This window comes from Rhodococcus sp. IEGM 1366, assembly GCF_033142425.1.
Classification (GTDB): Bacteria; Actinomycetota; Actinomycetes; order Mycobacteriales; family Mycobacteriaceae; genus Rhodococcus_F; species Rhodococcus_F globerula.
Genome location: NZ_JAWLRZ010000015.1, coordinates 57,672 through 115,342, shown reverse-complemented (window position 1 = coordinate 115,342; position 57,671 = coordinate 57,672). Strand labels below are relative to the sequence as shown.

General features: G+C 61.2%; 55 protein-coding genes and 4 pseudogenes (2 of these 59 cut by a window edge). 23 read left to right on the top strand and 36 right to left on the bottom strand.

The window, feature by feature from the left end; translation table 11 throughout:
• Positions 1-7, top strand: partial view of an IS3 family transposase gene (locus R4P64_RS34135; RefSeq protein ID WP_411742740.1) — the end only. 83 nt of this gene lie to the left of the window's left edge; the window shows 7 of its 90 coding nt (coding positions 84-90); the start codon falls outside the window, past its left edge; it ends in the stop codon at positions 5-7.
• Positions 8-34: 27 nt separating this feature from the next.
• Here R4P64_RS34135 and R4P64_RS34130 read toward each other — a convergent pair.
• From R4P64_RS34130 to R4P64_RS31060, 3 genes and pseudogenes are all read right to left on the bottom strand, one after another.
• Positions 35-1,079, bottom strand: a pseudogene (locus tag R4P64_RS34130) (IS30 family transposase); the annotation flags it as partial.
• A 187-nt stretch (positions 1,080-1,266) separates the two neighbouring features.
• Positions 1,267-3,006: a sigma-54-dependent Fis family transcriptional regulator gene (locus R4P64_RS31065; RefSeq protein WP_317824060.1), complete on the bottom strand. Its 1,740-nt coding sequence runs from the start codon at positions 3,004-3,006 to the stop codon at positions 1,267-1,269.
• Positions 3,007-3,084: 78 nt separating this feature from the next.
• Positions 3,085-3,780, bottom strand: coding sequence for a GntR family transcriptional regulator (locus R4P64_RS31060; RefSeq protein WP_317824059.1), 696 nt, complete (start codon positions 3,778-3,780; stop codon positions 3,085-3,087).
• A 126-nt stretch (positions 3,781-3,906) separates the two neighbouring features.
• Between R4P64_RS31060 and R4P64_RS31055 the strand changes: the two genes are divergently transcribed.
• From R4P64_RS31055 to R4P64_RS34125, 6 genes are all read left to right on the top strand, one after another.
• Entirely contained in the window at positions 3,907-5,400 is a 1,494-nt protein-coding gene (locus tag R4P64_RS31055) for an NAD-dependent succinate-semialdehyde dehydrogenase (protein ID WP_317824058.1), read from the top strand.
• Positions 5,397-6,677, top strand: a complete 1,281-nt coding sequence (locus R4P64_RS31050) for an iron-containing alcohol dehydrogenase (protein WP_317824057.1) — start codon at positions 5,397-5,399, stop codon at positions 6,675-6,677. The genes R4P64_RS31055 and R4P64_RS31050 overlap by 4 nt, the downstream gene beginning before the upstream one ends.
• Positions 6,674-7,627: a 3-hydroxyacyl-CoA dehydrogenase gene (locus tag R4P64_RS31045; RefSeq protein ID WP_317824055.1), complete on the top strand. Its 954-nt coding sequence runs from the start codon at positions 6,674-6,676 to the stop codon at positions 7,625-7,627. The genes R4P64_RS31050 and R4P64_RS31045 overlap by 4 nt, the downstream gene beginning before the upstream one ends.
• Before the next feature lie 299 nt (positions 7,628-7,926).
• The gene (locus tag R4P64_RS31040) at positions 7,927-8,682 is read left to right on the top strand and encodes an SDR family NAD(P)-dependent oxidoreductase (RefSeq protein ID WP_317824054.1); all 756 of its coding nucleotides are present in this window, start codon (positions 7,927-7,929) and stop codon (positions 8,680-8,682) included.
• Between the two features lie 306 nt (positions 8,683-8,988).
• The gene (locus R4P64_RS31035; protein ID WP_317824066.1) at positions 8,989-9,132 is read left to right on the top strand and encodes a hypothetical protein; all 144 of its coding nucleotides are present in this window, start codon (positions 8,989-8,991) and stop codon (positions 9,130-9,132) included.
• On the top strand, positions 9,071-9,208 hold the full coding sequence (locus R4P64_RS34125) for a DDE-type integrase/transposase/recombinase (RefSeq protein ID WP_411742738.1): 138 nt from the start codon (positions 9,071-9,073) through the stop codon (positions 9,206-9,208). Before R4P64_RS31035 ends, R4P64_RS34125 begins: the two co-directional genes overlap by 62 nt.
• 463 nt (positions 9,209-9,671) lie before the next feature.
• On the opposite strand, the gene R4P64_RS31025 is transcribed toward R4P64_RS34125, so the two are convergent.
• From R4P64_RS31025 to R4P64_RS31010, 4 genes are all read right to left on the bottom strand, one after another.
• Positions 9,672-9,956, bottom strand: a complete 285-nt coding sequence (locus R4P64_RS31025; RefSeq protein WP_317824053.1) for a hypothetical protein — start codon at positions 9,954-9,956, stop codon at positions 9,672-9,674.
• Between the two features lie 100 nt (positions 9,957-10,056).
• A complete protein-coding gene (locus tag R4P64_RS31020; protein ID WP_317824052.1) occupies positions 10,057-10,722 on the bottom strand; it encodes a fasciclin domain-containing protein in 666 nt (221 codons plus the stop codon).
• A 513-nt stretch (positions 10,723-11,235) separates the two neighbouring features.
• Positions 11,236-12,024: a transposase gene (locus tag R4P64_RS31015; RefSeq protein WP_317824051.1), complete on the bottom strand. Its 789-nt coding sequence runs from the start codon at positions 12,022-12,024 to the stop codon at positions 11,236-11,238.
• Complete coding sequence (locus R4P64_RS31010) at positions 12,025-12,609, bottom strand: transposase (RefSeq protein WP_317824050.1); 585 nt, start codon at positions 12,607-12,609, stop codon at positions 12,025-12,027.
• Between R4P64_RS31010 and tnpA the strand changes: the two genes are divergently transcribed.
• Positions 12,539-12,895, top strand: coding sequence for an IS200/IS605 family transposase (tnpA, locus tag R4P64_RS31005; RefSeq protein ID WP_317824048.1), 357 nt, complete (start codon positions 12,539-12,541; stop codon positions 12,893-12,895). The genes R4P64_RS31010 and tnpA overlap by 71 nt on opposite strands.
• A gap of 347 nt (positions 12,896-13,242) precedes the next feature.
• Here tnpA and R4P64_RS31000 read toward each other — a convergent pair.
• Positions 13,243-14,358 (bottom strand): annotated as a pseudogene (locus tag R4P64_RS31000) (IS110 family transposase); the annotation flags it as partial.
• 536 nt (positions 14,359-14,894) lie between these two features.
• On the opposite strand from R4P64_RS31000, the gene R4P64_RS30995 reads away from it, so the two are divergent.
• From R4P64_RS30995 to R4P64_RS30980, 4 genes are all read left to right on the top strand, one after another.
• Positions 14,895-15,113 carry a hypothetical protein gene (locus tag R4P64_RS30995; RefSeq protein ID WP_317824047.1) on the top strand — a complete coding sequence of 73 codons (219 nt, stop codon included), beginning with the start codon at positions 14,895-14,897 and terminating at the stop codon, positions 15,111-15,113.
• 38 nt (positions 15,114-15,151) lie between these two features.
• A complete protein-coding gene (locus R4P64_RS30990; RefSeq protein WP_317824046.1) occupies positions 15,152-16,297 on the top strand; it encodes an SPFH domain-containing protein in 1,146 nt (381 codons plus the stop codon).
• A 749-nt stretch (positions 16,298-17,046) separates the two neighbouring features.
• Positions 17,047-17,604, top strand: a complete 558-nt coding sequence (locus R4P64_RS30985; protein ID WP_317824045.1) for a DUF5994 family protein — start codon at positions 17,047-17,049, stop codon at positions 17,602-17,604.
• 769 nt (positions 17,605-18,373) lie between these two features.
• Complete coding sequence (locus R4P64_RS30980) at positions 18,374-18,709, top strand: hypothetical protein (RefSeq protein WP_317824044.1); 336 nt, start codon at positions 18,374-18,376, stop codon at positions 18,707-18,709.
• Between the two features lie 935 nt (positions 18,710-19,644).
• Here R4P64_RS30980 and R4P64_RS30975 read toward each other — a convergent pair.
• The 5 genes and pseudogenes from R4P64_RS30975 to R4P64_RS30955 form a co-directional block, all read right to left on the bottom strand.
• A complete protein-coding gene (locus tag R4P64_RS30975; protein ID WP_317824043.1) occupies positions 19,645-20,088 on the bottom strand; it encodes a hypothetical protein in 444 nt (147 codons plus the stop codon).
• A gap of 450 nt (positions 20,089-20,538) precedes the next feature.
• Positions 20,539-20,673, bottom strand: a pseudogene (locus tag R4P64_RS30970) (ectoine hydroxylase); the annotation flags it as partial.
• Between the two features lie 52 nt (positions 20,674-20,725).
• On the bottom strand, positions 20,726-21,052 hold the full coding sequence (locus R4P64_RS30965) for an RES domain-containing protein (RefSeq protein WP_317824041.1): 327 nt from the start codon (positions 21,050-21,052) through the stop codon (positions 20,726-20,728).
• Positions 21,053-21,057: 5 nt separating this feature from the next.
• Positions 21,058-21,369 (bottom strand): hypothetical protein, encoded by a 312-nt coding sequence (locus R4P64_RS30960; RefSeq protein ID WP_317824040.1) that lies wholly within the window; start codon positions 21,367-21,369, stop codon positions 21,058-21,060.
• A complete protein-coding gene (locus R4P64_RS30955; protein WP_317824039.1) occupies positions 21,370-21,999 on the bottom strand; it encodes a helix-turn-helix domain-containing protein in 630 nt (209 codons plus the stop codon).
• Between the two features lie 578 nt (positions 22,000-22,577).
• Between R4P64_RS30955 and R4P64_RS30950 the strand changes: the two genes are divergently transcribed.
• The 3 genes from R4P64_RS30950 to R4P64_RS30940 all read left to right on the top strand — a co-directional run bounded on the left by R4P64_RS30950 (position 22,578) and on the right by R4P64_RS30940 (position 23,882).
• Positions 22,578-22,790 carry a ribbon-helix-helix domain-containing protein gene (locus tag R4P64_RS30950; protein WP_317824038.1) on the top strand — a complete coding sequence of 71 codons (213 nt, stop codon included), beginning with the start codon at positions 22,578-22,580 and terminating at the stop codon, positions 22,788-22,790.
• The gene (locus R4P64_RS30945) at positions 22,787-23,143 is read left to right on the top strand and encodes a type II toxin-antitoxin system PemK/MazF family toxin (RefSeq protein WP_317824065.1); all 357 of its coding nucleotides are present in this window, start codon (positions 22,787-22,789) and stop codon (positions 23,141-23,143) included. Before R4P64_RS30950 ends, R4P64_RS30945 begins: the two co-directional genes overlap by 4 nt.
• A 508-nt stretch (positions 23,144-23,651) precedes the next feature.
• Positions 23,652-23,882 carry a hypothetical protein gene (locus R4P64_RS30940; RefSeq protein WP_317824037.1) on the top strand — a complete coding sequence of 77 codons (231 nt, stop codon included), beginning with the start codon at positions 23,652-23,654 and terminating at the stop codon, positions 23,880-23,882.
• Between the two features lie 142 nt (positions 23,883-24,024).
• Here R4P64_RS30940 and R4P64_RS30935 read toward each other — a convergent pair whose 3' ends face one another.
• From R4P64_RS30935 to R4P64_RS30920, 4 genes are all read right to left on the bottom strand, one after another.
• Positions 24,025-24,357, bottom strand: coding sequence for a hypothetical protein (locus tag R4P64_RS30935; RefSeq protein WP_317824036.1), 333 nt, complete (start codon positions 24,355-24,357; stop codon positions 24,025-24,027).
• Positions 24,358-24,633: 276 nt separating this feature from the next.
• Positions 24,634-24,786, bottom strand: a complete 153-nt coding sequence (locus tag R4P64_RS30930; protein WP_317824035.1) for a hypothetical protein — start codon at positions 24,784-24,786, stop codon at positions 24,634-24,636.
• Positions 24,787-26,950: 2,164 nt separating this feature from the next.
• A complete protein-coding gene (locus R4P64_RS30925) occupies positions 26,951-27,616 on the bottom strand; it encodes a response regulator transcription factor (RefSeq protein WP_317824033.1) in 666 nt (221 codons plus the stop codon).
• An 11-nt stretch (positions 27,617-27,627) separates the two neighbouring features.
• The gene (locus tag R4P64_RS30920; protein WP_317824032.1) at positions 27,628-28,785 is read right to left on the bottom strand and encodes a sensor histidine kinase; all 1,158 of its coding nucleotides are present in this window, start codon (positions 28,783-28,785) and stop codon (positions 27,628-27,630) included.
• Positions 28,786-29,110: 325 nt separating this feature from the next.
• Between R4P64_RS30920 and R4P64_RS30915 the strand changes: the two genes are divergently transcribed.
• The 7 genes from R4P64_RS30915 to R4P64_RS30885 all read left to right on the top strand — a co-directional run bounded on the left by R4P64_RS30915 (position 29,111) and on the right by R4P64_RS30885 (position 34,858).
• Positions 29,111-30,019: a polyphosphate polymerase domain-containing protein gene (locus R4P64_RS30915; protein ID WP_317824031.1), complete on the top strand. Its 909-nt coding sequence runs from the start codon at positions 29,111-29,113 to the stop codon at positions 30,017-30,019.
• Between the two features lie 48 nt (positions 30,020-30,067).
• Positions 30,068-30,745 (top strand): DUF4956 domain-containing protein, encoded by a 678-nt coding sequence (locus R4P64_RS30910; RefSeq protein WP_317824030.1) that lies wholly within the window; start codon positions 30,068-30,070, stop codon positions 30,743-30,745.
• Positions 30,745-32,421, top strand: coding sequence for a CotH kinase family protein (locus R4P64_RS30905; RefSeq protein ID WP_317824029.1), 1,677 nt, complete (start codon positions 30,745-30,747; stop codon positions 32,419-32,421). The genes R4P64_RS30910 and R4P64_RS30905 overlap by 1 nt, the downstream gene beginning before the upstream one ends.
• 85 nt (positions 32,422-32,506) lie before the next feature.
• A complete protein-coding gene (locus R4P64_RS30900) occupies positions 32,507-33,124 on the top strand; it encodes a DUF47 domain-containing protein (protein WP_317824028.1) in 618 nt (205 codons plus the stop codon).
• Positions 33,125-33,136: 12 nt separating this feature from the next.
• A complete protein-coding gene (locus R4P64_RS30895) occupies positions 33,137-34,117 on the top strand; it encodes an anion permease (RefSeq protein ID WP_411742739.1) in 981 nt (326 codons plus the stop codon).
• Positions 34,118-34,200: 83 nt separating this feature from the next.
• Entirely contained in the window at positions 34,201-34,512 is a 312-nt protein-coding gene (locus R4P64_RS30890; RefSeq protein WP_317824026.1) for a hypothetical protein, read from the top strand.
• Complete coding sequence (locus R4P64_RS30885) at positions 34,478-34,858, top strand: hypothetical protein (protein ID WP_317824025.1); 381 nt, start codon at positions 34,478-34,480, stop codon at positions 34,856-34,858. Before R4P64_RS30890 ends, R4P64_RS30885 begins: the two co-directional genes overlap by 35 nt.
• 28 nt (positions 34,859-34,886) lie before the next feature.
• Here the strand turns inward: R4P64_RS30885 and R4P64_RS30880 are convergent, their stop codons facing one another.
• Positions 34,887-35,075 carry a S4 domain-containing protein gene (locus R4P64_RS30880; RefSeq protein WP_317824024.1) on the bottom strand — a complete coding sequence of 63 codons (189 nt, stop codon included), beginning with the start codon at positions 35,073-35,075 and terminating at the stop codon, positions 34,887-34,889.
• A gap of 543 nt (positions 35,076-35,618) precedes the next feature.
• Between R4P64_RS30880 and R4P64_RS30875 the strand changes: the two genes are divergently transcribed.
• Complete coding sequence (locus tag R4P64_RS30875; protein WP_317824023.1) at positions 35,619-36,251, top strand: hypothetical protein; 633 nt, start codon at positions 35,619-35,621, stop codon at positions 36,249-36,251.
• A 153-nt stretch (positions 36,252-36,404) separates the two neighbouring features.
• On the opposite strand, the pseudogene R4P64_RS30870 reads toward R4P64_RS30875, so the two are convergent.
• The 18 genes and pseudogenes from R4P64_RS30870 to R4P64_RS30785 form a co-directional block, all read right to left on the bottom strand.
• Positions 36,405-36,994, bottom strand: a pseudogene (locus R4P64_RS30870) (zeta toxin family protein).
• Positions 36,991-37,368, bottom strand: coding sequence for a TA system antitoxin ParD family protein (locus R4P64_RS30865; protein WP_317824022.1), 378 nt, complete (start codon positions 37,366-37,368; stop codon positions 36,991-36,993). Before R4P64_RS30865 ends, R4P64_RS30870 begins: the two are co-directional and overlap by 4 nt.
• A 1,208-nt stretch (positions 37,369-38,576) precedes the next feature.
• Complete coding sequence (locus R4P64_RS30860) at positions 38,577-39,773, bottom strand: CoA transferase (protein ID WP_317824021.1); 1,197 nt, start codon at positions 39,771-39,773, stop codon at positions 38,577-38,579.
• 40 nt (positions 39,774-39,813) lie between these two features.
• A complete protein-coding gene (locus R4P64_RS30855) occupies positions 39,814-41,097 on the bottom strand; it encodes a TRAP transporter large permease (RefSeq protein WP_317824019.1) in 1,284 nt (427 codons plus the stop codon).
• Positions 41,094-41,801: a TRAP transporter small permease gene (locus R4P64_RS30850; protein WP_317824018.1), complete on the bottom strand. Its 708-nt coding sequence runs from the start codon at positions 41,799-41,801 to the stop codon at positions 41,094-41,096. Before R4P64_RS30850 ends, R4P64_RS30855 begins: the two co-directional genes overlap by 4 nt.
• On the bottom strand, positions 41,794-42,861 hold the full coding sequence (dctP, locus tag R4P64_RS30845) for a TRAP transporter substrate-binding protein DctP (protein WP_317824017.1): 1,068 nt from the start codon (positions 42,859-42,861) through the stop codon (positions 41,794-41,796). Before dctP ends, R4P64_RS30850 begins: the two co-directional genes overlap by 8 nt.
• A 937-nt stretch (positions 42,862-43,798) precedes the next feature.
• Positions 43,799-44,809 (bottom strand): NADPH:quinone oxidoreductase family protein, encoded by a 1,011-nt coding sequence (locus R4P64_RS30840; protein WP_317824016.1) that lies wholly within the window; start codon positions 44,807-44,809, stop codon positions 43,799-43,801.
• A gap of 46 nt (positions 44,810-44,855) precedes the next feature.
• On the bottom strand, positions 44,856-45,722 hold the full coding sequence (locus tag R4P64_RS30835; RefSeq protein ID WP_317824015.1) for an acyl-CoA thioesterase domain-containing protein: 867 nt from the start codon (positions 45,720-45,722) through the stop codon (positions 44,856-44,858).
• Positions 45,712-47,277, bottom strand: coding sequence for a class I adenylate-forming enzyme family protein (locus R4P64_RS30830; RefSeq protein ID WP_317824014.1), 1,566 nt, complete (start codon positions 47,275-47,277; stop codon positions 45,712-45,714). Before R4P64_RS30830 ends, R4P64_RS30835 begins: the two co-directional genes overlap by 11 nt.
• Positions 47,278-47,318: 41 nt before the next feature.
• Positions 47,319-48,131: an MBL fold metallo-hydrolase gene (locus R4P64_RS30825; protein ID WP_317824012.1), complete on the bottom strand. Its 813-nt coding sequence runs from the start codon at positions 48,129-48,131 to the stop codon at positions 47,319-47,321.
• Between the two features lie 56 nt (positions 48,132-48,187).
• Positions 48,188-49,759 carry a class I adenylate-forming enzyme family protein gene (locus tag R4P64_RS30820; protein WP_317824010.1) on the bottom strand — a complete coding sequence of 524 codons (1,572 nt, stop codon included), beginning with the start codon at positions 49,757-49,759 and terminating at the stop codon, positions 48,188-48,190.
• 8 nt (positions 49,760-49,767) lie between these two features.
• Positions 49,768-51,918, bottom strand: coding sequence for an acetate--CoA ligase family protein (locus tag R4P64_RS30815; protein WP_317824009.1), 2,151 nt, complete (start codon positions 51,916-51,918; stop codon positions 49,768-49,770).
• Positions 51,915-53,069: an acyl-CoA dehydrogenase family protein gene (locus R4P64_RS30810; RefSeq protein ID WP_317824008.1), complete on the bottom strand. Its 1,155-nt coding sequence runs from the start codon at positions 53,067-53,069 to the stop codon at positions 51,915-51,917. The genes R4P64_RS30815 and R4P64_RS30810 overlap by 4 nt, the downstream gene beginning before the upstream one ends.
• A 20-nt stretch (positions 53,070-53,089) precedes the next feature.
• Positions 53,090-53,905, bottom strand: a complete 816-nt coding sequence (locus R4P64_RS30805; RefSeq protein WP_317824007.1) for an N-acyl homoserine lactonase family protein — start codon at positions 53,903-53,905, stop codon at positions 53,090-53,092.
• Positions 53,902-54,786, bottom strand: coding sequence for an NAD(P)-dependent oxidoreductase (locus R4P64_RS30800; protein ID WP_317824006.1), 885 nt, complete (start codon positions 54,784-54,786; stop codon positions 53,902-53,904). Before R4P64_RS30800 ends, R4P64_RS30805 begins: the two co-directional genes overlap by 4 nt.
• 59 nt (positions 54,787-54,845) lie before the next feature.
• Complete coding sequence (locus tag R4P64_RS30795) at positions 54,846-56,315, bottom strand: aldehyde dehydrogenase family protein (RefSeq protein ID WP_317824004.1); 1,470 nt, start codon at positions 56,313-56,315, stop codon at positions 54,846-54,848.
• A complete protein-coding gene (locus tag R4P64_RS30790) occupies positions 56,302-57,117 on the bottom strand; it encodes an enoyl-CoA hydratase/isomerase family protein (protein WP_317824003.1) in 816 nt (271 codons plus the stop codon). The genes R4P64_RS30795 and R4P64_RS30790 overlap by 14 nt, the downstream gene beginning before the upstream one ends.
• Before the next feature lie 24 nt (positions 57,118-57,141).
• Positions 57,142-57,671, bottom strand: partial view of a CaiB/BaiF CoA-transferase family protein gene (locus R4P64_RS30785; RefSeq protein WP_317824002.1) — the 3' end only. 634 nt of this gene lie beyond the right edge of the window; only the last 530 of its 1,164 coding nucleotides appear in the window; its start codon lies beyond the right edge, outside the window; it ends in the stop codon at positions 57,142-57,144.

Genomic DNA, 57,671 nt, shown 5'->3' with positions numbered 1-57,671 from the left:
CGCATAAGGTTCCATTAAGAGTCCAACTTTCGGGGACCACTCCAACAGCCCGTTGGCGTTCCTTACGGTGGAATGGCGCGGATCGGGGATGTGAATCGCAGAAGTAGACCGGTACGCCCAGCGATCGCGCGATCATAAGTGTGACGGGCCATTTCGGAACCCTGATCCCAGGTGATCGACCGCAGCAACACCGCCGGCAGATCGCGCATCCGCGCGGTCAGCGCCGCATGGAGAGAATCGCCGCCACGGAAGGGAAGATGCAGCAACCGAACCATCCGTCTCTGGCGCTCGACGAGCGTGCCGATCGCTGATTGGTTGTGGGCGCCGGTAATTAAGTCACCTTCCCCGTGCCCAGCTTGCGAACGATCCTCGGGAGGGAATGGCCGCCCATGAATAGTGAGCATCGGCTGCTCGAATCGCGGGCGGCGTAGCTCCCCACGCCGCTGGGCGCGCCGGTGGTCACGGCCGGTGTGCAGCGGTGACCGCCGCTCTGGGGCCAGTGGAGAGGGCCGCAGCAATAGCGATCCAGGCTGGTAGATGGCCCTGTAGATGCTCTCGTGGCACAACGACATCCGTGGTTCGTCGGGGAAGCGCACCCGCAGATGTCGGCTGATCTGCTGCGGACTCCACCGCTGGGACAACAGTTCCGCCACTACCTGCTGTAATTCTGGTGTCATCAATTCTGGTGTCATCTCCAGGCGTCGCCGATGCTGGCGGGTTCGTCGGGCCGTGGCACGTCCCGTCGGTGGGCCTCGAACGGCCGATAATCGTTGCCCGTGACTGCGTTCCGGCGAAGTTCGCGCGAGATCGTCGAGGGCGACCGCCCCAACCGGCCTGCGAGCGCTCGGATACTCAGTCCCGCATGGCGTAGATCGGCGATCTCGATGCGTTCGTCTTGGGACAGAAACCGGGCACTGATCTCACGCACCGCCAGCCGCTCCAAGGCAGGTACGAATCCCACGGCCGCACCGTTGCGGTAAGTCTTGTAACCGCGCGACCAGTTGTTACCGGCGGTTTTCGGATACACCGACCTCGCGGGCAGCCGCGAGAATGCTCCACCCACGGCCGCGGAGCTCCATGAACCGCTGACGCTTGGCCGACTGCGGACGACGCCCCGGCCCCTTCTTCACACGACGAGATGACGACAACACAAACTCCAGAATCTAGGGAGAAGTGTTGCGACGACCGATAGAAACCGCCGTCGAACTTCATGACCAGGTCCCGAGCTCGTCATCGACGGCGGCTACCTGGCCCAGTGACCTCCGGTCACGGACCGAGTCGGTACGCCTTCATCTTTCGGTAAACGGTGGCACGCGACAGCCCCAGGATCTGCGCCGCCTTGGAGCGGTTCCCCCCTGCTTCGTCGAGGGCGTAACGCAACGCGTCGAGTTCGGCACGCTCGATCATCGTAAGAACCCGTCCGCCCTGAACAGCGGCGGGCAAATCCGCAGGGCGTACCACTCCCCGCTTTCCGGCGCGGTGCAGCTTCTCTGCGACGGACCTCAACTCCGAGACGTTCCCCGGCCACGAGTACGCAGTCATCACATCCAAAGCGTCCGCGGACAATTGCATGGCAGCACCCAACGTCAACTTTTCGACGAACTGCTGCCAGAGCGGACCGATGTCGGCAGACCTGTCGCGAAGCGGCGGCAGCCAGACATGGTCGACTTCGAGTTTGCCTGCCACAGTCTCGGTGTCGATAGGTGACTCGGCAGCGAGGGTCAGCAGGACTGCGGTCTGGCGCGCCTCCGACTGAAGCAGGGCGCGTAGCCCGGTCAGGAGTGGGCCGTCCAGCGCGTCGATTCCACGGATTACTACCGGTGTCGTGCCACTGATGAGCCCGGCCACCCGTTGGAGCCACGCCGCGGTTCCCACGGTGAGGTGCTCGGCCGCGTCCACAACGGTTCTGGGCATCGGTGCACCAGGTGTGAATTGCCTGCCCATCACCGCGGAAGTCTTCCCAGTCCCCGATTCTCCACCCACCACGACGGGGGTCCCCTTGAGTACATGCTGGTTGATGCGCTGCACGACAGTAGCCCACGAACGTGAGCCGCCCGCCAACCGGAATTCACTGTGGGCGACGCCGCCGGCGCTGTACGACCGTCGGCGTTCGAGGACGACGATTGAACCCGCCCCATGCCCGAGGGCAGTGACATGAGCGTCGAACTGACCGACCGAGAGCTCGACTGGTATCCGAGTGGTGTGTCTGTGCCTGGAGTCCCCGGAACGCTGGCGAAGGATTCCGATGTCCGTGGGCGCCAGCGTCGCTGCTGTCACACTCTGCATCACGATGTTTTGCGGGCCGAAGGCGACGACGGGCTGCAGATGGACACGCGACGCTTCCAGAAACGCGTCAAGCAACACTCGAGCCGCGGGTTGCTGAACATCGAGCGCGTGCTGTTCCAACTGAACGGCGACTGAATGGACCAGCGGCTTGAGCAGGTGCGTATTCGCCGCGACGCCGGTGGAAATGGTGATGACCGCAAGCAGATTCCCGGTAATCGGATGACGGACCGGAGCGCCGGTACAACTGGCCTGTTGGTAGAACTCCGCGAAGTGCTCGGCCCCCGAAATCTGAGTCACCCGGCCCGTGGCGGCTGCGGTGCCGAGTCCGTTAGTCCCCACGGAGTCTTCCGACAGCACTGCACCACGGACCGTGCCAAGCCGATCGAGATGCTCCGCTGCCGTCCGGTCCTGGAACCAGCGCCTCAGCACGCGTCCGTGGGCGTCGGCGAGAACCAGACCAAGGTCGGTGTCCGCCAACCCCTCCGATACGCGCGCGAGGGGTGCCGCGAACATCGTCACCAGTTCCTCGTCGAGGTATTCGTCGCCCACATGCGGAACCGACGAGACCGCCGTGGGTGTGCCCAGAGCCTGTCTGGAACGTTGCCAGGACTCGAGGACATCCGCTCTGACTACGCCCGTCACAGACGGCGCAGAGAAGAACGCCTCACGGACCTGCGCGAGGCGCCTGCCGTCGAAATCCGAATCAAGAGTTGAGCTCACGTACATCTCCATGGGGTCTGACAGTCGCGAATGTGACGCAAAACCACATCTCCGTAATACCGTATGACAGAACTTAGGCTACGTGGTCGGTTCCATTGCCTCGGACAGCCGACCGGTGTACGCGACGACTGCGAGCTCACCTGCCAGCTGGATGTGGCTCTCGCATGCCGCTCGAGCGGCACCCGGATCTCGCCGCTCCGCCGCCGCGACAACGATTCCGCGGAGCTCGCGCATCGACTCCTTTACCCGGCCGTCGTCGAGAAACGCTGCGCGGCGAAACATCGCGATCCGGCTGTGAATGCCTGACAAGGACACTGCAAGAACCTCGTTGCCCGCTCCTGCGAGTAATAACTCGTAGAAGCGATGCTTGCTGATCTCCCGGGACTCGACTGAGCCTTGCAGGTACGTCTCCTCCATGTCCACGATGTGCCCCAGCAGGGCGATGGCCTGCGCATCACTCGCGTTCACCGCGAACAATTCCCCGGCAAGCCCTTCGAGCGCGCGCCGCACCTGGTAGATGGCCTCGATGTCGTCCTCGGACAACACCGTTACGATCGGCCCGCGATTGGGGAGAACGTTGATCAAATGCTCACTCTCGAGCTGGCGAAGAGACTCACGGATCACGGTGCGGGACACGCCGTACTGCTCACACAGTGTGTTCTCGCGGAGCCTTTGCCCCGGCACCAAGGTGCCGTCGAGTATCTGATCACGCATTGCATGCAGAACCTGTTGCCGCAGCGGGGCTGCGTGGTGCTCGATGTTGACGGTCCTCACGAGTGGTCCCTTTCATCACTGTCTCAAAACGATTCAGTCCGGGCGGACCCGCATCGGACAGTCCTACCGTAATACGAGATCGAACAGGCGAACCACACCGCGACCCCTAAAAGGACCTACACGACAATGACCTCATCGACCACGCTCCCGGACAGCGTCACGCTGCACGGCTACACAGTCCCCACCGCCTTGTACATCGAGGGGCAGTGGCGCACCACCGAGGATTCGTTCACAGTGGAGAACCCTGCCACCGGCGAGGAGATCGCACGGGTCCACTCAGGCTCCGCGCAGGACGCTCTGGACGCTCTGGACGCCGCAGACCGTGTTCAGCGGTCTTGGCGGTCCGTCGCACCACGCGACAGAGCGGATCTGTTCCGGCGCGCACACGCGGCGCTACTCTCCCGATCCGATGAGATCACGACTGTCATGACGCTCGAGAGCGGGAAGCCCCTCACCGAGTCTCGAGGCGAGTTCGCGCTGTCCGCCGACTTCTTCCTCTGGTACGCAGAGCAGATCGCCCATCTCCACGGCACCTACGCTCCGGCTTCGCGCGGCGGATACCGCATCGTCACCACCCATCAGCCGGTCGGGCCGGCGCTCCTCATCACCCCGTGGAACTTTCCCTTGCTGATGATCGCCCGCAAGGCCGGGGCCGCACTCGCGGCCGGCTGCCCGGTGATCGTCAAGTCCGCCCGGGAAACCCCGCTGACCTGTGCACTATTCGTCCGAGTACTGGAGGAAGCTGGCTTCCCTGCCGGCGTCGTGAACCTCGTCCACACCACATCATCATCGTCGGTGTCCGAGGCAGTGATGACCGATCGGCGTCTGCGCAAGGTTAGCTTCACCGGCTCTACGGGAGTTGGCTCCACCCTGCTGCGACAAGCTGCGCCCGGAATCGTCAACGCCTCGATGGAGCTCGGAGGCGACGGTCCGTTCCTCGTGCTCGATGACGCCGACGTTGACCTCGCAGTCGAACAGGCGATCATCTGCAAGTTCCGCAACGCCGGTCAGGCTTGCGTCGCCGCGAACCGCATCATCGTGCACAAGTCCGTCGCAGACGAGTTCACCGCCAAGTTCGTTGCCGCTGCCCGCGCACTGAAGGTCGGCGACGGATTCGACCCCGAGACAGACATCGGTCCGATCATCTCCGAGCGCCAACTCGACACCGTGACTCGGCTCGTAGAGCAATTGCGCGAAATCGACGCAGAACTCCTGACCGGCGGCTCCCCAGTCGAATCGACCGGATACTTCTTCGAACCGACGGTCTTCGCGGTCCGAGACCGCACCAGCGCCGTCTGCAACCAGGAACTGTTCGCGCCGATCGCCACGATATACACCGTCGGATCCACCGCCGAAGCGATCGAGTTCGCAAACGACACCACCTACGGCTTGGCCGCGTACGTGTTCACCCGCGACCTGTCCCGTGCGGTCGCGGTCAGCGAGCACCTGGACTTCGGGATGGTGGGCGTCAACCGCGGAATCATCGCTGATCCAGCGGCCTCTTTCGGTGGCATCAAGGCCTCTGGCCTCGGCCGCGAGGGTGGCCACGACGCGATCAACGAATTCCTCGAACCGAAATACCTCGCGATCACCGTTGACGAGAAGGAAGCACTTGCATGAGCACCGCCCCTGACACCGCCTCGGCCCCCGCCGCGGTTCGCACCAGCAACGAACTCGGGCTCGGCCTGCTGCGCCAACCGACCAGCGTGCTGTTCGGCCCCGGACAGCGACGCCAAATCCCGGCGATCCTCGAGTCACTCACCGACCACGTCCTCGTCGTCACCGACGAAAGAATGGCCGCCAGTGCAGATTTCATCGCAATCAGCGAAGAACTACAGACGCGCGGCCTCACCGTGTCCGTGTACGCCGGGACAGAGCCCGACCTTCCCCGCGAGAACATCCTCGAAGTGGCCGAGCGATTCGGCTCCACCGGGATCGGCGCCATCCTCGGCATCGGCGGAGGATCATGCATGGACCTCGCGAAGGTCGTGTCCATCGTCCTCACCCACGGCGGGGACGTGCGTGACTACTACGGCGAATACCTCGTCCCCGGTCCGGGATGCCCGGTCATCACCGTTCCCACGACCGCGGGAACGGGCGCCGAGGTCACCTCGATCTCAGTTGTCTACGACAAAGACAAGGGCATGAAGATCGGGGTCGCGAGCCCCCACCTCGAGGCCTTCGCCGCGGTAATCGACCCTGAGTTGACCCTCACCTGCCCGCCCGGTTTGACGGCCGCCGCAGGCGCGGACGCGCTCAGTCACCTCGTAGAAGCGTTCACCGGCCGCGCGAAGAACCCATCCGCCGAGGACATCGCGACGAAGTTGTACGTCGGCAAGAACCGACTCACGGATCTGTACGCCCGCACCGGAATTCCGCTGCTGCAGTCCGCCCTCGGTCGCGTTTGCGCGAACCCTGCCGACCTGGAGGCACGTTCGGACACCCTCTTCGCCGCGTACTGCGCGGGGATGGCAATCAACACCGCCGGCACCGCCGGCGCCCACGCGATCCAGTCCCCGATCGGAGCTCTCACCCACACCCCACACGGGTTCGGGATCAGTGCACTGCTGCCGTACGTGATGCGTTACAACCTGCCTGCTCGGGTTCCGGAGTTCGCCGAGATCGGCCGGCTCCTCGGCACCGCAGATGCCGCGGGGTCCGAACTCGAGCAGGCGCGAGCCGGCATCACCGGGATCGAGAACATCCTGGAATCGATCGGAGCGCCGACCGACCTGAAGACCCTCGGGCTCTCCCCCGACGACTTCGACACCGTCGCGAACCAGGCACTGCTGGCAACGCGACTCACGGCGAACAACCCCCGCGATCTGGACCGCGGTGCGGTGCGATCCATTCTCGAACGCGGATGGGCCGGCGATCGCAGCTGGTGGACCGTATGACCGCACAGCCAGATTCGGCACGCTCGTCTGTCGCAATCATCGGCGCCGGTTCGATCGGTGTCGCCTTCGCGGTCCTGTTCGCCAAGGCCGGTTTCGAAGCCCGCGTCTTCGATCCCGTCCCCGACGCACGTAGACGCGGCAAAAACGACGCACTCGATCGACTGAAGTTGCTCGCGGATCACCGGCTCCTCGTCGAGGAACCTGCCGCGATCGCCAGCCGGATCACCTTCCCGGCCTCGATCGAAGCCGCCGTGCGGGACGTAAACCTCGTTCAGGAATGCGCTCCCGAAAAGGTGGAACTGAAGGCCGAAATCTTCGTTGAGGTAGCGCAATTCGCGCCAAGCCGGGCGATCCTCGCCAGTTCGAGCTCTGCGATCGTGCCGAGCAGGATCGCAGAGCGCCTCGACGATTCCACAGCGGCCCGATTGGTGGTCGGGCATCCCGGCAACCCCCCGTACCTGCTGCCGGTGATCGAGGTCGTACCCTCGCCCCGCACCGACGCGATCACGACGGAGCGAGCGGAGCAGATCTACCGCCAGGCGGGGCTGCGACCGGTCGTCGTCCACCGCGAGGTCGAGGGCTTCGTGTTCAATCGACTACAAGGTGCCCTCCTCCGCGAGGCGTACTGCTTACTACGCGACGGCGTTGCTTCGGTCGACGACATCGACGAGGTGGTGCGGAGCGGTTTGGGCCCCCGATGGAGCGTCATCGGCCCCTTCGAGACCGTCGATCTGAATACCCGGGGCGGGATCGAGTCTCACGCAACGAAGATGGGGCCCGCGTACGCGAGAATGGGCGCCGAACGCGGACAGGACGACCCGTGGACGTCTGACCTAATTGCACGTGTGACTGCAGAACGCCGAACACTGCTCGCACTCGACGACTGGGACGATCGGGTCCGTTGGCGTGACCGGCAGTTGATGCGACGCGCTTCCCTTCTCAATGACTGATGGTCTCACCGTCTGAGGTGCCTCTTCACGATGAGACCGGTGAATCCCAACTGTTGACTAATGGATCTACATCGATGCCAACAAAGCTTTCTCCGTTACGAGACGGTCCGGTCCGGTCCGTCATAGGCGGCCACCATGCGGTTCAAGCATCTCCACCCGATCTGATCACCGAGATCCGTCCCTTTATCCCTGCGACACCTATTGGAGGGCCGATGGCCATTCCGGCCGATAAAATCGACTCAAACACAACTATCGAGCCAAGCGACCTGGACCGACTCAATGGAAATTTCTCCGGAAAGGTGGCTGTAATCACTGGTGCCGCCGGTGGACTCGGTGTCGCCGTTGCGCGCTCATTCGTTTTGGCTGGCGCTAAGGTTGTCGTCGCCGATCTCGATCGGCAAATCGGCGACGCTGTGACGGCAGAGTTAAACAAGGTCGCTCTCGATGGAGGAACCGGCGGCCAGGCTTTCTACCGTCGCCTCGACGTCACCGATCCGGCGAGCGTTGCCGAAACCGTCGAATGGGTGACCACCACAATCGGGAGCACAGATGTACTTGTCAACGCCGCCGGAGTCGTCGAGAGCGCAAACACCTTCGAACTCGACGATTGCATGTGGGAACGCGTACTTGACGTCAACCTGACGGGAGTGTTCCGGTGCACCCGGGAATTCGCACGCACCATGGTGGGACGAGGCGGTGCAATCGTAAATTTCTCTTCCATAGCAGCGGCTATCGCGGTGCAGCCGGAACGACACCTCGCCTATGACGTCTCTAAAGCGGGCGTGTCCCAGATGACGCGAGTGCTGGCCGCCGAATGGGCGGAGCATGCGATACGTGTGAACGCCGTAGCTCCCGGGCGCGTCGACACACCCCTACTACGGTCACTGACGGTCGAGACACCCGATATTTTCAACGAATGGTTAGCTCAGGTCCCTATGCGCCGCCTTGTCCAGCCGCAGGAAGTTGCCGACGGAGTGGTTTTCCTCGCTTCCTCGAGCGCTTCTGCCATCACAGGTCAGACGCTCTTCATCGACGGAGGCGTCACGATCATCTGAGCACCGACTGATCGCGACGGCAGGACGTGGGGGACATCGGCGTAGACGTGGTGTCAAACTTCGGAACGCCATTCGTAGACGTCACGCTGCTTTGGCGCGACCGGAAGCGTTCTCGTTATTTCTGGGTCAACGCCACCATCGCTGCGTGCATCTCGAACATGAGACACGCACAGCGCATGGTGGCAAGAACCCACTCGCTCGCGACGCACGTAGAGACTGGCTGCAGTGACAGCGGATATCGACGTGCCTCATTACACGGTCCAACGAAAGATGAGATAAATCGGCATCCCAGCCCGAAGAGGCAGGGTGAGGAGCACTACCACCGCCCTCAATTCCGAGATCTTCGAACGCACGGAAGGATCCAACGCCGACGATCTCCCGCAAACAGGTGCAGCAGTCGACGACGCGCTCCAATACCGCTCGGAAGTACCTGTGGCGGGCGGTCGATAAGAGCGGCAATATCCTCGACGTCCTGGTGCAGTCACGACGCAACGCGAAGCGGCGAAACGCTTCTTTTGCAAGCTGATGCGCAAGCACGGGCGGGCACCGAGAGTACTGGTGACCGAAAAGCTCGCCAGTTACGTTGTGGCACATCGAGCGTTGATGCCATCGGTCGAACACCGGCGCTCGAAGTACCAAGTACCTCAACAGCCGGGCAGAGAACTCGCACCAACCCACCAGACAACGAGAACGCGCCATGAAGTATTTCCACTCACCGGGCGCAGCGCAACTGTTCCTGGCGGTGTTCAGTGCGATCTCACCACAACTTTGGCCCCTGCCGACACAAGCTCACCGCAAGCGATTACCGCTCCGAAATGACCACCCTGTTCGCCACGTGGATCGACGTCCACGGCCTATCTACCGCTGCCTGAACCTGTTTCCCACCAACGCAATTCTTACCAGCGTGACCGAATTCTGTTGATTACCAGTTGCATTCAGTCAATTTGACAGAGCCTCCAGGACAGCGCGGAGCCGCCGTCTGGGTCGAATTACTCTGCTGCGCTCCAGGCTTGGAGATACGCCTCTTGAACAGTTTCTTCGGACAAACCCTGATCGCGAAGAACGCGGAGAACCATCCCGTACACGCGTGAACGGGTCCGGTAGTAGAACTCGGCGAACGCGGATTGATCGCCGCGAGTGACCTGTTCGAGGATCAGCGCTAGTTCGCGAGATTCGGCGATTCGTGCGGCAGCCGGCCGCGGAACTGTCGGTAGGGCATGCGTGGCAACGTCGAGTGCCTCCTCCGGCTGGCTCACATCGTGCGACTCGCCCACACGATGTGGCTCGACGAAGGGTTGTCTCGCTTCATCGAGTACAACCGTAGCGCGCATGTCCGTTTGTTTTCCGACAGCCCGCCCGCTGTCAGCCGGGAGGTTACTGCGGCATCAGGACCGAATCGATGAGGTAGACGGTGGCATTTGCGGTCTTGACGCCACCACAGAGGACGGTTGCGTCATTGACCTTGATGTCGTCGCCCGATCCGGTGACGGTGACCGTTCCACCTTCGGCGGTGGTGTGGGTGCCGTCGATATCGGCGGGAGCGATCTGACCGGGAACCACGTGATAGGTGAGGATCTTCGTCAGTGTTGCACTGTCGGTCTTGAGGCTGTCGATTGTGGCCGGGTCGATTTTCGCGAAGGCGGCGTCGACGGGAGCAAAGACGGTGAACTCACCACCGTTGAGGGTGTCGACCAGATTGACGTCCGGATTGAGCTGACCGGATACAGCAGCGGTCAGTGTGGTGAGGAGCGGATTGTTCGACGCTGCTGTCGCGACCGGGTCCTGCGCCATTCCGCTGACCGAGCCGGCGCCGGTCGGCACTGCCGCTGCGTAGTCCGCGCAACCTGCCCCGACGAGATCCGATGCGGGGTCTGCCATTGCACTGGTCGTCGACATCGACATGCTCGACGTTGTCGTCGCAGCGCTGGACGTGGCATCTGACGAATCATCGCTGTCGGATGAACAACCGACAATGCCGACAAGTGCGAATGACGCTGCTGCCGTGACTGCCAGAACTCGAGTGGAGGTGGATGCGTTCATAGGTTTGCCTTCCATAGATGAAGTGCCGGTGTGCACGTTCCGTACAAGGCATTCGGAGTAAGCGCGGTTGTGGATGGGAGCAGCTTCGAGCCATGTGCCTAGGGTCTCTTGGCATAAGAACGCCTCCGAGCACGGTGAGCGGTGCGCAGTTCGCGGGGCCCACCCCGGCGAGGCGGCAGCCGCAAGGCTAGCCGTGCGTGGCAATTCCATGCGCGCGATACCGCCACGACGCTGGTGTAACCGATCGGCTCGAATCTGAAACCTGCCCAGAATTTCACCATGTCCCGCCCCGAGCCCGGGCCGGGACGTTTGGTGCGTTGAAGTAAAGGAAGGACTCACCGGCGTCACGCTGGGGGACAGCTGACGCCGGTGAGCAGTACGCACCAACCTTGATATCGGTACGTAACCGAAACCCACCCCCTAAGTGACAGCCGGTGAGCGGACCTTATGTGGCGATTGCCGTGACCTCGACGAGCGTTCCGCCACAACAGCTGATTTGACATCCTATCCGGCCTAAAGGCCGGAGATTCCTACCAGCGCACTACTGCGCTTTCGGCGAGTTCCTGCTTCACAGCGCTGCGCCGGAACAAGTTCCTGTCCTACCTGCGCTCCACAAGCGTTTAACCTCTCCGCCTGCCCGGCGGCGAGAATGTTCTTGGCTGCATTCACATCCCAGTCGTGGACAGCCCCACACCGGCAGGTCCACGACCTCACTGCCAACGGCGTCGGCCCGTCCACCACCCCGCACACCGAACACAATTGCGACGACGCAAACCAGCGGTCGATCACGGCGAAGATGCGCCCACTCCGCGCGGCCTTCTCTTCGAGCAGGCGCGTGAACATCGACCAACCGGCGTCGTGCACCGACTTCGCGAGTCTCGTTCGCGCCAAACCCTTCACACACAAGTCCTCGACATACACCGCTTGGTTTTCGCGAATGATCGTCGTGGACGCCTTATGCGCGAAGTCGCGGCGTGCGTCGGCTACCTCGGCGTGCGCGCGAGCCACCTCAACTCGGGCTTTCTCTCGGTTTTTCGATCCCTTCCGTTTGCGTGCCAAACCCTGCTGCGCTGTGCGGAGTTTGCGTTCGGCGCGGCGAAAGAACTGAGGCGATTCGATGACCCGTCCATTGCTCATCACCGCGAATGTGGTGAGCCCCAAGTCGATCCCAACCTCTATGTCGAGTTCGGGCAGCGGCCCCGACTCCACAGCTACGACGAACGACGCGAAGTACCGCCCGGACGCATCCTTGATGACGGTCACCGACGACGGCTCCGCCGGCAACTCCCGGGACCAGCGCACCTAGACGTCCCCGATCTTCGGTAACCGCAACATCCCCCCTGGCATGATCTGAAAGCGGGCATTGCGGGTGAACCTGATCGACTGCCGATTGTCACGACCGGACCGAAATCTCGGCGAACCGATCCTGCCGCCCTTGCGTTTACCGGTGACCGAGGCAAAGAAGTTACGATACGCGGTGTTCAGGTCCGCCAACGCCTGCTGCAATACAACACTGGACACCTCACCCAGCCATACGCGCTCAGGTGTCCGCTTCGCCCCAGTCAATGCTTTCGAAACCTCGGCGTCCGAGAGATAGGGCCCTCCCGCGCGCCGCGAACGTTCACGAGCACCGAGCGCGTCATTGAACACCACCCGCGCACACCCGAACGCCCGCGCCAGCAAATTCTGCTGTCGCGGCGTCGGATAGACGCGAAACTGGTAACGAAGCTGCACCCCGAAATCGTAACAATGGTTTATGACAGAATTCAGCACCATTCGAACTGGCAGGCACTGCACTTTCGCACTGCATGCACACTTGGTTTTCGTGACGAAATATCGACACAAGGTGTTTTCCGCCCACCACCTGGAACGAATGGAGGAGATCATGCGGGCAGTATGCACGGACTTCGAGTGCGAACTCGTCGAGTTCAACGGGGAAACGAACCACGTCCACCTACCGGTGAACTTCCCACCCAAGGTGGCGCTGTCGAAGCTAGTGAATTCACTCAAAGGTGTGTCGTCCCGGCGGATCCGGCAGGAATTCCCGGAACTCGTCCAGCACTACTGGCGCGCACAACGACTGTGGTCCGGTTCGTACTTCGCGGGTTCGGTTGGCGGCGCCCCGATCTCGCTACTACGCCAATACATCGAGCAACAGACTCGTCCGGTGTAGAACACGCTCGACCCCTGTCGGACCTCCCGCGTGGGCCTTCACCACCGCCCTCAAGGACGGTGCACTAGCCCACCCTCCGGTAGCCAGTGGGAACGAATTCGAAACCTCGCAAAGGAGCGGGATTGGGTGGAATTCAACTCACCCCGAGTGTTTCACCGTGCACAACATTCCTGGTCCCGTTTTGAAAAGCAAAAGAATAGGCAAACTAGCTCCAGGCCGCAACGGTCGGGGTTCTGCATGCGGACTCGCAGCCGAGCGGTTCAGGTTCTTGCCGGTTGAGCACTCAGCCCACAGGATTCGACGTCATTTAGGGCTACTCCACTTCGGGGGTGTCCCTATGGTTTTCGTCAAGCGGCTGCTGTCGTGGGTTGGCGGTATAGCTCGTGGTTCTTCAGCATGGCATAGAGGACATCGCAGCGGCGTCTGGCGAGGCAGATGAGGGCGGCACCCAAGCTTCTTACCTTCGGCTCGTTTGCGGTCGTAATACGTGCGGCTGGTGGGGTCGTGCAGGGCGGCGAACGCCGAGAGAAACAGTGCGCGTTTGAGTTTGCGGTTACCTGATCGGGCGGGGTGTTCTCCGCGGATCGAGGTCCCGGATCGGTGGGTTACCGGTGCGATTCCGGCGTAGGCGGCCAGATGGCCGGCGGAGGCGAATGCTGATCCGTCGCCGACTTCGAGCAGGATCCTTGCGCCTGTCCTGACGCCCACGCCCGGCATGGTGGTCAGGACCCGGGAAAGAGGGTGGGCATCGAGCATCCTCTCCACGTCGTCGCCGACAGATTTGCGTTGCTGGAGAATCCCTTTCAGCGAATTAGCAAGTTTTGGGAGCACGATCTCAGCGGCCGTAGTTCCAGGAACAGCAACGGTCTGCGCCTCGAGGGCGGTACGTATGTCTGAGGCTACCGGGCGCCCATGCGCGGTGCATATTTGGTGGCGAGCGCAGTCAGTTTGCGGGTGCCGGCCGCGCGTATGCCGATCGGGCCTCCGCAGCGGGACAAGATTTCCAGCACCGCTCGATGTGTTATCCGAGGGCCTAGGACGTGTTCAAGAGCCGGGTGAATCCCGGTCAACAGCCCTCGGATTCGGTTACTGATGCGGGTGGCTTCGCCAGCCAAATCGTCGTCGAAACCGACCAGCACGCCGAGTTCGGTAAGGGTGTCATCGCCGGTATCGACCCGTCGCATTGTGTGCGGCATGGCCTGGGCGGTGTCGGCAATGATGAACGCATCACGAGCATCGGTTTTCGCGCTCCCGGGATACAGATCAGCGATTCGGCGCATCGACAACCCCGGCAAGTAGGCAACCTGGTGTCCACATGCGCGGGCCACGGTGACCGGTAATGCGCCGATCGTGTTGGGCTGATCGACGACAATCAAGATCGGCCCGTGTGCAGCGAGTTGGTCGAACACCACACGCAATCGAGTTTCATCATTGGGTAGCGCCTTGTCGTACAGGCGCATCCCTTCTATTGGGCGTCAAGCGCCGATACCGCGGCGTATGTCCGCACTCGCCGCCCCCGAAATGTCGACGCTGAACATGCGGCCCATTTGCGGGACGCCGTCACCACGCAGCTACATGAGCAATGGTCAACGCAGCAGATCTGCGTCTGGCGTCGGCGTGAACACCCGGCCGATCCAGATGTGAGTCTCGCACGCCACCATCTACCACTACATTAGGTCACACACAAGGTCACAAAAAGTCTTCTACAGCAATGTATTTCAAGAACTGTGTACCGATCGTCCGATTCGTCGACCACGCGGAAAGAACGCTCTCACGGTCGCGGGTGGATACGGAACATAGTTGGACGCGATCTTCGATCCGCGCAGTGCGCTGGCGCGTGATCATCAGAGCAATCCCCCGATCCCGCAGGCTTCGAGAAGCGATCCGTGTCCTAACCGCTACAGCCGCGGTGGTCTCGACTCAAGCTGTCATACGCACATGGTCCGTGGGCCGACGCAACCGAGTGCACGACGGACTCAAACGGAGGACCATTCAAGGGGTGGGCGATTTTTCGGTGATCGGCTGTACCGGTTCGTTGACAGTGGCGACCCGCGGACCGGCCGGAGCCGGCGAGGTACTGGTGGTGGTGCGCGGCTCGAAAGAGTCGTATCTGGCATGGTCGACCGACCCGCTACCAAGGGGCACCGAGGTGTTGGTGATCGACATCCACGGCGCACGGACAGTCCAGGTCGAACCCTGGCCCGGGCTGGGAATGTGAAGACCGATCCGCACAACACAATGTAAGGAGCGAAAAGCATGTTCGGCTACCGAGTGCCCGCGCCGGATGAAGCGATGCTGATCTCCGGAGGCAGAAGCAAAGGTGACGCGCCGTTCCGGGTAGTGACCGGCCACGGCGCCTACATCACGCCGCTATTTCGCAAAGTCCGGTTTCTGACCCTGGCGATGTGCGAAGCAGAAGTCGAGGAAACATGTGTCACCCAACAGGGGATCAGCCTCAACGTGCGCGCAGTCATTGCCTTCAAGGTGGGCAATGACACTGAGAGCATCATCAGCGCAGGTCAACGTTTTCTCTCCGACCAAGACCAGATGTCCGTGCTCACCGGGCGGATCTTCGCCGGACACCTGCGGTCCATCATCGGGTCGATGACCGTGGAGCAGATCATCAAGGAACGTCAAAAGCTGGCCACAGAAGTGCTCGACGGATCGAAGGAAGAGATGGTCAAGATCGGATTGACCGTCGACGCACTACAGATCCAGTCCATCGACGACGGCTCACTCGGCTATATCCGCGCGATGTCCGCTCCGCACAACGCCGCCATCCAACAGCAAGCGCAGATCGCCCAGGCAAGAGCCAACCAAGCAGCCGCGGAAGCAGAGCAGGAATCGCAACGCAACCAGGCTCAGTACGCTAGGCAAACAGCGATCGTGCAGGCTCAGTACAAGGCTGAGGTCGACAAGGCACAGGCCGAAGCGGCGCAGGCGGGCCCGCTGGCACAGGCGCAGGCACAACGAGAAGTGCTCGCGATGCAAACGGAGCTGGCGCAGCGAGCCGCTGAACTCCGCCAGCAGGAGCTGGTTTCGGAGGTGGTCAAGCCTGCCGAGGCGGACGCCGAGCGGGTACGGATACTGGCCGTGGCCGAAGCCGAGAAGATGAAGATCCAGGCAGAAGCCGCAGCTTCTCACAACCGGGTCGCGCTCGATCGGCTGTTGATCGACCAGCTCCCCGAGATCGTCAGGCAAGCGGCCCAAGGGTTGTCAGGAGCGAACCTGACCGTACTCAACGGCGCCGACGGGCTCAGCGAGATCGCAACCGGCCTAGTCGGTCAGGGCCTGGCGATCTACGACTCCCTACGCGACAGCCTCGGGCAACACGAGCCGACCGAGGAGGCCACCGACCGCGGCGAACTCAACGCGCGCCCCGCCCCCGGTGAGGATCTCTGAAACAGCGCTCACACCAGAAGCGTTCATTATCGGCGAGGGTTCTGGTTACCAGCCCTTCACGGTAACGGCGTTTCACGAGCTGACGTTGCTCCCGCGTTTCGAGAAGATCAATACGTTCATCTCACAAGCTGATCGAATCCACGTGTCTTCCTAAGAATCAACATGTTTGAGAGAAATTCCGTTCTGCTGCCGTAACTCGGATTGTCCTCGCGCAGCCGCGTTCAGCGGAATCCTCGGTCTCTACTTCAGCAATAATTGGTGATCCATTGCTGCGCGAGTTGTTCGTTCCTCTCCGGTCTCGCCGAGTACGACACTCCTGACAAATCAGCGACACATCCGTAGAGGACGATTTCGATACCGTACTCAGACAACATCCGGTGAACTCCCCGCGTCAACCGGGTAAGAACTTCGCCGCAGAGGTCCGGGTTCGCTGCATCGCTGCTGGTGCGAAAGCTGAGCATGTCAGACATGCTCATCGTACTTTCGGGCACTGACGCTATCGGGGAATGGGCTTGTCCTTCAAGCATCCTCCGATGTTCATGTGAAAAGTAGCGTCCACGAGCTGTTCGAGGTGCCGTACGACTACGAGTTGTGAGCGTGGCCAAGAGAAGTGCTCATTCGTGAGCTTCGATAGTTGTGCGGGCGTATCGTGGAACAGATCGGGGCATCTCGCACGTGATCGTAGATTTTACGTCGCCGCCGATCTGAAATAGCTTCGGCCGTGTCATGGCTGGGACAGGAGCGTCGTCATGACGCACAACACCTTCGATTCCCCGTCCGTCGAGGGTCCAGGTGGCGGCGACTCCACGCAGGTTCCCAGGCTCCGGCTCAAGCCCGAACAGCACGGCGTCACCGCGGTGCCGATCGGCAGTGTCGACGGGGCGTGGTGGCCCCACTCCACAGATCTCACAGCAGAGCTACCCGAGTTGCTCAGCGTGCTGATCACACGCGTGGGACCGGTCGATCGTATTGCCTACGATCTGAACGGATGGGACTCGCGCCCCACCCGTCTGCCCTTCGCCGGTCGCTCCGTCCGATTGGACGGCTACAGGTTTCAACCGCACGGCACCGTGTATGTCACCGGTGTCGACGGACGAGAACTCGTGATTCTTGTCGTCCCGCCCCACTGCGACCCCGACGCAGCACATCGCGCTCTGACCGTAGCCGCAGAGTCCGGAAACGAATCGCCCCTGTCCGAACTACTCTCGATCGCAACAACCGATGCCGGTATGGACCGTCACCTGCAACAAACCCGCCACACCGGGCTCGGGGACGGCCACGCCACCGGACACGCAGACGGGTCATGATCACCGCACTCGTCATCGAAACGATCAGCGCCGTCGCCCTAGGTGTGCTCACACTGCCCATTCGCGTCATCACCTGAACATCGCCGCCGTCACCCACTTCCGCGTCATTGGCGCGGTGAAATCTGCTGTAGAAGAAACGTCGATGAAGCGAAATGCGGACTACGGGTAGGGAATAGAGTCCGATCAGCGCGCCGACAATTCGAACTTCGAGCGGCAAGGAGTCACCGATGTGGCAGCGTGGAAGTTCCTCGACGCGGTCTTACACGTCCTGAAAACCTAGCGGTAGAGCATCTTTGGAGCGCCTCACCTCAATGGCGGTGATAAGACCGCGCGCGTCCATCACGAGAGGGTGAACGCGCATCCCCGCCGACGGTTACGAAACAGTTCTCACCGTCGAGAAATGAAAGACGATCACTGAACCTCACCTTCCGAAACACCACACAAACCCGGCGGCCACCACCGACGCCCGCGATCCATGGCGGATCCACCAACCGACTGACGAGTCGATATTCTGACAACTCAGACGAACTGCTACACCTCACCGGCCCACCGCCCCTGATACCGATTCGATCGTCCGAACTGCCAGCACATTGCCAGCGCAATCCCAGGTTCCCCGACAATTCTGCGATGTAATGGAGTGGTGACCCGAACAGGGCACATCAGTAAGACAGCCAGATGTCTGGACGTACGAACGTCTCCCCAACAACGGAAAACGCCGTAATATCCTCATCTTCCGTGTCTCGGAGTCTCGAGAAATGGACCGAACATCATGAAAACAACCACCCCCACACTGGCACGGCACAGGTTGGCCAAAATCCTCGTCGTCGGCGCGATCGCCGCACTACCCCTCGGGATCTCGGTAGCCCCCGCAACGGCAGTTACAGCCAGCGCAGCGGATCACCCCTGGCAATCCGAGTGCGATCACAACGGACCGTGGCAATGGCAACAAAACCGCGGCAACTGGGAATTCAACAACTGCGACAACAACAACGGGCACTGGGAAAGGCACGGAGACCGCGACAACGGAAACTGGATGTGGCACCGCGATCGCGACGACACACCATCACAGCAACCGCCCACCTTTAACTTTTTCGGCAGTTCGTGAGAAAGGACAATATTCTCAACAAACCCACTACAACCTCAGCGCGGGCCGTTTCCGAAGTACGAAGACGGCCCACGCGCACTGCTCGTCGGACTACCGAGAATGTTCGTCCACCGCAAACGGCCCCCGAGCGCGCTGCCCGACCGCGAGATAACACTCACCAATGGATCTCGCCATCTGTAGGTGCGAGTAAGTGAGGATGCCACGCTTCCCCTGATGACGATCGAGACTCCGCAGATCGGGCCTTCCCACAACAGAGGGCTCTATGCGCCGCGTACGGAAGCAGTGACGGACACATGCTCAAGCCGCGATGCGATTGAAACACACGATCTGCTCAAAACCGCAGCGAGCTAGAGTCTGCGTCGCGAATTCGGATCGCGAGGGCGCAGGATATCGATTCGAACGGGTCGGCCGTGTTGTCTGTCGCACCACTACGGTGTATCCACAAATTCGTTGCCGTGGACACACCTTCTTGTGCGAAACCAAGTCCAGATGCATTCGACGATCTGCGTTTGAGGATGGAACACGCAGCGGCATATGACCGGCGCCCGCCTACGACGACTGCGGCGACGTAGAGCGTCGCCCGCTACAGGTGATGAAAGGCCTGAACCTTCCCACTTCCGTCGACGGGGCGAAGCCCCTCGCACTACCGCCACCGCCCGAACTACCAGGACCGAGCACTGCGACAGGGTCGATGTACTGGTCCGGCTAGGCCGAAACGCTGTGGCGGCCAAACGATTCATCGGACGGCGACTCAAGAGTGCGAGTAAATGCCGCGGGTGCCGGTCACCGACAACTCCGCAGCTACTCCGATGGCCCATCGCAGGAGGTTGTCATCGGTGGAGCATCCGCAGTCGAAGTACCTCAACAACCGGGCCGGGTATTCCCCTCAACCCACCCGACAGCAGAGCGGGCGTTGCAATGCGTCAAGTGACCGATCACCTGTGTACAGAGTCGACAAGAATGTCGAGATCGGTCATCAGGGCCACCGTGGGGTGAGGGAATCGATTGGCCGCGCAGGCGTCATCGAGCGCATCGTCGAAACTCCGCGACAACTCCTCCTCCCGGTCGATGCTCGCCTCCAGTTCGGGAAGTGACGCTGCCCCGACTTCGAGCACCAATTCAGTCAAGATCACGCCGTGCTCACGGCGGACGCGTTCCATCAATGCGACAATCCTGCCCGCCGCGCTACGAAGGGCACTCGCCGGGAGTGGGCGTGGCCCGAGATTGCAACACAGTCCTGCCAATCGGATATGCGGGTGGGTAAGAACAACTTCCAGTTCCGCGTAGGTCGAAAGCGTATCGATGTCGTCGAGCGTAGTACGCGCGACGACCGCCAGCTTAGCCTCGCGCGTCGAGGCTAGAAAATGGAGAATCGTCATGAGATCTCCTCTGTCGAAATCAGCCCGCGGCACCGTAAAACATGGGCACCTAAGGGTCTATATCTCCAGCTGTACGCGCGCTCGGCCCGAGCGAGGCGGTATTGGACGCACCTTTGACGCGCTTCGGCGCATTCTTGACGCCGTATTGACCATTGCCGCGAATGTATTGCCGGACGGCAACGGTGATCGGGCAGTGCGACGGCAAAGGCCAGTCCGGAGGTCGGGACCGGAGGACGAGAGTCTGGCCGCATTCACCTCAGAGTGTGTCTCAAAGGCTGCATCCGGCAACTGAAAGAATCACGACTGAAGCCCCCAAGCGTTCTTGCCCATTGACCTGACCTGTCGGCGGAACCAGGGCTGAAAGACTCATCAACACGAATACAAGCACACCACTCCCCCTTAGCGATGATCGGCGCTTCCGGCTCCAACATCACCGGCCCCGCTCAGGGATCAACGCGCAGCGAGGAACTGCGGCCTCGGTGCAGTCCCACCGAACGGGGACTCGAGCATATTGTCGACGGTGTTGAAGACTACAAAAAAGTTTGCGCAAGGCGCCGGCGATATATTTCCCGCGGATGCGTGGAGAAATGCCGGCGATGGCGCTATCCACATCCTCGACGCAACCGAAGCGCTCGCCTCAAACGATCGTGTAACCGAGTTCATGCGCCGCAGTGTAGATACGGTCGGCCAACGCCGGATGACTCAACGGCGCCGAGAACTCCAGAAGAGCGAGGAACGCATCGGTGGCACGCTCGAACAACGCCATACACACGGTCCCGGCGTACCGGCCGCGATAGATAATTCCGTCCAGATCGTCATGCGCCCGGTGAATTGTCCTGGCCCAGTGCTTGTTTCGGCGGTGCGCTGCCGAATCGAGCCCATGGTTTCCGCCGACACGGGTCGCCCACACGCCGGTGCCGATTCCGGACCCATCGAGAAGGCGCAGTGCACGCACGAACTTCACGCCCGTCAGAACGGTTCGCCGTGCCGCCGGTCAATGGTGCGTGAGGATTGAAATGGTTCGGCCAGAGCACCACGGGGATTGCTTGCGCCGTAACAATTTCCGTGTCTCGTCTGATCGGCCGGAGGGGGTGGATGGTGATCGAATCGAAGGACCGGCCCGAAGGTGCGAAGTCCGTTCCAGGTGATTACGTGGGGGCCGGTGGTGCGGTGCACACGCCAGACCACGTCGCCGGGTTTCCACTCGATCACCTCGTCGGGAAGAATTCCCGCATCGCGGAGGTTCTCGATCGACGGCGGCGCAGGCAGCATTACCGCCATCTAGGCGGATGCCCACTGCGCCGAAGTGATCACGTCGGCGGCCTGGCTGATGTCGTCCTCGGTTCCCGCGCATCCGGTCAGCCATGCCACGATCGACACCGGCTCTCCCTCGACGATCAGGGACTGCTGTGGTGTGGTGAGCAACGCCTGCACAGACAACGGATGCATGTCGCCCTCGAGCAGCGGAACGATCCGGTCGAGGTGCGGTACCTGACCGGTGGAGGTGAACTGGGCGGGCGGAAGTAGCCGGTGTCGGCCAGAGGCGAACGCCCACAGCTTGTGTTCGGTGAGGAGTTGGCGGATCCGCGCCGGCGTGACGCCGAGCCGCTCCGCGGTCTCCGGGATGGAGAGGGATTCGTGCACCAGGTTCTGCATGCGGATATCGCGGTCTACCCGCGCCGATGCTGCTGGCACCGGATCAGCAACAAGCCCGGCATCGTCGAGAATGTGGGCGTCGTGAGCAGAGAGGACTGGCGTGGTAGCGCTGCGTTCCGAGGCGAGGCCTTCGAGGATCTGCCAGAGATGACTTCGGTCGAGGTCAGTACCGGTGACCTCTTTCAGCGCGCCCTCGAAGGGAAGATCGCCGTGCAGGAAGCGGTCTCGGGTGCTATTGGTCGCTGCGTCCGACATCTCCACACCCTTTCGTTGATTCTTGCACGTAAATCAACGATAGCGCGAGTGCGTGAGAGCCAACGATCAGATTCCCCGCAGCTCACCAAACCCGGCGTACGTCGCCTTCTACGACCCAGCACGCTCACCGACGACACGATAAACCAAACCGCTCCAGACCTAACCAGACACTGAACAAAATTACTCAATAGCGGCTGTCGCGCAATATAATTGGAGGAACATTGGCGCTATCGTCGACCACCATTGCGACAGTTGACGACGTCGCCAAGTCCGTTCAGGCAGTCCACGGTTCGGGTTCCGATACAAAGGCGACCAACCACAGCTTTCGTGGCCGAACCCTCGAAGTGCACAATCTCTCGTTGCCTTGCGGCAAATACTCGGCGAGCCAGCGTTGTCAAGAAAAGGGACGTCGTGGCAGCAACTTCTTCGCGATCTGCAACGTGTCAATATAGTTTAGAGTTCTCTATCGATTCGTGTCGCAAGATGACGGACTGCGCAACGCGACCCCTTCGGGGCGATACTCCGAACACCTGGACAATACCGCTTGCAGGCCAGTCATACTTTGGTACGCTTAGAGTATGACCGCGAAGTTTACAATCAGCCTCCCCGATGAGGACACACATGTCCTCGACGAGTACGTCCGTGATCACGGGCTCCGTGGCCGGTCGGCGGGAATCCAGGCAGCACTCCGACTTCTCGCGGCGTCCGGCCTCGAACGCGACTACGCCGCAGCGTTCACCGAAGGCGACACCGACGAGGCGTGGGACGTCACCGCGGCCGACGCCGGATGATCCGCCGGGCACACATTCACTGGGTAGATCTGGACCCTGCGCAAGGTAGCGAAGCTTCCAAACGTCGCCCCGCGGTGATCATGAGCAACGACCGCGCCAACGCCACGGCGGAAACTCTCGGCAGGGGTGTGGTCACCGTTGTTCCGCTGACCACCAACACATCACATGTCTTCCCGTTCCAGGTGCTCGTCGAGCCAGACGAATCAGGGTTAGGTCAGGCGTCGAAAGCTCAAGCCGAACAAGTACGTTCGGTGTCGGTGCGCCGACTCGACGCCGAACCAGTCGGAAAGCTCGGGCTCAGAACACTGGCCGCACTCGAGGAAGCATTACGACTGCATCTCGATCTGAACTAAAAGGAACAGGTCCGAAAACTTTTCGAGGTCCTCGCCGCGGCCAGGGCAGATCCCGCCGATTCCCCCCACACTGTCCGACCAGTGCCCGCGTCCTCGGGCACGACGGCGACGCCGTGAGCGTTTCCACGCGCTGTTCGAGTAGTTCCTGTGGATCCTCAGTAGGTCGGCGTCGAGCAGACATCGGCGCATCGACCCAGGGCCCTTCCCAACGGAACAGCCCAGAGCTCAACTGTAGATGCTCCGTGAGATCGAGAACCTCGATCAGGCCACTATGTTTCGGACCTGCCAGTCGCACCAAAACGCCGGTGGCGCTGTCAAAGGTCAGTTCCACCGCCTCACCTGAAGGTGGCGTCAATGTGACCGACCACGCTGCTCTCCCCCCAACCGTGGAGGGGTGGGGTGCGGGTACTTCCAAGCGGGCACTCATCCACCACAGCATCGAGTCTGGCCCCAGCAGGTCTAACGGACTGTATGCGGGCCCTAGGTGCATAATTCCGAAATTGCCTCTTTGACGCTGCATCTCGTTGTCGATGCGTACGAGCACATCGCCGTCACCCCTGGAGATGTAGACGACGTCACCACCACTTTCGATGCGCCACTGTTCATTTGGTCCATGCCAGAATTGGAAATTCTCGTCGAGGACCTGATCACCCTTGTTGCCGGTCATTCGCATCGATCCCGACGCGTAGATCGACTCCGCGGCCGCATTGCGTCCGACCAGTTCGACCCATCAAGGTGATGTCATGAGTCCACGATAGACATGCGCCAGATGGCCCGTCCAGGAACAATGAAGACCACAGAAACCAAAGCGTATCCGGCAGTGCGCGTTCGCGTATTGAGATCCACCTGGGTTTGAAAGTTCATCGACAGCCTCGTCGACATCACCGAAGTCGACTGAGCATTCTTCGACAACGCCATCCGGGAATGGGCGACCGGCCGCGCAGTACCCAGCCATCAACGGCCGAATCCCCGACCCCGACAACAACTTCCTCCCCACACCCACCGCCCGGATGCTTATCGAGCACCTCGTCGACTACCAATACAGCCCCACCGAACAACACGTATTCGAAGACCTCCGTCCGCGGCAACCACCCACCCCCGGACCTGTAGCGAAATACCAACTCCGATTGCTGCGCCTCGACAAAGCCAGCACCACCACACATGGTGGCGTAGTCGCCGCCGATGATGATGAATGGATCTGCCAGCCGGCCCACGGGGCCTCCGGATCCCGCGATCCCCGCGATCCAGCGGGACTTTATTGGATTTCCTGGGCATCCTTACTGACCTGTCCCACCGCCCGTCCCACATCACCGAGAACATCTCGCCGACCCAAGACCACATCCAAGGTTGCGGACCGACACTACGTCCACTCCCCGCCGTCCGGACGCCTCTACTCGAGTGGTGGAAACTCTGACCATCAGGGACATGCCGTGCACGCGTAACAATTCGCGAACGTGCGCCGCCTCGGGATCTCGACAGCAGCAGCGTAGTCACATCGTGACCGAACACCCCACCCAGAACCACCCGAATTCTCCGGCCCCGACCAATGGCCCGAACTCGGACACATCCCCGACAGCGTCGACGTCACCATCACCGGACAAACCTGCGCCGCCGTCACCGGCGGATCCATCACCGGAGAACACCAATCCACAAATCTGACTATCGACACCCGCCCATCAATCGACTCGCCGACCACCTCAACAGGTAAGAACCGCCCGCGGCGCTCTTGCCTGCTCGTGATCGCTGCAACCGGTTCGCTCTCACACATCTGATCTCTGCCGACATTCCATCAGCGACACCAGTGCTACGCTGTGCGCGGCGGTGCGAGTAGTGGATCAAAAACTACCTCGCGCCATTTTTCGTCCAGGGGCGCGTCTGGATCTGTCGATGCACTAGCCGAAACATCACCGGCGGGTGCTCCGGACATCAACGCGCGCAATCCTCCACCCGGACCGAAGATAGCCGTCCGCCCCTGTTCACGCGCCGCCTGCGACCACCACGTAGCTCACTTGTGACGGCAGGTCCTTGATGCTGGATTAAACTCTATCGCAATCTGAAATAGATTCGACTACAGCATTATTCGCCCTTTCACGATCCACGATCGTCCCCTGCTGTGGTCCACCACATGACACACGATCAAGGGAAGTAGGCCATGGGCGGTTCAACAGTAATCACCGCCGGCTCTGACAGTAGTCCGTCGTTCAGCTACAGGATTACGTGATTGCTCTTCCTCGCCATGAGTGCGGCGGAGACCTCTCGGCGCACATCGCGGTTGGTTGACGAGACGTTCCGCCGATTCGACGAACGCCCAGCCGAGAATGCTCTATGCAGAACTACAGACACTCACCGTGGACGTAGGCAGATCGACGATCGCTCGGCTGACGAGCGCTGCCGAACCATCCACCATTGTTTTCACCCCTGCTCCTACCAAGCCGCCAGCCAACAGGCGCGGATTGGGGCGACCCATCATGATTAATATTCCACTCGGACTTCGGCTTTCGTAGCATCAGAGACGATAGTTACTGCGCACTGAAAAGTGTCCGGTGAATCTCCTCGCCAGTCTTGCCCTCTGGATTAGAGAGAACAGTTATGGAAGCGGGCTCCGATGTGGCCGACTTGTTTTCCGGCTGACTGACCTCAGCCTGCGGGTCGTAGAAAAGTCGTTCGATCATGTCATCAGTACGGTTCACAGTAATCCTGACTTTTGTCGTATTGCATGGGCATGCAGCTACACACCCGCAATTCGTTCAGCCTCGGCACAGGTCCCCACGACGCAGTCGATGGACTATCCCGAGGACGCCTTGTGCGCTACCCAGGTGCGCGATAACCGACACGAGCGCAATATTCGGAGATCGCCCGAGATCGAAAAACTAACGAGGCCCCCTCCACTGTACGGCTCCCACGACATAAGCGAGCGCCGACCACCAACTCACGGTCTGGGCGTCAACAACGGCGTCGTATCCGGACGAGTTTCCAGCCGTCGTCAACGCGAGTCTCAAGTCACTGGTGCCGATCCGAATTCGAGCATAGATGCCGTGTCACCCACAGCTCTTGCGAAATTGAACGCAATTGAAATAGCAAGGCACAGTGCCTGATTAGGCCAGAGCTTGCATAGACCACGACGTTGCCGTGGTCGACGGCACCCTCACCGCACCGCACGCGACCCGATCCCCTTCGTCGCAGTCCTGATCACCTCCGATGCAGACCCCCGATCGTGGCGTGTTGCAGCACTCGACACCACCGCTGAGATCGAGAGGGACATCCCCGTAGCGGCTGTCCTCGGCGAATACACGGAATCGGCTGACAACGATCATCGCCCAATACAGTCCCCACGACCCGAAAACGGCCTCGATCGATTGAACCGACCCGACCGTAGTGCTCAACACCCAAGCGAACGGCACGTACACCGTCGCAGACACTCTCGCTGAGCTCGCCAACTACGATCGATCCGCGTGGCCATGACTCGCCGACGAAGGCGTGACATTCAGCGGTTGGTACCTCCGCGCCCGCCATCCCGACCTTGTCCGCGAACGCTGAACTCCGAACCAAGGACTCGACTACCCACGAAGTGGAACTCATCGAGAGCTTCTGATCAGGAGCCCCACTTAGAGTGACCACCCACAGTCACCGAATCCAATCCGCAGCAGTGCTCGATCACCCAAAACCCCCGGCCTGCGGCGAATGGAACCACTCCCGAGTGGCGTGATCAGAGACCCCAGCTGAGCACGATTACCCGTCGGTCAACTTCACCAATCCCCATGCAGCCCAGAACGAATCGCAGTAGGTGAACACCTCACGGCGGTAGTGTCAGTGGAGGTGCGGACGGATCAGACCGTTCTCGTAGGCGGCGATGACGAGTTGCGCCCGGTCGTGGGCCTGCAACTTGGTCATGATGCGGTTGACGTGAGTCTTGGCGGTGTGTGGTGAGATCACCAGGTCGGCGGCGATCTCGTCATTGGATCGGCCCGAGCCGACGAGAGTAAGGACCTCGACCTCCCGCTCGGTAAGGTGCTCGAGCGCCGGCGGGACCCGGTCGCTGTCGGCGGCAGGGTGAACGTAGCGGTTGATCAGGCTGCGCGTCGCGACCGGCGAGAGCAGCGCGTCACCGCGGTGGATGGCGTGGATCGCGGCGATGATCTGGTCGGGCTCGGCCCCTTTGCCGATAAATCCGCTCGCGCCGGCGCGCAGCGCTCCGACGATGTACTGATCCTCCTCGAAGGTGGTGAGTATCAGTACCCGCACCGACTCGAGGTTCGGGTCGGAGCAGATGGTCCGTGTGGCCGTGATCCCGTCGATGCCGGGCATCCTGATATCCATGAGCACCACGTCCGGTCGCAGACGGCGAGCGAGTTCGATCGCGCGTGCACCGTCGCCGGCCTCGCCGACGACGGTGAGGCCCGCGCTGTGGGTGATGATGGTGGTGATCGCAGACCGGATAAGAGTTTGGTCGTCGACGACGAGAACGTTGATCATTGCGTGTCCCCCTATGTGGCCAGGTCGTCGTGGGCGGGTTCTGTGGGTAGATCAGCAACAAGCAGCCACATACCTGCTCGGTCAGCCCCGTATATGAGGGTGCCGCGCACCGAGTCGACCCGTTCCCCCATACCGATCAGCCCCTGATTCATCCCGAGGTGTCGCGCTCCCGCTCCGCCGGGAGCGGTCGCGTTGCTGACGGTGATGCGCAGCGCACGAGGCAAGTACTCGATCAGCACATGAGCTCGGCGTCCGGTGCCGTGTTTGTGGGCGTTGGTGAGCGCTTCCTGGACGACACGCAGCGCGGTCACATCGATCGACGCCGGCAGCTCGTACGGATCGCCGTCGATGCGGACCGCGACTTCCATTCCATGACTGGAGAATTCGCGCACCACGTCGTCGAGTTGAGACAGACCGAACGGGCCGATCGCGGTGGTGGGGTCTCGTAGGGTGGCCATCAGGTCCCCGATCTCGGTCAGCGCGGTGCGCGACGCTCGACGAATGATCGCCAGCGACTTCTCTGCGTCGGCCGGTCGGTCGCGCAGCGAAGACGCAGCGACCCCGGCATGGAGGTTGATCACCGATATCTGGTGCGCGACGACGTCGTGCAGGTCACGGGCAATCGCCAGCCTGGTCTCGGCGACCCGCTGCCCGGCCACCGCATCGCGGGTGCGTTCGGCACGCTCAGCACGTTCGGTGACCGACGCGACGTAGTCGCGTTGCGTGCGAACCGCATCGCCGATCGCACCACCGAGCAGCACGGTCAGGACGTTCTGGAGCCCGCTGTATCCGTCGACGAAGACGAGGGCGAGCATGACGACGGCAACGAGGGCGGTGACTACGAAACCGCGGCGCCGGGTCGAGTACAGCATCGTCGTGTAGACGGCGACTCCCGAGGCCAAGACGAGGCCCGGATTGAACAGCCCGAGTGGCACACTCACGGCGACGACGCCGATCACCGCGGCCAGGACTGCGAACGGCCGCTGGTGTCGGGCCAGCAGGATAGCGGCGGCAACCGCATTAAACGCCAGGACATCGGGTGACCATACGAAACCCGCACCGGGATGGGGCGGGATTACGCCCGGGATAATCACGAGGACCACCGTGGCGGCCGAAACAATCCGACCCCTCGCGCCGCGATGCCGGGCTGGGACGCTGCGCGCGACCATGCCTGTCTCCTTTCGGTCGCCGGATCTCCCACGCGCGTGGCGGCTACCTCATCATTTCAGAGGCGCGGGGTGTCCACGTCCCACGAGGAGATGAATCCGTGTACCGCGACTGCGGTACGACAGTGTCCACGTGTGGGGGATTCTTCCAGTCGCGAAGCCGAGGAAGGTCTATTCGACGCCGACACGACCTCTATGAAAGACAACCACGATGACGACCACTGATGCCCGTGCGGGATCTGCACAAGACCTACGGGTCCGGCGGTACCACCTTTCCGAGCATTCGACCACGTAGATACTCGACTTTCAATTTAGGAGCACCTGGGGCATGAGCTTTTTCGACCGGTTCCGAGATCCTCCCTCGAAGCAGGATGAGGTGAACAGTCCGACTGTTGTTCCCTCCACCGGTTTTCAGCAGACCGCCAGCAAGTTGCACTCGTTCAACCGATACGAGATCAAGTATTTCGTGGACGAGTTGAAAGTGCCGGAGCTGCGTCGAGAGCTAGTAGCACGGATGGAGACCGACCCTTACTCGCCGAAGGGCGGGTATCCGGTGACGTCCCTGTACTACGACACTCCCGATCTGCTGTTCTACTGGGAAAAGATCGAGGGCCTGAAGTTTCGACGCAAGGTCCGCCTCCGCCTCTACGGAGAGCCGGCAGACTGCAGCGACGACACCCCGGTCCAGATCGAGATCAAGCAGCGAGTCAACCGGGTCACGCAGAAGCGACGGATTGCGCTCCCGTACGGGGTCGCGCAGCGATGGCTCAACGGTCGAGAAGAAATCGAAGTCGATCCGTCGCAGCGCCCGTTCGTCGACGAAGTGACAACACTGATCGGCAACCTCGACCTTCGCCCGATAGTGACCACCGGGTATCTGCGCGAAGCGTACGTCGGCAAGGAAGCAGATCTGGGTCTGCGGGTGACGATCGATCACAAGGTGCACGGGCGGGATCGGGACTTCGACTTCGCTTCCGGTGCGGAGAACAGATTCATCATCCCCCCGAAACTGGCCATCGTGGAACTCAAAGCCAATGAGCGAGTGCCGTACTGGGCTACGGACATGACGGCGCGAATGAACATGTCCATCATTCGAGTATCGAAATACTGTCAGTCGATCGAGGCCTTCGGAATGGCGCCCCGATCACGCAGTGGCGCACCCGAATTGGTTCTCCCCGCAGGTTTCGACAATCGCGTGCCGGACGACATTATGCAGCATGCCGCACGGATCGCATGATCCGACAACATTTCTGAGAATTCACTACCAACACCGAAACAGGACACCATGAACCTCGACATTCAGGACCTGAGCGGAACGTTCTCCACCTTCGACATCATAGTGTCGTTGTCGTTGGCGTTCGTTCTCTCCGCCATCATCGGCTGGGTCTATCGCTACACGCACAAGAACGTCTCGTACAGCCAATCGTATGTGCAGACACTGGTCATGGTGGGCATGATCGTCTCGCTGATCATGCTTGTCGTCGGCTCCAACGTCGCCCGGGCATTCGCTTTGGTGGGTGCGCTGTCGGTGATCCGATTCCGCAACGCGATCAAAGAAACCCGTGACGTCGGGTTCATCTTCCTGGCAATGGCCATCGGCATGACAACGGGAACCCGTTTCTACGTTCTGGCAATCGCTGCCACCGTGGCGGTATGCCTTGTCATGCTGATCATGTACAAGTTCAACTGGTTCAAACTCGACGTCCAACGTCAGGTGGTCAAGGTCCAGGTTCCGCCGGGACAAGAGTATGTCGCGCACGTCGAGGACGTCCTCATCAAATTCTGCTCGGAGTTCGAACTGGTCTCCACCGACTCCGCTCGATCTGGTGCGTTGAACGAACTCTATTACACCGCGCAGATGAAGAAGGGCAATAAATCTGCCGAGCTCATATCTGCACTGAGCGCCGTCAATGCAGGTCAGCGCGTGACCGTCCTGACCGGATACGACCAGACGGACATCTGATGACTGTGACGAACACCGGTTCTCCGCCTCCGCGGAGCAAGTTCAAACATCGGATACCGAAGTCGCTGCGTCAGCATTGGAAGCTGCTGGTGGTGTTCGTCGCCTTCGTATCCGTCATGACTTCCGTATTCGGTGCCACACGAATTCGTCCCTATATAACTGGTGACACCTCTGTCATCGCCTCGGAGATCACCGACAACATCGCTGGCACGGTGGACTTGTTCGACACCTCGGTTTCCCATCAATTGTCAATCGACATAACCGATGTCGAGTACAGCGACATGATTTCCTCGTTTCAGAAAAGTGGCGACAAGAAATGGATCACCGCGGACATCATCATCGACGGAACTTTCGTCAATGACGCGTCGGTGCGGCTGAAGGGTAACTCCACTCTCATGGGTGTGAGGGGGGACGGAGCCATGCCTGGAGGAGAAGGGTTCACGCCACCTGAAGGCATGGAGATGCCTGAAGGTATGGAACTGCCCGCAGGTTTCAACCCCCAAGACGCCATGGCGGGAATGGGTTCTACTGCCTCGGCCGACGATCCGACGTCACTGCCGCTGCTCATCAGTTTCGACGAGAACGCAGACGGGCGGGCTTATCAGGGGATGACGGAACTCTCGGTCCGACCTGGATCGCCTGTCGTCAACGAAGCAATGGCGTTGTCGTTGACTGCCGACACCGGACAACCGACGCAGCGTTACGCCTACACGGTCTACTCCATCAACGACAGTGCGACATCGACTCGTCTGTTGCTCGAACATCCGGATGACACGTATGCGAACTCGCTCTTCGACTCGGACGGGTATCTCTACAAGGCGGATGCGAATTCACGATTCACGTATGCCGGCGATGATCAGACTGCCTATGCCGACCAGTTCAAACAGATCAATGCCGTCGACAGCGGAAACCTACAACCGGTGATCAGTTTTCTGAAGTGGATGGATTCCGCCAGCGCGGAGGAGTTCGATGCGCACCTCTCTGATTGGGTCGATGTCGAATCCTTCGCTCGGTACCTTGCGACTCAAAACCTGATCGTCAACGGCGACGACATGAGTGGTCCTGGACAGAATTACTACCTGTGGTACGACCTGGAGACCCGGAAAATCTCCGTGGTGTCCTGGGATCTCAATCTGGCCATGCAAGGTGATGCCGCCACCGGCCCACATGACAGCGTTTCGATTGCGATGGGCCCAGGAGGCGGCGAAGGTCCGGCGGGTATGCAGGGCGGTGCAGGTCTCGCGGGTATGCCGGGCAGTGCAGGTCCCGCGGGTATGCCGGGCGGCGCGGCTCCGACAGGAGCAGAACCGGGCGCAATGACTCCACCGACGGGGGGCGAGCTTGCAGAAGGTGCACCCCGGCAAGGTGCGGACGCGGCAGCACCTGCTCAGCAGGGATTTCCTGGCGCCCCACCCGGTGGGAAACCGTTTACGAATGCCTTGAAAACTCGCTTTCTCGACTCGTCCGCTTACACCGAGATATACGAGAGGGCGTACTGGGACCTGTTCGAGCAGATGTACGGAAACGGCCGAGCTACCGAAATCCTCGATGAGCTCGCTGCATCGATTCCCACCAGCGACAACATGACCGAAGAATCGCTGCACTCGAGCATCGATCAGATGCGCACCTGGATCGACCAGCGCACATCGGCGCTGAACGATCAACGAACCCCCTAAAACTGACCAGGGCAGTGGCGCAGTGTCCTCATCCGCACCGCCACTGCCCTGGTCTTCCCCTGCAGCGACGGCGAAAGACACACTCATGTTCTCCGGCTTCAAACCCAAGTCCGAACTGTTCTACGCTTTGTTCACCTCCGCGTCACAATATCTGGAATTCGGAGCCAAGACGCTGACCGAACTGACCAGCCCTCTGGCCGATACCGCCAGCATTGCCGAACGTATGGTCGAGTTCGAGCACGAATGTGATCGAATCACTCACGAGCTGTTCCGAACCGTGAACTCGACTTTCGTCACTCCTTTCGACCGCTCGGATATCTACATGCTGGGGTCAACCCTCGATGACGTGATGGACCACATGGAAGCGGCCTCACATCTGGTCTCGCTGTACGGAGTGCGCGAACTACCGCACCAGCTCTGTGAGGTGATCGACACTCTTGACGCGTGCGCACGGATAACAGCGGAAGCGATGCCCAACCTGTCATCGATGCAGGGACTCGAAAAGTACTGGATCAAGATCAACGAACTCGAGAACAAAGCTGATCACCTGTACAGAACGTGTCTCGCCTCGCTCTTCGACGGGCATCTCGATGCGCTGACGGTGATGAAGCTCAAGGACATTGCCGACGAACTCGAGGATGCGGCCGACGCCTTCGAAAAGGTCGCGCATGTGATCGAAACCATCGTGCTCAAGGAGTCGTGATCAGCTGTGCTGATGCTGCTCACGGTCATAGCACTGGCCATGGCATTTACTTTCACCAACGGTTTCCACGATTCAGCTAACGCTATTGCTACATCCGTTTCCACCCGTGCGTTGACACTGCGCACAGCCTTGGCGATGGCAGCGATCGGCAATCTTCTCGGATCCTTCTTCGGCGCCAAAGTCGCAGCCACAGTGGGAGAGGGAATAATCGAGCTCGATGTCAGCTCTCATGCCCTGCTGATACTCGGATGCGCCTTGGTGGGTGCAATCTGTTGGAATCTCATCACCTGGTGGTACGGATTGCCGTCCTCGTCGTCACACGCTCTCGTCGGGGGAATGGTCGGGGCGGCATTGGCCGGCGGGATGACCGTGCTGTGGGGTGGCGTCATCGAGAAGGTGCTACTCCCGATGGTTGTCTCGCCGATTGTCGGTTTCATTCTCGGATATACGGCCATGTCCGCCATCATGTGGCTGTTTCGACATGCGTCACCAGCATCGACCAGCCGTGGGTTTCGAAAAGCCCAAACGTGTTCCGCTGCAGCAATGGCCTTCGGGCACGGGATGCAGGATGCAGCCAAAACCATGGGCATCGTCGTCCTCGCTCTCGTCGTCTCGGGCAGGCAAGACGACTACTCGATTCCATGGTGGTGTTTTCTGTTGACGGCAGCTGTTCTGGCTCTCGGCACTGCGACCGGCGGGATGCGCATCATGCGGACCCTCGGACGCAAGATCATCGAGTTGGATCCTCCCCAAGGTTTCGCAGCGGAGCTGACTGCGTCCTCGGTGCTCTACGTCGCTTCAGCGGGGATGGGGGCGCCGGTATCGACGACACATGTGATCTCGTCGGCGATCATGGGCGTCGGTTCCACCAAACGGCTCAGCGCGGTCAGATGGGGTGTGGCAGGGAACATGCTCATCGCCTGGGTCACCACATTTCCTGCTGCAGCAGTGATTTCGGCCGTCGCGCTCTACGGTGTCACTGCCATTTTGTGACGACGGCGTACGTAGGCGGCAGTGGGAACGAGAAAACTGCACAGGGAACGCGTTTCGATAATGCACCTTCACAGCGAAAGCGCTTGCACGCGATGATCGCGACGCTGTTCGGTTTCGCCGTCATCGACACTCTCGATGTGCTGCTGGTCAGCGTGACCGCCGCGATAGCCTACGACGCCCGCTCGTGCGGCAAGTCCCCATGGCGAGGTGGAATTGCATTTTTGCTGGGTTTGTTCACCGCCACAACACTATTCGGTATCGTTGCGGTTCTGGGATTGCAGGTCTCGGCTACCGCGTTCAATCTGACGATCACTCCCGAAATCCGGTACTGGTCCGAACTGCTCGCCGGATCGTCGGAATGTGCATACTCGCCAGGTTCTCCCCGTCCTCGGTAACTCTGAGCCGCATTCCCCGACGAAGCACCTGGTATTGACGCTGAGGGGTTTCGTTCAAGCGCCGACCGCGATCCCGTATCTCGCATGGCTCACACTCATCTCCACGGACGAACCCGTGGACAAATCCTGGCCGATCCTCACAGTCGTCGACTGCGCCGCTGCACTGTCCCCGCCCATGCTCTCACTCGTCCTGGCCACCCTGGACAGTTCCGGGGCACGCCGAGTTCATCAGACGATCATGCGAGTAGTCGGAAAATGGGGAACTCGTTGTGCCTGCTCGAGACTGGGGCTCTGTGGAATAGTCCTGATTGTTGATGCGCTCATCCATCATCGCTTCCTTGCATGACCGAGCGGACAGATACGTGAAGTCCCAATTACCCGAAGTGGCCGGTGAAATGCAGGATTTCCACCCGATCAGATTCGAGAACGAGCTGACCGGGGCGACGAACCGGACACCCGTTGATCGACACGGAATCCTCCATCACCAGCGCTGCAGCCTGCTGCACACTCAGCGCCGGGTGCCGGGCGATCAGTGCATCAAGAACCGATCTCGTAGTAGCCATGAACAAAAGTATCGGCCGTCGGAGTGGATCGAAAACCTCGTCGAATCAAGTATCCATGAAACGTTGGATGAACAACGCCACAACCAACCGCTGCCGGTTTCACACGGCTCACGCCGTACAAAGTGCGTGGCAGACAACATGCACATCGCCTGGATTGCCGCATTGCCAACTGCTTCCAAGTATGCTGACAAACCGATCCCAGGATCGAAGATGACGCTGAGGTTACCGGCCGGACCAGAGCACACGGCACTGCCCGTCCGGTGTCGGCGGGACCGGGCCTCGAACCACAGACTTGCCCTGCCGGATCGCACCTAGACCCGGCCGGCGGCCTTCCCTCAGGCCCGGTTGTCCCTGCATGTGGACGGCCGACATACCCATTGCAGGTCGCCGACTGCGCACGCCCACTCGAGCGAGGCTCCGATTCTAATACGTTGTGCTGCAATAGATAACGTCGTCGCTACATCCGATCACCTCCCGAAATGCGGGTGGGGATCGCTGAGAAAGGACATCGAAAACATGCCGATCCGATGTCACCCCCGATACATGAGTACAGCGGCTAGCGTTGTCGCAGATACAGGCATCCGTACGCCGGCGCCCCGCGTGTTCGCCGACGGATGCGTCGTCGCATCAGCACTGGTGAGCATCGGCGCCTTCTCGCCTGCGTTGGCATCAGCAGGGCCGAGCACGATCGGACCGGGCGGCTTCTCTTCTTGGTGCACCCCTACCGACATGCAGCTCGCGGAGATGTCCGGCCTGCAATGGCTGGGCGAGACGGGATACGCGATCGCCGATAGGGGCAGCGATGACCACGTCGCCGTCCTCGACGCCGAGTGCCGGGTCGACGAGTGGATCGAGGTGAGCATCGACACCGTCGATATCGAGGACCTCGCCCGCGGAACGATCCGGCCCCTCACCGGAGCTGCTGTATCGGCAGACGGAACGATGACCGCTCTGCGCACCAAGAAGGACGTGTTCATCGACCACGTTCACCCCGACGACGTCGTCGCCGCGTTCGCTGCTGCACCGATCCTGACGATCGGGGCACCCGGAGCAACCGCAATGGGAAGCTGTCGCCTTCACCAACGACGGAGCGTTGCTGGGGGCTTCGGAAGCGGACGACGGGCCACTGCCGCCGGTGCAACCGCACCACAGAAAGCGACGAGGCCGCGGCGCTGACTCCGCCAACAATTCCTGCAGCCGAGCCGATCATCGTGGCGGCGTTCCCATCCCCACAGTGAATCCGAGCGCGTTCCTGCTCGACGGATTCAGAAAATTGACGGGCACGCACCAACGACATGGGGAGCCACTGTCCCTCGATGGAAACCACCTTCAGTGACGACCGCCAGCAAGTGCCAGTTCATGTGGAGTCCAAGCGGGCCAAGCGATCTCACCGATCGCGTCCCCGTCGACGAGCCGTGCAACGATCCGCGTGACGTCCGCGGCGGTGTTGTCGTAAACGGTTGCGTGGTCGGCTCGATCGATCGCGTCGACGACCAGCGACCAGCGACCACAATCGTTTGAATCGCTCGCGTATCTTTTCCTCCGGCACCGAATGCCCGCCCTCGACAACCCGTTCGGTGACACGAGCGAACGACAATTCAACCGGGACCAGGACCACGTGAAGCACAACGACGTACCCGGCCTGGCGCGCGCGATCGATCAGTTCCAGTTTCGACGGATGCGAGAAACACCGTGTCGGCGATGAACGACTCTCCTTGCTCGATAAGAGCGTCCCGGACGGTCGCTGCGATCTGTGCGGCCTCGTAGGAGTGTTCTACGGCGGCGTCGGGCCACCGATCCTTGGCGATCACATCGGCGTTGACGAAGACGTTGTTCGGCAATAGAGGGGCTAGGCGTTGCTCGACGAACGTCGATTTGCCGGCGCTGTTCGGGCCGACGACGAGATCGAGACGTCTCACAGGACGATCTGGGTGCCGTCAGGTAAGTGCTTGACGACGCGGCCCTGTTCGTCGAGCACAATCGTCGCGTCGCCCTGCGCAGCGCGGTCGGCAACGTGGTTGCCGGTCGCGAGGGATTCTTCGAGTGCGGCCGCGATCTCGGCGTTGAACACAGTGCCTTCCTCTGCTGAGAGCGCGCGCAGTGGTAGCCGGCCGGCGAGGGCTGCCTCGACACGGCGGCGGGCGACCCGCCGCTGGTTAGACACCTCGCGCCCCACCCGGGCCCAGTGCTCGAGCTGCTGGCGTGCCGAGCGGTGTTCACGCTCCCCTTCGGCTGCCGCAACGTCCACGAGTTCCGAGGAGAACCTGGTGACCTTGTCGACGCCTTCCGCCATGGATCCTCCTTCGAGTAGCACCATCCACAATATTGGAGCAATCTGCTACAGCCACCGTCGGTTGGTCACCGAATAGACCTGCCCGGCGCTACCGCTACCGGGCCGCGCCGATGCCGCGAAAGGTACCGCAACTCGCTACCGGACTCCGAAAAATAAATCGCCGCACCGAACTGCCCGCAGGCAAACCCAGCTTCTCGATCTCTCAAGTCGCAGGTTCGGAAAGCCTGTTCGTGCCACACAAATCGTCACGCCCGGACGCCCACCTGGATCAGCCGCACCCACTGGCAACACCAAGTCCGCGCACTCCTCAACTCCCCAACGGCAACGAACTCTGCAAAACTCACACCGCCAGCACCGAAGCAGCATTCGCTGTCGCCGTTACCCACGCCCACTACGCCGAAAGCAGAACCGGCCGCGGAATTACCGTCTCCCGCCACACCATCGCCACCCGCGCCGGAGTCAGCATCATGGCCGTTAAACGCGCCAGACGAGTCCTCACAGTCCTCGGGGTCGCCACAAAACTCGTCCGCGCTACGAACTCGTCTAGCAGAACAAGCAACACGTCGGCGCTCGTGGGGTTTCATCTCGATAGGAGTCCGAAACGGGAGAACAGTGGAAAACAGGTTCCCGGATCCACTGACCGGGTTGTAGGTGTGGACGTGGTGAACTGTGCCAAGTTTCCTCCCCGCCCTAGCCCCTGCATTGGCAACGTCCCCGGCTGTTTCGAGCATCGACAGCTCGAGCTCCTCGGTAGCGACGCAATCAAATTGTGTTGCAACCAAGGATATTGAGCCAACAGATCGTCCGAGTTGCACCGCCCTTTTCAAAAGCTCTGGCCGCCATATCGATGGCGAACGCCCGATTGACAGTGGCACCGATCATGTCCGCGGTGTCCGCAACTTCACACCGGGGCCAGCCGCTTTCGGTAGTCCGTTTCGAGATTTTCTCCCCGGTGCTCGCACCGAGGGCCGGCAAGACCACACGACCAGTCACGATCTGATCGGTGCACATTCCATATGACGGACAACCTCGACGACCACGGCTTCAACTTACGGCTGCAGGCGTGGCGCGGCACGTCCGCGACGGAAACGTGCATCTGCATCGAGTCGAGAGTCTTATCCACTGTGGATAAACGGGTCGGACATGACCTGCACTGTGCTCTTCAGCAGGCGGCCATGCTGAGCCTTGTACGACTCAGTTTCCCGAGGTCAGCAAGGCTGGGACGCATTCTCGTGTGCAATGAGGACGCCGGATTCGAAGAGTGCCCGGATCCTATCGTCGTCGAGTATGTCCCGGACGACATCGACGGTATGTTCGCCGACGCGAGGCGCCGAATGGTGGCGCTCGGGACGAACAGAGTCAAAACGCCACGGCGGTCGGACCAACGGCACTGTCCCATCCTCGCTATAGGCGATTACCTGGAGTTCATCGACTTGGGGATGCGTTGCGTATCCAGACATTCCGAGCACCGGAGCAAAAGGTACATCGTATGAGATTAATCGCTTCTCCCAGTAGTCGGAACCCTGCGAGACGAACACTTTTTCCAGCTCGATCTTGAGTTCCGCATAGTTCTGCTCACGAGCCCTGTATTCGCGATAGCGTGTATCGACAAGCAGACCCGGCCGGTCGATTGCTTGGCACAGGCGTGTCCAGAATGTGTCGGAATTCGACAGATGAACAGCGATGTCGTCACCGGTCGATGTCCGCAAACAGAAGTTCTGGGCTTGGGGGTGTCGGCTCGCGAGCGTCGGATCTTCCCCGGTGGAAAAGCCTTGCGTGAGAGCGTCAATGGTGAGCGTACTCACAGCTTCGAGGATTGATGTCTCCACGTAGCTGCTGCCACCGTTACGGCTGCGGCCCACGACCGCGGCGAGAACGCCCATCGCGGTCGACATGCCGGTAACGAGGTCAGCGAGGATAGTTCCCGACAGGCCGGTGTTGTCGGCGGGACTCAGCAGAGAGTACAGGCCACCGAAGGCCTGGCCGATGGTGTCGTATGCGGGTCGATCACGGAGTGGGCCGGTGTTACCGAAACCAGTGACGGACACGTAGATCAGTGAATTGTTGATGGCGCGACACTCGTCGTTCCCCAGACCGAGGGCGCTCATCTTCCCGGGACGTAGATTCTCGACCAGTACGTCGTAGTGAGGGAGCAGACTTTTCACCACGTCCACCCCGGCACTCGATTTCAGATCGACTGCCATACTCCTTTTTCCGGCGTTGTACTGAACGAAGTACGGACTCGCGTTGCCCATTCCACGACGGAAATCATCGCCTGTCGACTTCTCTACCTTCACGACATCGGCACCGAGAGAGCCGAGGATCGACGTCGCGTAAGGCCCCGCGATGTACCCGCCAAACTCGAGGACCCGTATCCCGTCGAGCGGCTGATTTGTGAGTGTCACTGACCGCTCCTTTCGTGGTGTTCCATCATCATGACGTCTGTCATCCCATCTGTCCTGGAAGCCACAGCACTATCTCGGGCCAGAGCAGGAACATCGTTGCAACACACAACATCCCGGCTGCGTATGGCACCGCCCCCCGAAATACCTCGGTGACATCGCGACCAGCTGTACGGGCGACAACGAAAACATTGAGCCCGAGCGGTGGCGTGATGAGTCCGATTTCCCCCATGAGAACGATGAAGATGCCGAACCAGATGGCGTTGTAACCGAGTGCCTCGATGACCGGAAGCATGACAGGAACGGTGAGGGCAATAATGGCGGTTTGGTCCATGAAGAATCCGAGGACGAGATAGCCGATCATGATAACGAACATCACCAACAAAGCCGGCACAGCCAGACCTTCGATCCAGGTGACAATACGACCCGTTACTCGGCTCTCTGTGATGAAATGCCCGAAGATGGTTGCTCCGATGATGATCGTGAAGATCATCGCACTCGACTTGACTGTGTCGATGAGCGCTTGGACGAAGCCGGCGACACTGAACTTCTTCCTCACGACAACGAGTACCAGTGCGGCAAGGCAACCGATGGCGGCGGCTTCCGTGGCAGTGGCGACGCCGAAATAGATGGATCCGATGACAGCCCCGAAGAGCACCAGCACCGGCAGCGCGGGAACGCCCATGCGTACTTTGTCCCTCCACGCAACCTTCTTGCCCGCCGGCACACTGTTCGAATCGTTTAACATCGAGCTGAACATCACTGCGACCAGCGCCACTGCGATGACGAGACCGGGAATTATGCCTGCAATAAGCAGATCTCCCACACTTTGCTCAGCGGTAATTGCATAGAAGATCAGTACAATACTCGGGGGTATCATTCCGGCCAACGTTCCTACCGAACTGACAAGACCGGCAGCTGAACTCGGTCGATAGCCCTCGGAGACCATCCGCGAAACCGTCGTCTTTGCGAGTGTCGCCGCCGACGCCGTGGAAGATCCCGAGACCGCAGCGAACGCGACGCCGGCAGCAACCGAAGAGACGCCTGTCGATCCTCGTCCGCGCCCCATGACTGCACGCGCCGCGTCGAAGAGGGAGTCGATCAGCCCAGACATCAAGATGAGCTGCGCCATCAACATAAACAGGGGAATTGCCGAGAGCGCGAGGCTTTGTACGGAGGAGGCCGGGACGACCTGCATGATCCCGTCCACCGTATGCGGATCCAATATCAGGAGCCCGACGAATCCGCTAGCGATGATCGCAAATGCCACAGGCACGCGGATCAGCAGTAAGACTATGAGCAGCAAAACGACGAGCAATGCGGTCAACTTGTGCCTCCAGAAAGGACGTGGGCCGTTGGCAGCGCCGTCTCCGAGGCTCGGCCGGAGATGGGTGTGGTGGTTGCGTCGCCGGGATCATAGTCAGTGGTGGTGATACACCACGACGATGTCGCCTCGCGATACAGATCGATCAACACAACAACGAGGCCCAGGGCGCAAGACACCGGAATCGATACTTTCCAGATCCACGAAGGTACGGAAAGGTCCGCCATCCCGGGCGGCATCACTTCACCGATTCGGTACGAGAAGTACATGGCCCGCCAACTCGAAATGGCAATGAATGCCAAGCAGATTGATATCACTATGTAAGAAAAGAGAAGGAGCGCCTTTCGAACGGGCACGGGGAATTTGTTGAATAGGCTCACGACCGCGACGTGGGCGCCACCGCGGTAGGCGGTGACGATTCCGAAGAACGCTGCAGAGACGAGCAACGCTTGCTCGATGATTCCCGGCACCCAACCTTGTGGATTTCCGAAGAAAGATCGGCACAACACCTCCCACAGGGTCAACAGTGCAATTCCGACGATCGATGCAGCCGAGATCACCCCGCACACGGCGGAAATTGCGTTCTGCACCTTGTCCAAACCGGGATGATCGTCGGTGACATAACCGAATATTGTCCGGCGAGCGGTGCCCTTGCGAAACGGCCGCTGGACCATCCCACTCGCTGACTGCTGTTCCGTCTCACTCATCGGCTGCCCTCTCCAGCTGCTGCTCGAAGTCCGTGAGAACCAAACGCGCTGGCTTGCCTATGGATTCGAGGTCACGAACCCATTCCTCGCGGATGGGTATGAGTGCGCTGTCCCACGCACTCTTGGTTGTCCCTTCGATGGGAAGTAATTGCACTCCGTTGGCTTCCATAGCTTCGAAAGCCGCGTCTGCAGCAGCGGGGAGTTCGCGACAGGCATTTTCGTTTGCGAGCGTCGACGCCTTTGTTACGACAGCACGCTGCTCCGAGCTCAACCGTGCCCAGGCTTGCGTGCTGATCGCATATGTGGAGTTGGACAGACCGAGATTTGCACCGACGGTCGAGAACGCGAGGGTTTCATCGAGTTTGTACGAAAGTACGCTCACCGGCGGGAACAGCGCACCCTCCACAGTTCCCCGCGACAGTGCCTCGTATAGATCAGGGCCGGGAAGGGATACACCCGAGGCACCTAGGTGGTCGACGATGCGGTCGGCCATCCCCCCGTTGGAGCGGACTAGTTGCCCCTGAATGTCCTCTGGTTCACGGACTTCTCGGTTCGCAGTCATGATCTCGTAATCGGTGACGAATGCGACCCAGAGTGGCCTTATACCGATCGGTTCGAGTTCATTCTCGTAGATAGAGCCGTTCTCCTGCATGAGCTTGATCAGTGCATCTGCGCCGTGGCAGGCGTTGTCGACCAGGCCCGGCAATTCGCTGACGCTAGAGAGGGGCAGCTGCGAGGACACGTTGGATGGAGTGATCACCGCGATCTGGACGACATCAGTGCGGAGCAAGGTGGGCATGTCTTTGCTCTTGCCCATCTGTCCGCTGCCGTAGTACTCGATCTCCAGTCCGACATCCGGACCATGCTCCTGGAGATATTCGAGGAAGGGCTGTGCCCCGGCCTTTCCGATGGGGTGTGTGGCTGAGTAGGCGTCGGCGAACTTGAGGACCACTGTGGGATTGGTATCGCGATCACCGGCTGCACAGCCGACCGAGGCGGCAGAGATGACGCCGGTCATGGTTAGTGCGGCAACCGACTTCGCGAATCGAGAAAGGAGCATATCGACCTTTCGAGGAAGCCAAGGGCTTGGAGTGAACATAATCTATCGTAGATTAACGTGACCCAGGATACAATTGAACCGTCGGTGCGATCTTCCCTTACAACCCGCACCGGGGTGCGGAGACACCAAAAACCCTGGCTTGCAACATCATTTGAGTTCTTCAACACGCCGACATGGGTCAAAGGACGGGACGCGGACGCGTCGCGAAAACACACCCCTAGTAAGTAAGTGAAAGTACATTCAAAAATGACTGCGGATGCCCGGGGCACGCAGATCCATCGGCGGGACCGGTATAGCGGTAGCATCCCTCCCGGCCATGACCGACTGTGCTGACCGGGTCGAACCCATCACGATGAACAACGCCCCGCTATGGCGTTGAGCGCTTATCGAGCCGCCTTGTAGACATCCACTGAGCGGCGACTCCGCAATGAGCCGGCGGTCTACGTGCCGTCAGTTCCCAGACGCGACATGCTCGGTACACAATCGACCAAACCCGCGCACCGGACAGATCAGATATCGTCTCAGGGGGCAATTGAACCGGATCTTGCGAATTACACCGGTAGCGCGCCCTTTCAGATCCGCTATTGCTCGCGCCCGTTATCGGCAGCGTCGAGCCAAGTCCTTCATTCTGTTGTCGGCCCGGACCAAAGCCGAGAAGCGGTTGTCGATATAGGCGAATCTGCGTCCCGAGCCACCAATCCTTGCGAGTAACACTGCAGTTCTATTGCTTGATAGCCAACAGTCATGGGACTACGTGAGAATGCGACTACAAATCGACAAGCCCAGCTGCATCCTCCGCGTGGGTTCCGCGGCCGACACCCAGCCCCAGAGCCGCATCAGATTTCGACACCTGTTCCAGACACCGTCGAACCCGAGTTCCTCGGCCAGACAGGCATCTTCAGCCAATGAGGGCCTTCTCGTATCCGTGCGCAGATCTTCACAGTGAATTCGCTCCGATCCGGATCGCCACGCTACCATTTGTGCCCTCATCCACAGCGGACATCGCCGAACGAACATCACCGAATGCGAAAACACGGGGCTCCTCGACTTGCAGTACACCCTCGTCCGCGAGAGCGAGCAACTCGCGCCACGCCGCCTGGAGCTTCTCGGGGTGCCGGTACCAGTAGTCGGTGGACTGAAGACCCATTACCGCAATGTTCTTCACAAGGAGATGGCCGGGCTTGATCGGGGCAGGAGTACCCGATGCGAAGCCGGCAACGACGAGTCGCCCTTCCCATGCCACTGCGCGCGCGAGCTGGGCGAGGAGCGGACCGCCAACCACATCGACGACCACGTCCGCGCCGCCTCCCGACGTGATGTGCTTGATCGTGTCCACCAGAGCATCCGGGTCGGCGTCCACCACGTGGTCCACGCACGGCCCCAACTCGGCGGACGCTTGTTCGGGATCCCGTGACACTGCCAATACGGTAGCTCCGGCATTCTTCGCCAACTGCACCACCGCACGTCCGACATTACCGCGAACCCCCGTGACGAGTACCGTTTCACCGGCGCGGATACGGGCCCGGAAGTGTAGTGCGGCATACGCAGTGAAGTAAGTGATCCCGAAAGTCGCAGCAGTCGAGTACGTCATCGACTCGGGAATGCGCGCGACCTGTGGAGCGGGCACGGCAAACGCCTCGGCAAACGCACCCTTGTCGATTACTGCCAGCACCCTGTCACCCCGCGCGACATGCGTGACATCGCAGCCGACGCTCACCACCCGGCCCGCAGCTTCCATCCCCGGAACAAATGGCAGATCCAGCCGGAGTTGGTATTGTCCGCGCATCATCAAGACGTCGGCGAAATGGATGGCAGCGAACCTCGGCGCCACTACGACTTCGCGAGGACCGCAATTGGGATACGGAACTTCGCGCACAACGAATTTCGGTGTCTCACCGAAGTAGCAAATCTGCAACGCGCGGGCGAACGTACGATCGGTGCTCGTCACCTTTGTCTCGTTTCTGTGTCGGGACGGTTGTGAATATGGTCGCCGGTCAACGCATCAGATGTGTATAAGTGTCCACCGCGCGGTCTCGATGCAGAAGTGCAGCCACCGTTGTGTACCCGAATACACCATGATGGTCGTATATTTCGGCTGTAGCCACAGACAGTGTCCCCATGCCCGTGCGTCCCGTCGCCGATATACCCATCCCCGACCCGTTGGGTTCCCGTGCCAGAACGAGCGTGACATCCGCATTGATGTGCCGTACGCCCTTCGCACCCCAGTGGGTGACCAGGTTTGTCAGGTCCGACACGACGGCGGTGGCCTGGAACGGCGTCGGCAGCTCACCAGTGACGATCGGGATGCTATGGCACCAAACCTGTTTACGAGTAGAGTTCCGGTGCCGACCGGCGTTGGCATCCCATCCGGTGTCCTCGCTGTAAAACAGACGTCCCTCACTGGTTTCCGGTCGTAGATGTTCCGGTGGGAAGCTCGGTGTCGTAACGGATGTCCACGGCGGGGTTGCGTCGATCTGCTCGGCTGCGGGGAGAAACAGCGTACGTGCCCGAGCCACAACGCCATCCCGCTGACGGAGTTCGGTGTCCACGAGCATCAGGCGACCACCCTCACGGATGATCGTTGAGTGCGTGCAGACAGTCTCCATCGTCGCTGCCTTCTGCAGATCGGCAGTAAATCTCGCCGGACGAAGGTCCGTCCGTTTCTGTCCCGCCGTTTCCGCCGACCGCGCGAGGGCACCGGTCACAGCGCTTCCTCGCATGTGCTGGGCGCCCCAGCCGCTCAGAGCAACTGGAAGAGGAGTCAACTCCTCCAATGCTGCTTGTCGGCGAAAATAGGACACAACCCCATCCTCCTGGTAGGTGCCATCCGGCGACGCCGCTGCCACTTCGCTACGACGCATCCGTGATCATCCGTTCTTTGAGCACGCGTTTGAGGAGCTTGCCGGAGGCGTTCTTCGGTAACTCATCGAGCCTGAGGTAGGTACGCGGCCGTTTGTAGGAGGCCAACTTCTCTCGGCACAGAGCGTCGAGTTCGTCCGCGGGGACGGGAATCCCTTGCCGTGTCACTACATACGCGGTAACAATTTCCCCCCACTTCGGATCATTTCGACCGATGACGGCGGCTTCAACGACATCGGGGTGCATGACGAGTACGTTTTCGATCTCGGTCGGGAAAATGTTCACTCCGCCTGAGATGATCATGTCCTTGGCCCGGTCTACCACGTAGAGGTAACCCTCGTCGTCGAACCGGCCGAGATCGCCGCTCGAGATCCATTCCCCGCGGAACTGCTCCTCCGTGGCCTCCGGGTTCTTGTAGTACCTGACGCCCAGGCCCGGTCCGCGCTTGTAGATCTCCCCCACCGCTCCGACCGGGACGTCGTCACCGTCGGGATCGAGGATCCGCAATTCGCACCCGAAGTACGGCAGCCCGGCCGAGCGATCCTTACGACGCTGATCCTGCGGCTTGAGGATGCTGAAGAAGCCGGCCTCCGTCGACCCGTACAGTTCGTAGAGTCCGGCGGCGGGCAAAAACTCCATCAACCGCTCCTTCGTCGCTGTCAGCAACGGCGATCCGGCCGACATCAAGCGGCGTACCGAACTGACGTCGATTGACGCCTTGTCGGGCACTTCGAGCAGCATTTCGAACATCGTTGGAACCATGGGAATGAACGAGACTCGTTCACGTTCGATCGTCTGCAGGAGTTCGCGTGCGTTGAACTCCCGGAGCATGACGACGGTTCCGCCCACCATCAGCTGCTGAAGACCCCAGGTGAAGCCGAGACCGTGGTAAAAGGGTCCGGCGATGACGGTGACGTCGTTCGCCCGGTTTCCTACCTCAACGGTGATGTCGTACCACGCCTGACGAGCGATCCGCTGCGGAATCTCACAGGCCTTGGGATCTCCGCTGGTACCCCCGGTATATGCCAGATGGTAGACGTCCCATTCATCCATGTTCATGTAGCCGAGGTCCGACGACGAGTCGGCGAGGACGGTTTCGTAGTCGATGTAACCCGTTGACTTGCAAACACTCTCATCCGATATGACGAGGACTCGGCCGGCACCGATGTGTGACAAGCTCTGGTGGGCCACGGCGAAGGTATCGGTGAGAGTTCCGTCCACGATGACCACTTCGGCGTCGCTGTGACGGACCGCGTAGTCGATCTCCCCCGGGGTGAATCGATAACTTATCGGTACAACTGCCGCACCCAATCCTGCTATCGCGTACACGATCTCCGGGTACTGCACGCGATTGGTGAGCAGTACCGCAACCTTGGTGCCCTTACCGACTCCCAACTCGGACAGTCCATTGGCCAACTGCGCAGTGCGCGTGCTGATCTCCGACCAGTTCAGGCGGGTATCACCCTCGATGACAGCCGTCTTGTCGCCGAGCAGGTGTGACTGGGCGTGCAGGTGTGGAATCTGCCCCAGGGTAAGGTGTTCGCCGTAGGTAGCCATCATCGTCCTTTCGTCTGCCACCAAGAGTGACACCGGACAGCTCACAGCGTGCGGAATCGGCGCTGACCGTCGGTCAGTACCAATCGCCCGAAATTCAAACCGGGGAAATGCGCTCCGGCGACCAGGTCGCCGCTGGCGGCGAGCTCGTCGGCCAGTCGGTTGCGCGTCTGCGATGCAAGCTCGGGGTCCTCGTCGAAGATGGCCCGCCAGTCAGATTCTTCGAGCTCGACGGTCGAATGCACGACATCACCCAGGAGGTAGCCTCGCTTGCCGGCTCCGGAAACGACGAAGACCGTCGAGCCAGGGGTATGACCGGGGCTGTGCAGAGCGTCCACCCCCGGCGCGAGCGTGAGGTCCTGATCGAAGAGCTCGAGCTGACCTGCTATCGGTGAAAGCTTCTTCACCGCACCGGCACTGGCATCCGGAGCATCGACGAAATGTTCCCAGTCTCGGCGGTGTGCGCGGTACGTCGCGCCGGGGAAGACCACCTTCCCCTTCTGCGTCGTCCATCCCACGTGATCGAAGTGCAGGTGCGTGAGCAGTACATCAGTAACATCTTCAGGCTCGACCCCATGGGCGCGCAAAGAATCCAGGAACTTGCCGCCGGTATACCTACCTCCGTGCGCGAGCAGCTTGTCGTCAACGGTACCGACGCCGGTATCGACGACCACGACACGATCACCGGTTCGGATGAGAAAGCCGCCGATGTCGAAATCGAGATTTCCGTGGTTGTCGAGAGCGTCGTCCTTGGTCGCCCAAGGGTCCTCCACCCCCGACCTGGTGAGGATGTGATTCGGGTCTTCTCGGCCAACCCCGTCCAGGACGGGCAAGACCTCTATATCTCCGAAGTACATGATGAATACCTTTCGTACAGAATCGATCCGGGCAACGTCACGAAAGTCGTCGCCAATCAGGAAGTCGGGGCCGGGGCGGCCGCATAGGTGTCACGCAGTACGCGCTTGAGGATCTTCCCGGAGGAGTTCACCGGCAGTTCGTCGACGAACACGTAATGGCGAGGGCACTTGTACTTGGCCATCTGCTCGGCAGCCAGGGCCATGATGGACAACTCGAGATCGTGCAGCGACTCGGCTTTTCTGGCCGGGACGACGACAGCGCACCCTACCTCCAGATATTTGTCGTCGGGAACCCCGATGAGCGCGACAGCAGCCACCCCTGGGTGTCGGGAAAGAACTGCTTCGATCTCCGCGGGGTAGATATTCTCACCACCACTTCGAATCATGTCCTTGTCGCGACCACTGACCACGAGAAACCCGTCCTCGGTGATCCTGCCGAGATCACCGGTACGGCACCAACCGTCGACGAAGGTGTCTTTCGTGGCTTCCGGCCGATTCCAGTAGAGACCGGAGATGGCCGGTGAGCTGACCCAAATCTCGCCGACCTCGCCTGGGGCCGCGTCGTTTCCGTCGAAATCGACCACTCGAATATCGGTGAGGGGAAGGGGCCTGCCCACCGTCTCTGCGTGACTTCTGCTGTATGCCTGCTCGAGGACCGCCGATTGTGCTCCTCCTTCTGTCAGTCCGAAACCCTTGTTGAGCACCACCTGCGGCAGGTGTTCATTCAATGCCTCGATCGCCCACGGCTGCAACGGATCACCGCCGGACATGATGAGCTTCAGAGTGTCGATCCGGCAAAGTTCGTCCGCCCCGAGGGAGAGCAGATCGTAGATGAGAAACGGGTAGAGCAGTGCGTCGGTGACCTGGGCGGTCTTGATCGTGCCCGCGATCCGCTCGGCGGACATTCCTCCGCTGGACATGATCACCGCCTCGCCGTACACCATCAGAGCCGGCAAGGTGAAGCACTCGAAGGCGCCGGCATGGTAAAGCGGGCCGGTCGTCATGGTGACGGTCTCGGAAGTGAATCCCCATTGCATGGCCTGAATGGTCGCGAACCACATCGCATTGTCGTGCGTCCACACCGAACCCTTCGGTCGACCCGTAGTTCCCGAGGTGTACATGATCATGACGGGATCGCTCCCGCACGGCCGCGGCAGATCGTCCACGCCACCGCCAGACGTGTCGACGCTGAACTCAGCAGCCCACTCGGGTACCGGAGTTTCGTCATCTGCCAGGCAGAACCACGTCCGAACTAAAAGTTCCTCGTGCACCGGAGCCAACTGATCCACACGACTCGAATGAAAGACCACGACCTTACTTCCCGAATCCTCGATGAGGAAAGCAAGTTCCGCGGGCGCAAGCCTGAAGTTCAGTCGAACCGCGATGGCCCCGATGCGCGCGATCGCGAAGTACAGTGCGACGTAGTCGAGCGAGTTCAACAGAACCATTCCGACCCTGTCGCCCTTGGCTACTCCGGCATCCATGAGTGCCCTGACATAGCGGTCGCGGTGATCCCGAAGCTCGGTGTAGGTCCACCCGTTTTCGCCGTCGATCGAGAGCGCTCGCGCATTCTTCTCGCCCCGGGGCAAGGCCCGAAACGGCGAATCCACGATGTGGTTCACGTCCATTGGAACTCCTACAAGTGCGAGGTGCCCGCGGCCATAACGACAACAGGAGGTGATTGGGTGATACCGGAAAGACTCTCACTGACGGTCCGGACGACGGCATCGACGGCGAAGACACCCTTCCCCTCTGCACACACCATGACAGGGTTCGCTTCCAGTTCGACGATGCCGGAATCGACAAGTCCGGCAGCATGGGACATAGCAACCACAGCATCGCGGAGCGCTGCGAGGTCGCCCTTGGGCAGGCCGCGGAATCCAGCGAGAGCTCGAAATGCGGTGACCTCGTCGATCATCTCCTGTGCGGTATCCGCATCGACCGGAGCGAGGCGGACACTGCGGTCCTTGTGAAGCTCCGCCAGTACCCCTCCCGCAGCAAGAAGCACGATAGGGCCGACATCGGGATCCACGCGGAATCCGATGAGAGCTTCCCCGAGTCCTCGGACCATCTGCTGGACGAGGACCTGTCCGGTCGGAACCGACGGGTCGGCGCGGACGACCGACCTCATGATGGAGCCGACGGCGGCCTTCAGCCCCTCGGCATCCCCAACTCCGAGAACGACGCCGCCAAGATCGGACTTGTGCGCCAGCCCCGCCGCGTGGATCTTCACAGCAGCCGGTGTCGTCACCGGGATCTCACGAAGAGGTCCCGCGGTATCGAGGACCGCGAACGGCGCGTAAGGGACGCCCAACTCGGCGAATACCCGATAGGACGACTGCTCGTCGAGGACGCTCGTCGCCGACGGTACCGCACGGGTGGGCAGAGTGCCCACGCGCGGCGGGCGATAGGCGAAGACCGAGACGATCGCATCGGCACAAGCTTCCGGGGAACGGAAGGCGCTGACACCTCCGACGCGCAGCATGCGGAGCGCATCCGGCGCCGAGGGCACGACGAACGCCGCGAGGGGTTTCCCTCCGCCGGATGCGTCGACGATCGGTTTGACGGCGTGCTCCGAATGGAACCGGGCGGACGAACCGGGGACCGCGACGACGACGTCGAATTCCGGTGCGGCGAGCAGAATGTCGAGTGCGGACTTCATCACCTCGTACCGCGTTCCCGCCAGGGTGAGGTCGACGAGGGTGCCGCCGCCCGCGTCGATGCCGACGGCGGCAAGTTCTGCCCGGGTCCGTTCAGTCGGTCGTGTCGGCTCGGCGCCGGCCATTGCCAGGCAATCGACCATCATCGCGCCGCCGCCGCCGGTGGTGGACACGACAGCTACCCGTGGGGCGGATCGCGCAATTTCTCGCCCGCGGGTGCTACACGCGAGGGGGTGGGCTTCAAGAAGCGCGTCGAAAGTACTTACGCGTGTGATGCCGAGATCACGAAGCGCAGCATCGGCAATGGCATCGTCGCCGGCGAGGGCACCGGTGTGAGAGACGGCGAGCTCCGCAGCGGCGTCCGAGCGCCCGAGCTTGAATGCCAGCACCGGTTTACCCCGCTCTGCAGCAGCCCGCGCGAACGCCGCGAGATCTCCTGCATGACTCAGGTTTTCGAGGAAGAGGATATAACTCGTCACCTCGGGGTCATCGACCGATGCCAAGCAGATCTCTCCCACCGAAAGATTCACCTCAGATCCTGTGGAGATCATGGTGTGGAATGCGATCCCTGCGTCCTTGCCCCGTGATGCCAACGCACCGATGGCACTTCCCGACTGCGATGCCACGAATATCCCACCACCGACCGGTAGCGGTTCGGCAAAGGCAGCGTTGGCGGTCAATACGAGCTTCTGGGCAGGGCTCACCACCCCGAGGCTGCTGGGGCCGAGGATCCGAGTTCCCGCGGTGGAGCTGATTTCCTCGAGTGCGGCCATGCGCGCGCGGCTCTCGGGCGAGCCGCCTACAAATCCGTCGGCCATGATACTGACCACCGGGACACCCATTCGTGCGCACTCACGAGCGACCGCGATTGCCGGATCGGCGCCGGTCAGGATGAAAACGTGGTCGGGTACTTCCGGTAGGTCGGCAATCGTGTCGTACGCTCGGTGACCGGCAATCGTGTCGCGATTCGGGTTGACGACGTACACGCGTCCCGCCCACCAGTTGTCAGCGAGATTGCGTAGCGGACGCGACGTGGTTTTCGCCGGGTCGTCCGAGGCGCCGACGATTGCCACGGTTCCCGGCCGGACCAATGCGTCGTAGAGGCGGCCGCGGGTGTCGGTACTCATGATGTGCTCGCCCGCTGGCTGAATCGTCGGTCGAAGACCGTCTCTGCGATGCGGTTTTTGAGCATCTCGGTGCTGCCGCCGGCGATTTTCCAGCCTCGTGTCCGCCGGAAGCAGTACTCGACCAGTGATTCTTCGCTGAATCCGATACCGCCCATAGCCTGAACAGCCAGGTCTGCCGCCCCGAAACCTGCCTCGTTGGCAGCGTACTTCGCGATCGCCGTGTCGTAGGCGGTCGGAAGTTCTCCGTCCGCAACGGATGCCGCGCGATAGAGCAGCAGCTGCGCGGACTCGAGCTGGACAGCGCGCTCGGCGAACATCCACTGCAGCCCTTGGAACTCGGCGAGCGGCCGGCCGAACTGTTCACGTTCCTTGGCATGACGAACTGCCGCGTCGAAGGCGTAGCGCCCGACCGCCAATGATCGGGAGGCGTTGCCGAGGCGCTCGACGTTGAAGCCGGTGATCTGGCGTTTGAAGCCGCCCTCGCCGAGCAAGACCTGAGAATCCGGGACGAAACAATCCTCGAAGTAGAGCTGGCACCAGTGCTCACCGTTCATGAACTGCGACGGCTCACCGACGGTCAGACCCGGTGTATCGCGGTCGATGAGGACGGAGCCGATGCCTCCTACTCCCGGACCGAATCGCACGTACACCAGGTACACCGAGGCGTCGGCGCTGTGAGTGCCGAATACCTTGGTGCCGTTGATGACAAATCCGTCGTCTTTACGAACAGCGGTGGTCTGCAGATCGGTCACGGCCGAACCTGCCTCGGGTTCGCTCATGCTCAGTCCGATGACCGACTTACCGGCCAGCAAGGAAGGTAGGTACTTGTCGCGTTGCACCGGCGTGGCGTATTCGGCAAAGGTCCGGATGGCGCCGAAGTTGCCGGCTTGAACCACGTCGGCGGAACGAGGGCAGTGCGCTGCGACAGCCTGGATGGCGACGACTGCGGCGAGCAACGACGCGCCCTGTCCCCCCTTGTCCTCGGGGATGGTCAGACCCAGCAGGCCTTGTTGGCCCATGAGTTCAGCTACGTCCCAGGGCATGTGGGGGTTGTGCGCGCGAGCCAGTGCGCCCGGTGCGAGCGTCTTGGATGCAAACGCCGACACCGAGGAACGGAAGTCCTCGATCTCGGCGGGAAGCGTGAAGTCCACGGCGTTATCTCCTGAGTGTGTCAGTGGCGTGAGGGCATGAGTCGCGGCGTTGGTTGCCGATGCAGCGCGACCATCCCGTCCGGAAGGTCGACCGAATCGTTGCCGTAGCGCTCCATGACGTCTGGATCATGTCCGGGCACAAGATGTTCCGGACTATCCGCGAGTTCGACGACGGTAGCGAAAGCGCCGAGCATCGCCGGTACGTCCACGATTGCCGGGAACGGATTCTTCAGTTCCAGGTTGGCGTAGTAGTGCAGCGCGTCGGAGGCCAGGACTACCCATCCGCGGTCGGTGTGTACTCGAACGATCTGCAACCCGGGGGTATGGCCGCCGACCTGATGTAATTCGATGCCGTCGGACAGAACGTGAGCGCCCTCGATCTGTCGGACCCGGCCGTCGAAGGTACGGCGCACGAGATCGCAGACGTCGTCCACCTCGAAGAAGTGGGACAGTTGCGGGTGCCTCATGTGGCCTCCGGTCGCGTAGGCAACCTCGGCGCGTTGGATCCAGATGCGTGCATCCGGGAAGTCTCCGAGGTTGCCGGCGTGGTCGTAGTGCAGGTGTGTGATGACGACGTCGGTGACCTGGTCCGGCTCGATTCCCAACTCGCGCAGTGCCTCTACCGGGTGCCGTTCGAGCACGCGACCGCGGCGCTTCCCAGCTTCGGGACTGAAACCGGTGTCCACCAAGACGGTTCGTGCTTCGCTCCGCAAGACCCACATGTCGAAGTCGAGTCGCATCGACCCCGATATGTGCGGATCGTTGAGAAAGTTGTCCCGCGCTACTCGGTCGACGTGTCCGAGACGAATCGCGATGACCTCGTATGTCGCGGTCATTTCCGGGTGCCCCCGTCAATAAGTTTGACCATCACGGGGTAGTACTCGTCGGCGTAGCCGGCGTCGCGAGTAGCCTCGAGCAACGTCATCGTCGCATCCGCGGAGTCGGTAGGCACGTCCTTGTCGCGGGCGAGCTGCAAGGCAAGGTTCAGGTCTTTGATCGCGTACAGCGTCGGAAAGGTCTTGACGGGGAACTCGTCGACGGCCAGCGTTGCCATGGCCGACTTGCGCAGGACGAAGCTGTCTGCGGATCCGAGGGTCAGCGTCTCGAACAGCAGCTTCGGGTCCACCCCGGCGGCTGTGCCGATTGCGCGGGCCTCGGCCAGAGCGTTCACGGTTTGGAACACCACCATGTTGTTGAGGATCTTGATGACCTGTCCGGCGCCCAACGCGCCGGCGTGAACGACGTCAGATCCCATGCAGGACAACAGAGGTTTTAGATCAAAGAACCGATCTGCGGTAGCGCCGACGGTGATGAGCAGGGTGCCGTCCTTGGCGGCCTGGCGGAGTCTGGCAACGGGTGCATCGACCAACTCGACGCCGTCCCTGGCAAGGGACTCGCCGAGCAGTCGAGTGCGCGTGACATCACTGGTGCTCATATCGACGATCACTGAGGGCCGGTTCGGCGCGGACATGATTTCGGCGACGACTGATTCGACCTGCACGATGCTCGGGAGCGAGAGGAAGACGACATCAGCACGCTCGGCGACGTCGATCACACTGGCGCCGGATTTCGCTCCGGATGCTGCTACCCGTTGCAATGCCTCCGTGTCGAGGTCGAAGACGATGACGTCGTGTTCTGATCGGCTGGCCAGGTTGGCGCACATCGGGCCCCCCATGACGCCGAGGCCGATGAATCCGAGAGTGCGATTGCTGCTCATGTTCGTTTTCCTTCCAGCTATCCGGCGATGTGCCGATGCGGCGGTTTGCCGCCGATTACTCAGTCGAGTGCGACGATGACGCTTTTGAGTTGCGTGTAGCCCAGGAGGGCTTCGATACCCTTCTCCCGGCCGATACCGCTGGCCTTGTACCCGCCAAACGGAACTTCCACGCCCGCACCGGCATAGCGGTTGATCTGCACCTGACCCGCCTGCAACTGGTGCGCGATGCGGTGCGCCCGGCTGATGTCCGAGGTGAACACGCCCGCCGACAGGCCGTACGGCGTGTCGTTCGCTTGCAGGATTGCGTCGTCGACATCGTCGAACGCGATGACGGACTGCACCGGGCCGAACACTTCCTGCTGAGCGACGGCCATGTCGTTGGTCACCGATGCAATCAGTGTCGGCATGACGAAGAAACCGGTGTCTCTGTCCGCGGGCGGTTGTCCCCCGACGATCACCTGCGCGCCATCCGATGTGGCTTGCTCGATCATCGCGAGGACCCGGTCTCGTTGCACAGCAGATACGAGCGGACCCAGGTCCGGATCATCTGCGCCGCGGCCGACCGTCAGTCCTTGCATCTTGATTGCGACTCGCTCCACGAATTCGTCGTGGACGCTTCGATGAACAAACAATCGTGTTGTCGCAAAGCAGGATTGGCCGGAGTTGCGGATGACAGCGAGCGCGCCGGCATGCGCCGCACGCTCCAGATTCGCATCCGAACAGACGATGGTCGGTGACTTGCCCCCGAGTTCGAGGTGGCAGCCTACGATCCGGTCGGCGGCGACCCGCCCAACGCTCTGACCTGCCGCTACCGATCCGGTGAACGCGATGTGTCGGACCAGCTCGTGTCCGACCAAAGCTGCTCCGACGGTCGGTCCGTCGCCGAGGACGATGTTGCACACACCGGCGGGTAGTCCCGCCTCGACCATGAGGATGGCGACGAGGCTCGTCGTGATCGGAGTCAGTTCCGACGGTTTGACCACCACCGTGTTCCCGGCAGCCAGGCACGGTGCGACGCCGCGCATCATCTGACTGATCGGCGCGTTCCAGGGAGTGATGTGAGCGACCACACCGTACGGTTCCCGGACTGTATAGGCGAAGGTGTCGGCTGCCTGTGGGAGGGTCGTTCCACCGAATTTGTCGCACGCACCGCCGTAGTATTCGAGGTACCGCGCAGTGACCGCGATGTCTCCGCGGGCCTGGGAGATCGGCTTTCCTGTGTCGGCGGATTCGAGCGTAGCGAGGGTCTCCACATTTCGACGGATTGCCTCGGCGAGCCGGGTGAGGATTCGCCCGCGTTCGAGCGGCGCCATGTTGGCCCACCCGTGCCAGGCTGCGTGGGCATTCTCCACCGCGGTATCGACAACCCCCATGGGGGTTTCCGCGAACTGCGCGACCATCTGCTCGGTCGCCGGGTCGTACACCGGACGGATAGTTGCGTCGGGACTGGCGACCGTCCATTGCCCGCCGATGACAGCGGTCAGGACCTCGGGAAGCTGAGGGTCCAGCGTGGCCTCAGGCGAGCTCATGGGACGCATTCGGAACGAAGTTGGGAGCGCGTCGTTCGCGGTGCGAGCGCACTCCCTCGGCGACATCCGGGCCGTTGAAGGCGAGGAATTCGAGGCTCAGTGAGGAGTCGAAGATCGGTCCTGCCTGGCGATACCAGCCGTTGATGGCCTGCTTGGTCCATCGGATGGCGTCCTGCGCACCTGCCGCGAGATCGGTCGCGATGGTCGTGGCCGTCTCGAGCAATTCTTCTTTGTCGACGGTGACGGAGACGAGTCCGGCCCGCTCTGCTTCCTCACCGGAGATTTCGCGACATGTCATCAGCAGGTATTTGGCCTTCGCGATACCGCACATCAGCGGCCACACCGCGGCAGCATGGTCCCCGGCGGCGACACCCAGTCGGGTGTGTCCGTCGATGATGCGTGCGTCCTTGGCTGCAACCGAGATGTCGGCCATCATCGCGATGACCAGTCCCGCGCCGACAGCGGGTCCGTGGATGGCTGAGACGATGGGCTTCGAGCAACCCACCATGTTGTAGTACAGATCTCGCGCTTCCTGCATGACGCGCATGTTGATCCGGTGGTCGGCGATCTGCGCTTCCACCATATCGAAGCTGCCGCCGGCGGAGAAGGCTTTACCGACTCCGCGTACGAGGACTACTCGCACTGCCGGGTCGCGGTCGATGACCTGCCAGATCAGGGGCAGCTCACGATGTTGCTGCTCGCTGACTGCGTTGAGGTTGGGGCCGTCGAATACGAGCTCGAGCACGCCGAGGTGGTTGTTCTCGAACTTCAGGCTGGAGAACTGCTCGTAGGTGGAGAGCATGAGATTGTTCCTTTGTGATCGTTGTCAGTGGATCGAGTCGACGGGGGCGGTATCTCGTGACCAGTCGGCGATGACGTCGCCGATGTCCGCGCCCTCCCGAGCGGACTGGCCGGGTACGCGCGAGGGAGTGCGGCCCAGCCGAGGGGACGGCGCCGGCTGCAGGACGCCGTCGACGTCGACGAACACCGCACGTTCGGTGTTGTGCGGATCACGCGCTGCCTCAGGGAAATTCAGTACGGGGCTGACACAGGCGTCGGTACCGTCGAAGATCTCGGCCCACTCGGCCATCGGTTTGGTCCCGATCCGTTCTTCGATCAGCGTCCGCAGTTGCGGCCAGTTCGCTTCGTCGTTCCGGTCAGGCCACGCGGTGGTGTCGGATCCCAAACCTGCAAGGAAGGGCCGGTAGAAGTCTTCTTCGAGAGCGCCCACTGCGACGAAACGTCCGTCGGCGCAGCGGTAGGTGTCGTAGAACGGTGCCCCGTTGTCGACGTGGTTGGTTCCGGGCTCGTCGGAGAACAGTCCGGCGGCACGTAATCCTTGCATTCGCGCGGTGA

Excerpts from the sequence above, each read along its gene's own strand:
- R4P64_RS31055 (WP_317824058.1), top strand. The coding sequence starts at position 3,907 with ATGACCTCATCGACCACGCTCCCGGACAGCGTCACGCTGCACGGCTAC.
- R4P64_RS31050 (WP_317824057.1), top strand. The coding sequence starts at position 5,397 with ATGAGCACCGCCCCTGACACCGCCTCGGCCCCCGCCGCGGTTCGCACC.
- R4P64_RS31045 (WP_317824055.1), top strand. The coding sequence starts at position 6,674 with ATGACCGCACAGCCAGATTCGGCACGCTCGTCTGTCGCAATCATCGGC.
- R4P64_RS31020 (WP_317824052.1), bottom strand. The coding sequence starts at position 10,722 with ATGAACGCATCCACCTCCACTCGAGTTCTGGCAGTCACGGCAGCAGCG.
- R4P64_RS31010 (WP_317824050.1), bottom strand. The coding sequence starts at position 12,609 with ATGATCTCCTCCATTCGTTCCAGGTGGTGGGCGGAAAACACCTTGTGT.
- R4P64_RS30990 (WP_317824046.1), top strand. The coding sequence starts at position 15,152 with ATGTTCGGCTACCGAGTGCCCGCGCCGGATGAAGCGATGCTGATCTCC.
- R4P64_RS30985 (WP_317824045.1), top strand. The coding sequence starts at position 17,047 with ATGACGCACAACACCTTCGATTCCCCGTCCGTCGAGGGTCCAGGTGGC.
- R4P64_RS30980 (WP_317824044.1), top strand. The coding sequence starts at position 18,374 with ATGAAAACAACCACCCCCACACTGGCACGGCACAGGTTGGCCAAAATC.
- R4P64_RS30975 (WP_317824043.1), bottom strand. The coding sequence starts at position 20,088 with ATGACGATTCTCCATTTTCTAGCCTCGACGCGCGAGGCTAAGCTGGCG.
- R4P64_RS30960 (WP_317824040.1), bottom strand. The coding sequence starts at position 21,369 with ATGGCGGTAATGCTGCCTGCGCCGCCGTCGATCGAGAACCTCCGCGAT.
- R4P64_RS30955 (WP_317824039.1), bottom strand. The coding sequence starts at position 21,999 with ATGTCGGACGCAGCGACCAATAGCACCCGAGACCGCTTCCTGCACGGC.
- R4P64_RS30950 (WP_317824038.1), top strand. The coding sequence starts at position 22,578 with ATGACCGCGAAGTTTACAATCAGCCTCCCCGATGAGGACACACATGTC.
- R4P64_RS30945 (WP_317824065.1), top strand. The coding sequence starts at position 22,787 with ATGATCCGCCGGGCACACATTCACTGGGTAGATCTGGACCCTGCGCAA.
- R4P64_RS30925 (WP_317824033.1), bottom strand. The coding sequence starts at position 27,616 with ATGATCAACGTTCTCGTCGTCGACGACCAAACTCTTATCCGGTCTGCG.
- R4P64_RS30920 (WP_317824032.1), bottom strand. The coding sequence starts at position 28,785 with ATGGTCGCGCGCAGCGTCCCAGCCCGGCATCGCGGCGCGAGGGGTCGG.
- R4P64_RS30915 (WP_317824031.1), top strand. The coding sequence starts at position 29,111 with ATGAGCTTTTTCGACCGGTTCCGAGATCCTCCCTCGAAGCAGGATGAG.
- R4P64_RS30910 (WP_317824030.1), top strand. The coding sequence starts at position 30,068 with ATGAACCTCGACATTCAGGACCTGAGCGGAACGTTCTCCACCTTCGAC.
- R4P64_RS30905 (WP_317824029.1), top strand. The coding sequence starts at position 30,745 with ATGACTGTGACGAACACCGGTTCTCCGCCTCCGCGGAGCAAGTTCAAA.
- R4P64_RS30900 (WP_317824028.1), top strand. The coding sequence starts at position 32,507 with ATGTTCTCCGGCTTCAAACCCAAGTCCGAACTGTTCTACGCTTTGTTC.
- R4P64_RS30895 (WP_411742739.1), top strand. The coding sequence starts at position 33,137 with ATGCTGCTCACGGTCATAGCACTGGCCATGGCATTTACTTTCACCAAC.
- R4P64_RS30880 (WP_317824024.1), bottom strand. The coding sequence starts at position 35,075 with ATGGCTACTACGAGATCGGTTCTTGATGCACTGATCGCCCGGCACCCG.
- R4P64_RS30875 (WP_317824023.1), top strand. The coding sequence starts at position 35,619 with ATGAGTACAGCGGCTAGCGTTGTCGCAGATACAGGCATCCGTACGCCG.
- R4P64_RS30865 (WP_317824022.1), bottom strand. The coding sequence starts at position 37,368 with ATGGCGGAAGGCGTCGACAAGGTCACCAGGTTCTCCTCGGAACTCGTG.
- R4P64_RS30850 (WP_317824018.1), bottom strand. The coding sequence starts at position 41,801 with ATGAGTGAGACGGAACAGCAGTCAGCGAGTGGGATGGTCCAGCGGCCG.
- dctP (WP_317824017.1), bottom strand. The coding sequence starts at position 42,861 with ATGCTCCTTTCTCGATTCGCGAAGTCGGTTGCCGCACTAACCATGACC.
- R4P64_RS30835 (WP_317824015.1), bottom strand. The coding sequence starts at position 45,722 with ATGCGTCGTAGCGAAGTGGCAGCGGCGTCGCCGGATGGCACCTACCAG.
- R4P64_RS30830 (WP_317824014.1), bottom strand. The coding sequence starts at position 47,277 with ATGGCTACCTACGGCGAACACCTTACCCTGGGGCAGATTCCACACCTG.
- R4P64_RS30825 (WP_317824012.1), bottom strand. The coding sequence starts at position 48,131 with ATGTACTTCGGAGATATAGAGGTCTTGCCCGTCCTGGACGGGGTTGGC.
- R4P64_RS30820 (WP_317824010.1), bottom strand. The coding sequence starts at position 49,759 with ATGGACGTGAACCACATCGTGGATTCGCCGTTTCGGGCCTTGCCCCGG.
- R4P64_RS30815 (WP_317824009.1), bottom strand. The coding sequence starts at position 51,918 with ATGAGTACCGACACCCGCGGCCGCCTCTACGACGCATTGGTCCGGCCG.
- R4P64_RS30805 (WP_317824007.1), bottom strand. The coding sequence starts at position 53,905 with ATGACCGCGACATACGAGGTCATCGCGATTCGTCTCGGACACGTCGAC.
- R4P64_RS30800 (WP_317824006.1), bottom strand. The coding sequence starts at position 54,786 with ATGAGCAGCAATCGCACTCTCGGATTCATCGGCCTCGGCGTCATGGGG.
- R4P64_RS30795 (WP_317824004.1), bottom strand. The coding sequence starts at position 56,315 with ATGAGCTCGCCTGAGGCCACGCTGGACCCTCAGCTTCCCGAGGTCCTG.
- R4P64_RS30790 (WP_317824003.1), bottom strand. The coding sequence starts at position 57,117 with ATGCTCTCCACCTACGAGCAGTTCTCCAGCCTGAAGTTCGAGAACAAC.